Genomic DNA, 53,017 nt, shown 5'->3' on the forward strand with positions numbered 1-53,017 from the left:
GGCCCACCCCAGCAATGCCTGATTGGCTCCACCGTTACCCCCGGTGCCGCCGGAGCCGCCGTTCATGCCGATGCCGCCCGCCCCGCCGGCGCCGCCTATGCCGCCGGCGCCCCCGTTGCCGCCGAGGAAGCCACCTGAACCGCCGTTCCCACCGGGTCCGCCGGCCATGCCCGGAGCGCCGGTGCCGCCGGCCCCGCCGACACCGCCCCAGCCGAACAAACCGGCGTTCCCGCCGCGTCCGCCCGCTTGACCGACTGCCCCGGATCCACCGCTGCCGCCGTTGCCGATCAAAATCCCGCCGTCTCCGCCGCGTCCGCCACTCCCCGGCGCGGCATCGGCGCCGTTCCCGAGCAGCGGCCGCCCGAGCAAGATATTGGTGGGCGCATTGATGACGTCGAGGATGAGCTGCTCGATGGTCTGCAGCGGTGACGCGTTGAGAGCTTCGGCCGTCGCGTAGGCACTGCTGCCGACCGCAAGCGCCCGGACGAACTGCTCATGAAAGGCCGCCGTCTGCGCGCTGAACGCCTGATAGTCCTGTCCATAGCTGCCGAATAGCCGGGCGATGACCGCCGACACCTCGTCGCCGCCCGCGGCCAACACCTGGGTCGTGGAGGCCGCCACCGCGGAGTTGGCAGCCCGGATCGCCGACCCGAGCCCGGTCAATTCCTGCGACGCTGCCGCCAGAGCATCCGGTGCGGCGATCACGTAAGACGACATCAGCGGCTCCCATCACTCGGACCCGATTTGGCCTTCGGACAGTATTCGCGCAGCTTCTAACGAAAATCCACGGTTATTGGAAATTAAAATGGCCAATTTCATTTTCAATTCATTTTCCCGGGCGCCGTGCACAATTTCGGCTACACCCGGGGATGCGGCCCGCCGGCATGCACTGTTGCAGCCGGTAGTCGCGATTTGCCCGCGACATGGACAAAGTGCCCAGTCCCGCCCACACCGCGAAGACCCCCAGCCGGCCGGAACCGGCCTGGTCAGCAGCCTCCGCCGGGGCCATCCAGTCCGCTCATCGACATCGTCTGCGCAGTGGGAATTTCACTGGCGCACTTGAGAAGTCGCTACTTGGGCCGCACCTCGACGGCGACGGCCCACTATTGCACGGGATACCGCGCCGGCGCCGTCATTCTTTTCGGCACGCCGGAACGCTGCCCCGGTGCATTTTCGACATCCTGCACAAACCTTTACCGTAAATTGCCGCACGAAAAAGTTTGCAATGGACGTATTCGGGCCCGGCGACGCGGATCAGCGCGCGGCCGGCGGCAGCGCACCCCCGCCGACCGGGCGGTCAAACAAGGCGTCATCGACGCGGGAACCGTTGTGGGGGACCTGTTCGTACCGGGGACTATCACGATGAACGATGAATTCGACATAGGCGTCGTCGTCGTAGGCATCGTCATAATCGCCATAGTCGTCATAATCGCCATAGTCGCCATAGCCATCGACAGAGTCGCCACAGCCATCGGCAGAGTCGTCGTAGCCGGCAGAAGCGCGAGACCCGCCGGCGCGCACCGAACCTGTGAAGCCGACCAGAAAGAGCGCCGCAACGATCCCGAACAACGAGATGAACGCGGGCAGCAACGTCGATTGCGCCATCGCATCGGAGAATGGCTGGCGCAGGAACTCGGGCAGTTGCACCGTGGTGCTGTCCCGCACGGGTGATCCGCCGTCCGTCCCGGCTCCCGGCACCTCGGCGGCGATCCGCGAGGTCATGAACGCGGCCATGCTCGCACTGCCGAGCACCGCGCCCAGCTGCCGGGTGGCGTTGTAAACGCCCGAACTCGCGCCGGCCACATCGAACGACAGGTTGCGGGTCGCGGTGGTGGCCAGCGGCGTCCACACGAACGCCATCGACACGCCGATCGCGCAGTACGGCAACACCACTCGCCAGATGGGCGTGGCCGGATCCATCTCGAACGCCAGCCAGGTCAGCCCGATCGCCAGCAGCGAAAAACCGAAACCGAGCAGCGGCAGCGGATGCACCCGGTCGACGAGCATGCCCACCACCGGCGCCATCAGCCCGCTGCTGATCGCCATCGGCGCCATCAGCAAGGCCGAGCGAGTGGCCGTCAAGCCGCACACCGACTGCATGTAGAACGTCAGCGGCAGCATCCCCGCGGTCAGTGCGAACCCGATGACCACCACCCCGGCGTTGGACAGCGTGAAGTTGCGGTCGCGGAAGATGCGCAACGGGATCAGCGGCTCGCGCCGGTTGAGCGCCTGCCAATAGATGAACACCGACATGAACCCCACGCCGGCGACGATCACCGCCCAGATCCAGGGCTCCCAATGGGCGGACTGGCCCTGTTGCAGTCCGAAGACGATCAGAAATATGCCGGCCCCCGACAACGCCACCCCAAGCCAGTCGAACCCACGCGCCTGGGTGGGCAGCACCGGTAGCAGCCAGAACGCCAACACCAGGCCGACGACGCCGATCGGCACGTTGACGAAGAAGATCCATTCCCAGCCCAGGCTGTCCAGCAGCAGCCCGCCGACCAACGGCCCGACCAGGCTGGCTACGCCGGCGATGGCGCCCCACACGCTCATCGCCAGCCCGCGGCGCTGGGCGGGAAATATCTGCGTGATCGTCGACAACGTCTGCGGAGTGAGCAGTCCGGCGCCCACCCCTTGCACCACCCGCGCGGCGATCAGCATGCCGGCACTGCCCGACAGACCGCACCACAACGACGACACGGTGAACACCGCCAAGCCGATCAGGTACAGGTATTTGGTGCCGAACCGATCACCCAGCCGGCCGGCCACCAACAGCAGCACCGCATACCCCAGCAGATAGGCGCTGGTCATCCAGACGACGGTGTCGTAGTCGATGTGCAACTGAGCCATGATCGTCGGGTTCGCGATGGCGACGACGGTCGAGTCGAGCATGATCATGAAGAAGCCGATCATCATCGCCCACAGCGCGTGCCAGGCGTTGCTGTCGCCGGCCGCGCGGCTGGTCGCCGTGGTCATAAACACACCTCGCATCGTCGCCGGCCGTTGTCCAGCCTGCATTATTCCGGCTATTCGTCAACCGGGCGTTAGCCTAAAGGGACGCCATTGGCAGGAGAGAATATGAGCCTTCGACGAAGCCGGTCTTGGAGCAGCACTCGGGTCAAGTCTGAGCGCAAGGCTGAGCTGGACACGGAGCTGGCCGCCACCACGGGCCGGGCCAAAGCCTCCACCCGCGCCCTGGCGCAGGTCATCGAACGCAGTTCGCGGATCCAGGGCCCGGCCGCCGAGGCCTACGTCGACCGTTTGCGCCGCGCTCACCCCGGGGCCAGCCCCGCCGAGATCGTCACCAAGCTGGAGAAGCGGTTCGTGTCGGTGGTGACGGCCAGCGGCGCCGCCGTCGGTGCCGCGGCGACCTTCCCCGGGATCGGCACCATCGCGGCATTGTCTGCGGCCGCCGGCGAAACCGCGGTGTTCCTCGAAGCCACCGCGCTGTTGGTGCTGGCGCTGGCCTCGGTATACGGGATTCCACTCGACCACCGGGAGCGGCGCCGCGCCCTGGTGCTGGCGGTGCTGGTGGGCGACAGCGGCAAGAATGCCGTGGCCGAGGTGATCGGTTCGGGCCGCACCACCGGCGGCTGGGTGTCGGAAAGCATGGCCTCGCTGCCGCTGCCGGCGGTCTCGAAGCTGAACTCGAAAATGCTCAAGTACTTCGTCAAGCGGTTCGCGCTGAAGCGCGGCGCGCTGATGTTCGGCAAGCTGTTGCCGGTGGGCATCGGCGCGATCGTGGGTGCGATCGGAAACCGCCTGGTGGGCCGCAAGATCGTGCGCAATGCACGATCGGCGTTCGGCGCGCCGCCGGCGCGCTGGCCGGTCACCTTGCGCGTGCTGCCGCCGGTTCGCGACGCCAGCTAGCGCAGGGTTGCTCGGTCTGTCTGGCGGATCCCGGGCGAAGCGATAGCCTTTATGGGTCACCGCGTCGGGTGTGACGTGCCCAGCCAACCGGGATGCAAGCAGTCGCAGGACAAAAGAATCGAGGCGAACAGCGGCCGTGGCCAACATAAGTTCACCATTCGGGCAAAACGAGTGGCTGGTCGAGGAGATGTATCGCAAGTTCCGCGACGACCCCTCTTCGGTCGACCCGAGCTGGCATGAGTTCCTGGTTGACTACAACCCCGACTCGACGACCGACGCGGTTCCCGAACCTGCCCCGGCCAAGGCCCCGGCTGCCGCTCCCGCGGGTAACGGCACCCCGGCCGCGAAGGCCGCGCCTGCCGCGCCTACCGCGGCTCCGGCGGCTCCGGCGGCTCCGGCAGCTAAGCCGGCCGCTAAAGTGGCCACTCCCCCGCCCGCCGAGGGCGACGCGGTGCAGGTACTGCGCGGCGCCGCGGCAGCCGTCGTCAAGAACATGTCCGCGTCGCTGGACGTCCCGACCGCGACCAGCGTCCGCGCCGTCCCGGCCAAGCTGCTGATCGACAACCGGATCGTGATCAACAACCAGCTCAAGCGCACCCGCGGCGGCAAGATCTCCTTCACTCACCTGCTGGGTTACGCGCTGGTGCAGGCGGTCAAGAAGTTCCCGAACATGAACCGGCACTACGCCGAGGTCGACGGCAAGCCCAATGCCGTCACACCGGCGCACACCAATCTCGGCCTGGCAATCGACCTGCAGGGCAAGGACGGCAAGCGCTCACTGGTGGTGGCCGGCATCAAGGATTGCGAAAGCCTGCGCTTCGCGCAGTTCGTCACCGCTTACGAGGACATCGTCCGGCGCGCGCGCGACGGCAAGCTGACCGCCGAAGACTTTGCCGGCGTGACCATTTCGCTGACCAACCCCGGCACCATCGGCACCGTGCACTCGGTGCCTCGGCTGATGGCCGGCCAGGGCGCCATCATCGGCGTCGGGGCCATGGAGTACCCGGCGGAGTTTCAGGGCGCCAGCGAGGAGCGCATCGCCGAACTTGGCATCGGCAAACTGATCACCCTGACCTCTACCTACGACCACCGCATCATCCAGGGTGCGGAGTCCGGCGACTTCCTGCGCACCATCCACGAGATGCTGCTCTCGGATGCGTTCTGGGACGAGATCTTCCGCGAGCTGAGCATTCCGTACCTGCCGATCCGGTGGAGCACCGACAACCCCGACACGATCGTCGACAAGAACGCCCGCGTCATGGAATTGATTGCGGCATACCGCAATCGCGGTCACCTGATGGCCGACATCGACCCGCTGCGGTTGGACACCACCCGGTTCCGCAGTCACCCCGACCTCGAGGTGCTCACCCACGGCCTGACGCTGTGGGACCTCGACCGGGTGTTCAAGGTCAACGGCTTCGCCGGCGCGCAGTACAAGAAGCTGCGCGACATCCTCGGCCTGCTGCGCGACGCCTACTGCCGCCACATCGGCGTGGAGTACACCCACATCCTCGACCCCGAACAACAGGAATGGCTCGAGGAGCGGGTTGAGACCAAACACGTCAAACCGACTGTGGCACAACAGAAGTACATCCTGAGCAAGCTCAACGCCGCCGAAGCCTTCGAGACCTTCCTGCAGACCAAATACGTTGGGCAGAAGCGATTCTCGCTCGAAGGCGCCGAAAGCGTGATCCCGATGATGGACGCGGCCATCGACCAGTGTGCCGAGCACGGCCTCGACGAAGTGGTCATCGGGATGCCGCACCGCGGCCGGCTCAATGTGCTGGCCAACATCGTCGGCAAGCCCTACTCGCAGATCTTCAGCGAGTTCGAGGGCAACCTCAACCCGTCCCAGGCGCATGGCTCCGGCGACGTCAAATACCACCTCGGCGCCACCGGCATCTATCTACAGATGTTCGGCGACAACGACATTCAGGTTTCGCTGACCGCCAACCCGTCGCACCTGGAAGCAGTGGATCCCGTGCTGGAGGGCCTGGTTCGGGCCAAGCAGGATCTGATCGACGGCGGCGGCGAAGAGCGTTTCTCGGTGGTGCCGATGATGCTGCACGGTGACGCCGCATTCGCCGGCCAGGGTGTGGTTGCCGAGACGCTGAACCTGACGAACCTGCCCGGCTACCGCGTCGGCGGCACCATCCACATCATCGTGAACAACCAGATCGGCTTCACCACCGCGCCGGAGTATTCGCGGTCCAGCGAGTACTGCACCGACGTGGCCAAGATGATCGGGGCACCGATCTTCCACGTCAACGGCGACGACCCGGAAGCCTGCGAGTGGGTGGCGCGGCTGGCGGTGGACTTCCGGCAGCGGTTCAAGAAGGACGTCGTCATCGACATGCTGTGCTACCGCCGGCGCGGCCACAACGAGGGCGACGACCCGTCGATGACCAACCCGTCCATGTACGACGTCGTCGACAACAAGCGCGGGGTCCGCAAGAGCTACACCGAAGCCCTGATCGGCCGTGGCGACATCTCCATCAAGGAAGCCGAGGACGCGCTGCGCGACTACCAGGGCCAGCTGGAGCGGGTGTTCAACGAGGTCCGCGAGCTGGAAAAGCACGGCGCGCAGCCCAGCGAGTCGGTCGAGGCCGACCAGATGATTCCGGCCGGGCTGTCCACCGCTGTGGACAAGTCGCTGCTGGCCCGGATCGGCGACGCTTTCCTGGCCCTGCCCGACGGGTTCACCGCGCACCCGCGCGTGCAGCCGGTGCTGGAGAAACGCCGGGAGATGGCCTACGAAGGCAAGATCGACTGGGCGTTCGGCGAGCTGCTGGCGCTGGGCTCACTGGTGGCCGAAGGCAAGCTGGTGCGGCTGTCCGGCCAGGACACCAAGCGCGGCACCTTCTCCCAGCGGCATTCGGTGATCATCGATCGCCACACCGGCGTCGAGTTCACCCCGTTGCAACTGCTGGCAACCAGCAAGGACGGCACCCCGACCGGCGGCAAGTTCCTGGTCTACGACTCACCGCTGTCGGAGTACGCCGCGGTGGGCTTCGAGTACGGCTACACGGTGGGCAACCCGGAGGCCGTGGTGTTGTGGGAGGCGCAGTTCGGCGACTTCGTCAACGGCGCGCAGTCGATCATCGACGAGTTCATCAGCTCCGGTGAGGCCAAGTGGGGGCAGTTGTCGACGGTGGTGTTGCTGCTGCCGCACGGCCACGAGGGCCAGGGGCCAGACCACACTTCGGGCCGGATCGAACGCTTCCTGCAGCTGTGGGCCGAGGGTTCGATGACGATCGCGGTCCCCTCGACCCCGTCGAACTACTTCCACTTGTTGCGCCGGCACGCCTTGGACGGGGTGATGCGTCCGCTGATCGTGTTCACCCCCAAGTCGATGCTGCGCAACAAGGCCGCGGTCAGCGACGTGCGGGACTTCACCGAGATCAAGTTCCGCTCGGTGCTGGAGGAACCGACCTACGAGGACGGCATCGGCGACCGCAGCAAGGTCACCCGCATCCTGTTGACCTGCGGAAAGCTCTACTACGAGCTGGTGGCGCGAAAGGCCAAGGACAAGCGCGACGACATTGCGATCGTGCGGCTGGAACAGCTTGCGCCGCTGCCGCGGCGCCGGCTCGGCGAGACGCTGGATCGCTACGAGAACGTCAGCGAGTACTTCTGGGTGCAGGAGGAGCCGGCCAACCAGGGCGCGTGGCCGTCGCTGGGGCTCACGCTGCCGGAGGTGCTGCCCGAAAAGCTCAGCGGCATCAAGCGGATCTCCCGCCGGGCCATGTCGGCGCCGTCGTCGGGCTCGTCGAAGGTGCACGCCGTCGAGCAGCAGGAAATCCTGGACACCGCCTTCACCTAACCCCCCTCCTCTCGGCGAGCGTGCGCGTCTGTACAACGACACGCCGCGTCGGCCGGTATTTTGCGCACGCTCGCGAGGTGAGCCAACACAACTGGGAGTGTTGATGTCATACACGATGGTGGTCCCGGGGCTGTTAGATTCCGCGGCAAGGGATTTGGACGATATTCTGGCGCGCCTCACCGCGGCGAACTTCGCGGCCGCGCCCACCACCCGAGTGCTGACCGCCGGCGCCGACGAAGTGTCGCACGCGATCGCGGCGGTGTTTTCCCAGCATGGGCAGGCCTATCAGGCGCTCAGCAGGCAGCTGTTGACCGCCCAGGCGCAATCCGCCCAGCTCTTGAGCAAAGCAAGCGGTAGCTACGCGAGCGCTGAAGCCGCCAACACGTCGGCGTTGCAGACGCTCGAGCAAGGTGTGCTGGGAGTTGTCAACGCGCCCGCCGAAACGCTGCTGGGCCGTCCGCTGATCGGTAACGGCGCAAACGGGGGCCCCGGGCAGCCCGGTGGGGCCGGGGGCTTGCTGTTCGGCAATGGCGGCAACGGCGGGAACGGCGTGGCCGGCCAGGCAGGCGGCAACGGTGGAAGCGCCGGATTGCTCGGCAGCGGCGGCAACGGCGGGGCCGGTGGAGCCGGCGCGGCCGGCGGCAACGGAGGCAGCGGCGGGCTGCTGTACGGCAACGGCGGCGCCGGCGGCGCGGGCGGGACCGGCGCTGCCGGCGGCAGCGGTGGCAATGCCTTGCTGTTCGGCAACGGTGGCGCCGGCGGGCAAGGCGGCACGGGAGTCACCGGGGCCGACGGCGTCAACCCCGCGATCAACGGCCAAGCCGCTACCGGGACCAGGGGCATCGATGTCAACAGCGCCGGCGATGCCATTGCCACCAGCGGTCAGGGCGGCGCCGACGGCGCCTTCGCCGCCGTGGGGGGCAGCGGCGGCCTCGGCGGCTCCGCCGGCTCGACGGGCGGGAACGCTACCGCCGGAAACGGCGGCAACGGCGGAGTCGGCGGCATCGGCGGGTCCGGTGGCGATGGCGGCGGGGCGGTCACCCAATCGGGTACTGCCACAGCGGGTTCGGGTGGCGACGCCACCGTCGGAATCGCGTTCGGCGGCGCCGGGGGCACCGGCGGCAACGGCGGGCAAGCCATTTCGAACGCCGGAGGCCCCGCGTTCGGGGGTAACGGCGGCCTAGGCGGCGACGGCGGGACCGGCGCGTCTGGTGGCGTCGGCGGCGTCGGTGCCGCCGGCGGCAACGGTGGGCGCGGCGGTCTGCTGATCGGCAACGGCGGTGCCGGCGGGTCCGGCGGCACCGGCGGCATCGGAGGTGCCGGCGCAGTCGGCGGCCAGGGCGCCGTTGGTGGCGGTGGCGGGCTGGCCGACGCCGCCGCCGTGTCCGCGACCGGCGGTGCGGGCGGTGACGGCGGCAACGGCGGAAACGGCGGCAACGGCGGAAACGGGGGCGCGGGTGGTACGGGCGGAGCCGGCGGTGCGGGCGGACTTTTCGGTAACGGCGGGCATGGTGGCGACGCCGGTATCGGCGGCACCGGCGGCGTCGGCGGCGACGGGGCCGGCGGGGGTAACGCCGGCACCGGCGGTCAGGGCACGGCCACAACCGGCGACGGCGACGGCGGCGCGGGCGGCGACGGCGGCAACGGCGGCAACGGCGGCACCGGTGGCAATGGCGGCGCCAGCGGCGGCAGCGGAGTCGGGGGCTCCGGCGGGTTTTTCGGGCAGTCGGGCGCCAGCGGCAACGGCGGTCAGGGTGGCATCGGCGGTTCCGGCGGAGACGGCGGTGCATTTGGAGACCGCGCCATCGGAGGCTCTGGGTCGACGAAGTCTGGTGCCCCGGGCATCGACGGCATCGCGGGTGTCAACGGCAACTCCGGTCAGCACGGCTAACGCTTTTTGTTCGGCCCCGTGGTAAGCGGGACCACCGGTACCGGCTAACCTCGATCGCAACGAACTAGGGAGGCTGTTCATGGAGGGGTTCGCCGGAAAGGTCGCCGTCGTCACCGGCGCCGGATCAGGCATCGGACGGGCGCTGGCCCTTGAGCTGGGCCGCTCCGGCGCCAAGCTGGCAATCAGCGACGTCGACACCGAAGGACTGGCCGAAACCGAGAAAATGCTGAAGGCGATCGGCGCGCCGGTCAAGGCCGACCGGCTCGACGTCACCGAACGCGAGGCGTTCCTCGCCTACGCCGACGCGGTCAACGAACACTTCGGCAAGGTGAACCAGATCTATAACAACGCCGGCATCGGCCACACCGGCGACGTCGAGGTCTGCCAATTCAAAGACATCGACCGCGTGATGGACGTCGACTGGGGCGGCGTGCTCAACGGCACCAAGGCATTCCTGCCCTACCTGATCGCCTCCGGGGACGGCCACGTCATCAATGTGTCCAGCGTCTTCGGGCTGTTCTCCTGCTCGGGGCAGGCGGCGTACAACGCGGCGAAGTTCGCCGTCCGCGGTTTCACCGAGGCACTGCGCCAGGAGATGATCCTGGCCGGCCATCCGGTGGGCGTGACCACCGTGCATCCCGGCGGCATCAAGACGTCAATCGCCCGCAACGCGACCGCCGCCGAAGGCCTGGACGCTGAGGAGCTGGCCAAACTGTTCGACAAGCGGGTGGCCCACACCAGCCCGGAGCGGGCGGCGAAGATCATTCTGGCCGCGGTGCGTAAGAACAAGGCGCGGGTCCTGGTCGGTCCGGACGCCAAGGTGCTCGACATCGTCGTGCGGTTGACCGGTTCGGGATACCAGCGGCTGTTCATGCCGGTGCTGGGCCGGTTGGTCCCCGCTGCGCACCGCTGAGCGTCAACGCCCCAGCGGATGCTCCGCCAGCCACGCACCGGCCACCGCCTGCGGGTCGGCGCCGGCGGCCACCTTGCGGCGCATGTCGGTCAGCGCCGCGGTGTCCAGCACGCCGGCCACTTCGTTGATCGCCAGCAACTGCCGGTCGGTCAGGGCGTTGCGCCGGTAGAGCGGAACCACGTTCTCCGCGCGGATCAGCGCGTCCTTCCCGTCGGCCAGCACCACCAGGTCGGCGGGGATGGCCGGGTCGGCGGTGGTGGTCCACGCCGCGGTCAGCTCACCGCCCCGCAGTGCGACGAACATGCTTGTGTCGTCAGGGAATTCACGCGGCGCGGGTAACCGGCAAGTCCCCACTCCCGATGGCGGGGCGGCGCCACTGATGCTGCCGACCACGAGTCCGTCACAGTGGCGCGGCAGCAGGTTCACATCGCTGCCGCCCCAGGCCTGGGCGGTGGCCGCGGTTACCACCAGCGCGGGCTTGTCCTCGGCGGCGGTGGTGTAGTCGCCGGCGGCCACACCTTCGGGCAGCGCGGAATTCATCGCTTGGTAGACCTGCTTGTCAGACAGCGCCGATGCGCCCGGCTGCAAACTCATCAATACCTGGCCGGTAAAGGCGGGGGCGACGGTGAAGGCCCCGGAGTCCAGTTTCGCCATCGGGTCGGCCGCGGATGCGGGGCGCGCGGCAAAGCCGTAGGACCGCAGCGCAGCGACATAGATGCCGGCCAGCAACTTCGACTGGGCGTCCGGCCCGGATCCCACCACCAGCTCGGAGCGCTGGCTTTCAGCTGCACAACCGGCCACCGCGAGCAGCAGGGCCAGCAACGGGGCCGCCAGCCTGAGGATTCTCACCCCGCGGTGTCTGAGGCGAAGGCCACCGCCGCCGCGACGGCTTCCACCACCCGCAGATCCAGTGGGCTCGGGACGATGCGGTCCAGCGCGAGGTCGTCGCTGGCGACGGAGTAAATCGCCTCCGCGGCGGCCACCATCATCTTTTCGGTGATCTGGCGCGCTCCGGCGTCCAGCGCCCCACGGAACACTCCGGGGAAGGCCAGCACATTGTTGATCTGGTTCGGGAAATCACTGCGGCCGGTGGCCACCACCGCCGCGTACTTGGCCGCGATTTCGGGATGGATTTCGGGGTCGGGGTTGGACAGCGCGAACACGATTCCGTCCGGCGCCATGGTGGCAATGCATTCTTCGGGAACCACACCGCCCGACAGCCCGAGGAACACGTCGGCTCCGTCGAGCGCTTGAATCAGCCCGCCGGTGCGACCGTCGGGATTGGTGCGTTGCGCCAGATCGGCCTTCACGCTGTTCATGTCGGTGCGCCCGGCCTGCAGGATGCCTCGCGAATCGAGCACGGTGATATCCGAAACTCCCATGGCCATAAGGAGATTCGTGCATGCGACACCTGCCGCCCCGGCTCCCGAAACCACTACCCGCACCGAGGACATGTCCCGGCCGAGCAACTTGGTGGCGCCCATCAGCGCGGCCAGCACCACGATCGCGGTGCCGTGCTGGTCGTCGTGCATCACCGGGCAGTCCATCGCTTCGATGACACGTCGTTCGATCTCGAAGCAGCGCGGCGCCGAGATGTCCTCGAGATTGACCGCGCCGAACGTCGGCCGCAGGCGGATCAGCGTTTCGACGATCTCGTCGGGATCCTTGGTGTCCAGCACGATCGGGATCGCGTCCAGGCCGGCGAACTGCTTGAACAGTGCACACTTGCCTTCCATCACCGGCAGCGACGCCGCCGGCCCGATGTCGCCGAGGCCCAGTACCGCGCTGCCGTCACTGACCACGGCCACCAGCCGGTTCGCCCAGGTGTAGCGGGCAGCCAGGGTGCGATCGGCGGCGATCGCGCGGCTCACCTGGGCTACGCCCGGGGTGTAGGCGATCGACAGGGCGCGTTTGGTGTCCAGCGGTGCCTGCAGCGCTACCGAAAGCTTGCCGCCTACGTGGGCGTCGAAGATCTCGTCGTTTCCGATGGCGTTAGGTGTCGGTGGGTCGATTTTTGGCACGGGTTCGAGGGTACGTGGCCTGATCCCGTCCAGACCGACGGGTTAGCGGGCGGGCCGACGGTTGCCGAAGAAATGCATTGTCTATGTCTTTGATCAAATCGTGGATTTCCTGGGAGGAATAGTCGAGCCCGGTGGATCGGCGTGTTACGCGACTTGCTGGTCGCCTGCTGGTTCGTCGGATCGTTCGATGAGCTTGAACGCCATCGCGACTCCGGCGGCGCGCGAGCCAGGTCACTTGGTGACCCGCTGGCGCAGCCGAGCGGCGACGAAGGTCGACTCGATCGATGCGCTCGGTGATCTTGGCAATCGCCTTGGGTCAGTTGGCACAGTGCTGCTCGGCTCGATTCGGGGCGGTCTACCGCAGCGGTTTACCCGGTAGGCCGGGTACCAAGCCTCGACTTCACACTCCGCGCCTGCGGCCGCAATGATTGATTAATCGTTTAATCAATCATACGATGGGCCGCATGGGCATGCGGCAGCAACAGGCGTCGCGGCGCCGCGAGCAATTGGTTGACGCTGCCTTGACCGTTTTCGCGGCCAAGGGCGTCGATGGGGCATCGATTAAGGACATCGCCTCGGCGGCGTCGGTGACGCCCGGGTTGTTGTACCACTACTTCAGTAGCAAGGAGGCCTTGGTAGTCGCGGTTCTCGAGGAGCGTGGTTTCGTGCCGCAGTTGCGCGATCTACTGAGCCAACGAGCCGATGAACCGGCGTCCGTTGTGCTACCCGAGCTGGCCAAGGCATTCGATGACATGCTCACCGCCAACGCCGACCTCGTGGCGGTCTTCTTCTCGGCCAGCCACGCCAACGCGGCCGCGGGCCAGGCGTTACGCCACTTCGTGGTCACCGGCCAATCCCTGCTCGAGTCCTACCTGCAATCCCGCGCAGCTGCTGGTGAGCTCGACGCGGATTTGGTCGGCGTCGCCGCTCGCACGCTGTTCGCCGCCGTCGCGCTCGGTCATAGAACCGGCCAACGCGTCAACTCCGATGATCTTGTTCAGCTGATATTGAGCGGTCTCGCTCGCGGATAGGAGGCCACGATGGTCGACGAATCAGTTCAATGTTGTGTTGTGGGTGGGGGCCCGGCGGGAATGATGGCCGGCGTGCTGCTCGCACGCCAAGGCATCGAAGTGCTTGTGGTCGAGAAGCATCGGGACTTTCTGCGCGACTTTCGCGGCGACACCATACACCCGTCCACGCTGGAACTCATGTACGAACTCGGCTGGGCGGACGAGCTCCTGAGTCTGCCTCACACGCAAATGCCTGACGTCACGGTCAGCATCGACGGCACCGCGGTCACCTTCGCCGACTTCCGCAAGCTGAAGGTGCACCACCCTTTCATCGCGTTCATGGCGCAATGGGACTTTCTTGACTTCCTCGCCGAGAAGGCCTCGCAGATGCCCAACTTCCGACTGTTGCGCAGCACCCAGATGTCCGACCTTCTCGTCGAAAACGACCGGGTAACAGGCATTCACGCGACTGGTGAAGAGGGCGAGATCAAAATTCGGGCCGACCTGGTGCTGGGCGCCGACGGTAGGCACTCCACCACACGCGCTAAGGCTGGCCTGCAGCCCATCGCGAAATCCGCTCCGCTGGATGTGCTTTGGTTCCGCCTGCCACGCCAATCCACCGATGACGTACCGTTCTTCCAGGGTGGTCAGGGCGCGCTCATCTCGATCAACCGCGGCAAGTACTGGCAACTGGCCTACGCCATCCCCACCGACGCATTCGCCGAGTTGCGACGAGCCGGACTCAGCGAGTTTCATGCCCGAATTGCGGCATTGGCGCCGTGTCTGTCTGACCGCGTGACCCAGATCGACGACTGGGACCAAGTCCACCAGCTGACCGTTCGAGTGGACAGGTTGACACGCTGGTACCGACCGGGATTGTTGTGCATCGGCGACGCCGCGCATGCGATGTCACCGGCGGGCGGAGTCGGCATCAACCTGGCCATCCAGGATGCCACGGCGACGGCCAATCTGTTGGGGCCGGTTCTCACCACTGGCGCACCCGCCGAGCGTGCCTTGCGACGGGTACAGCGCCGCAGAGATTTGCCCACGCGAATCACCCAGGCGTTCCAGACGGCGGTGCTTCGCGATTTGTATCCCAGGAACTTGTCGGACAACACCACCACCCACGTTCCACCGGTGGTACGGGTATTCCGTTGGCTGCCAGCACTTCGCCATGTCGTCGGCCGGGTCATCGGCCTTGGCGTTCGTCCCGAGCACGTGGCGAAATGATTACGGGCACCCAAAGGACCCGACGGGCTTGACAACTTGGCCGGGAACGGCGGTAACGCCGACGCCGGCCGCAACGGCGTCAACCCCGGCATCGGTGGCGGTGACGGCGGCATAGGCGGTGACGGGCTGGCAGTCAGCAGCACCACCCCGTCTCCGGAGGCGCGGGCGGAGCCGGCGGCAGTGGCGGCCGCTTCGCGAACGGGGGCGATGGCGGCGCCGGTGGATTAGGCCAAAGCACCCCGGCTCTGGACGCCAACGCCACCGGGGGCAGTGGTGGTGCCGGCGGCGCGGGCGGCACCGGCGGCCTCGGCGAGGCCGCCGGCTTTGGCGACACTACGGGCGGCGCCGGTGGTGCCGGTGGAACGGGCGGGATCGGGGGCGCCGGCGGCGACGGCGGCAAAGGCTGTGACGCCCAGTCGGCTTTCGGGTAAAGGCACCGGTGGCAACGGCGGCGACGGAGGTACTGGCGGTGTCGGCGCCTCAGCCGGCGCCCGGGGTGCCGGGGGCTTCGGTGGGGCCGGCGATCGCGGTGGGCTACTGACCGGCATGGGCGGCGACGGCGGCATGGGCGGCAGCGGCGGCGCCGGCGCCGCCGGCGCCGGTTTCAACCAGGGAACGCCGGGTGCCCCCGGCGCTCAGGGCGCAACAGGCACCAATGGCCAGCACGGCCAAGACGGCTGACCAGCGCCGCTCGATCAATCGCGGCGACCCGCTGCGCCCGGCTCCACCGCGCTTGCGATCGCCGCTCGATCAATCGCGGCGACCCGCTGCGCCCGGCTCCACCGCGCTTGCGATCGCCGCTAGATCAGCTTCAGCTCGGTGACCGCGTTGCGCTCGTCGACCAGCTCGGCGGTGGACTTGTCGATGCGGCCGCGGGAGAACTCGTCGATCTCCAGGCCCTGCACGATCGACCAGTTGCCGTCCTTGGTGGTCACCGGGAACGACGAGACAATGCCCTCCGGCACGCCGTAGGAGCCGTCGGAGTAGACCGCCATCGACACCCAGTCGCCGTCCGGGCTGCCCAGCAGCCAGGACCGGGCCGCGTCGACCGTCGCCGACGCGGCCGAGGCGGCCGAAGAGGCGCCACGTGCATCGATGATCGCCGCGCCACGCTTGGCGACGGTGGGGATGAAGTCATTCTCGATCCACGCCTGGTCGTTGACCACCTCGGCGGCGTTCTTGCCGCCCACCTCGGCGTGGAAGATGTCGGGGTACTGGGTGGCCGAGTGGTTGCCCCAGATGGTGACTTTCTTGATGTCGGTGACCGCGGCGCCGGTCTTCTTGGCCAGCTGCGAGATCGCCCGGTTGTGGTCCAGCCGGGTGAGCGCGGAGAACCGCTCCTTGGGAATATCGGGTGCGTTGCTCAACGCGATCAGCGCGTTGGTGTTGGCCGGGTTGCCCGTCACGCCGATGCGGACGTCGTCGGCGGCGACTGAGTTCAGCGCCTTGCCCTGCGCGGTGAAGATCGCGCCATTTGCCTCGAGCAGGTCGCCGCGCTCCATGCCCGGGCCGCGCGGACGGGCCCCCACCAGCAGCGCCAGGTTCACCCCGTCGAAGATCTTGTTCGCATCCGCGCCGATCTGCACCCCGGACAGCAGCGGGAACGCGCAGTCGTCGAGCTCCATCACGACACCCTCGAGCGCCTTGAGCGCGGGTTCGATCTCAAGCAGGCGCAGCTCGATCGGGCGGTCGGGGCCCAGCAGCGAGCCGCTGGCCAGACGGAACAACAGGCTGTAGCCGATCTGACCGGCGGCACCGGTGACGGCGACCTTTAGCGGACTAGCGCTCACGTCGGTTTGCTCCTATGGAGGTCATGCGGATGGGGTTCGCGTCGAAACTAGCGCACCACGCCGCCGCGCAAATCTCCGGTCCGCTACCAGCACGCTTCGTCGCGCTCCGTTACGCCAGGACGCGTACCATGGACCACCGCCCGGCCAGAGCTGAGCTGCGATCGGAGGGTTGACGTGTTTCCAGGATTCGACGCATTGCCTGAAGCTCTCAGACCCGTCGCGCGGCCCAAGGTGCACGAACCGCACGAGCATCCCGTTGGCGGCCGGGTCGAAGCCCTGGTCGACTGCGGTGTCTACGTCGACGGCCACCGCTTGCCCGGCAAGTATCCCTACGCCGAGGCGTTGGCCAAGGTGCGCGAAGTCGCGCGCGCCGGCGGCGGCCAGACCGAGCAGACAGAGCCGTGCGCATTCGTCTGGATCGGCCTGCACGAGCCGGACGAGGCCCAGATGCAGGAAGTGGCAGACGTTTTCGGGCTGCACCCGCTGGCCGTCGAAGACGCTGTGCACGCCCATCAGCGGCCCAAACTGGAGCGATACGACGACACGCTGTTCTTCGTGCTCAAGACGGTCAATTACGTGCCGCACGAATCGGTGGTGCTGGCGCGCGAGATCGTCGAAACCGGCGAGATCATGATCTTCGTCGGCAAGGACTTCGTCGTCACGGTCCGCCACGGCGAGCACGGCGGACTGCACGAGGTGCGCAAGAAGATGGATTGCGACCCCGAGCACCTGCGGCTGGGGCCCTATGCGGTGATGCACGCCATCTCCGACTACGTGGTGGACCACTACCTCGGCGTGACCACCTTGATGGAAGACGACATCGACAGCATCGAAGTGGTCGCGTTCGCCCCCGGCCGCAAAATCGACGTCGAACCGATCTACCTGCTCAAACGCGAAGTGGTCGAGCTGCGCCGGTGTGTGGCCCCGCTGTCGGGGGCGTTCCAGCGCATGCAGACCGAGAACAAGGACGTGATCTCCAAGGAAGTTCGGCGCTACCTGCGTGACGTCGCCGACCACCAGACGGAGGCCGCCGAGCAGATCGTGGCCTACGACGACATGCTGAACTCGCTGGTGCAGGCCGCGCTGGCCCGCGTCGGCATGCAGCAGAACATGGATATGCGCAAGATCTCGGCGTGGGCCGGTATCGTCGCGGTGCCCACCATGGTCGCGGGCATCTACGGGATGAACTTCAAGTTCATGCCCGAGCTCAACGAGCAGTGGGGCTACCCGGTGGTGGTCAGTGCGATGGTGATGATCTGTGTGCTGCTCTACCTCAGCTTCCGCAAACGCGACTGGCTCTAACGACCGCGGATCGAGTGGGCACCCCTGGCTTCGAGCGTGCACGCAGGGCGGGTTTCGCGACGCGCAGCCGCCCTGGGTACACAGTCAATGCGGTTGCGCGGCAGGGCGATTCGGATCCAGCACGTCCACACCGTCGTGCTGCCAGGCCTGTCGCATCGCCTCGGCACCCTTGAGCCGCACCCATGCCGCCTCGGTCGCGGTGATCGGCGTCGCCGACAGGAAACGCACCGGGTCGGGCGCCACCGGCAAGTCGGGAATATCACTGTGGCCCAACAATATCGCGGTAAACGCGGCCCCCGCCCACAGCGGCGACCCGAGGTCGATCAGCGCGTCGGCGACCAGTACCACGCCCTCGACGGCCGGCGTCGCGGCCAGTAACGCGATGCTGCGCACCAGTCCGGCGGCCGGCTCGGCGCGACGCAGACACAGCACCACCTCGGCGCGCGGCCCATCGGACTGATCCACTACCACCTGCGCCGGATCGACCATCGGGTGTCGCGAACAGCCCAGCGACACGTAGTGCACCAATTCGCTTGTCGCCGAACGGAAGCGCAGCACCTCGATGGGCTCGGTACCCAGAAAGGTCACACTCGCCGCGTCCGGATCGGTGTCGAAGTGGCTGCGCAGATGCGCGCGCACCTGGTCCAGTATCACTGTGCCGCGGACGCCGGGATCGTCAGGTTAGCCCCCGAGTCCCCGTCGAACACGGCGAGCTTGGCGGTGTCGAAAGCCAACTCGATCGGCTGGCCGATCGCGGCCTTGGATTCGGTGGGAACTCTTGCGACGAACTCGTTTTCGCGCGCCTCGGACTCCGCGGCCAACTCGGCCAACTGGGCCGCGTGCACGTCGTAGCCGGCATTGCTGAAGTACACGTATTTGTCCGAGCCCAGCGACTCGACCAGGTCGACGTTCACCTCGAAGGTCAATGCCCTGATCCGCTGGTAGCCGTCGATCAGCGCCGCATCGGCGATGTGCTCGGGCCGTATCCCGACGATGACGTTGGCCGGCTTGCGGTGTTGGGCAATCACCTCGCGCAGCTCCGGGGCCAGCGTCACTTCACCGAGGGGCAACGTCAGACCCGGCGGGGTAAGCGTGGCGGGAAAGAAGTTCATCGCCGGCGAGCCGATGAAGCCCGCGACGAACAGGTTGGCCGGTCGTTCGTAAAGCTCTGTGGGAGTGCCGATCTGCTGTGCCACCCCGCCGTGCATCACCACCACCCGGTCACCCAGCGTCATCGCCTCGGTCTGGTCGTGGGTGACGTAGACGGTGGTGGTGCCCAGCCGCTTTTGCAACCTGGCGATCTCACCGCGCATCTGCACCCGGAGTTTGGCGTCCAGGTTGGACAGCGGCTCGTCCATCAGAAATGCCTTGGGATGGCGCACGATTGCCCGGCCCATCGCGACGCGCTGGCGCTGCCCGCCCGACAATTGCGAGGGCCGCCGATCCAAAAGCGCGGTCAGGTCAAGGATTTTCGCCGTCTCCTCGACCTTGGCGGCGATATCGGCCTTCTTCAGCTTGGCCAAGGTCAGCGGAAACGCGATGTTCTGCCGCACCGTCATGTGCGGATACAGCGCATACGACTGGAACACCATGGCGATATCGCGGTCCTTGGGCGCCTTCTCGTTCACCCGCTCGCCACCGATGCGCAGTTCGCCCGACGAGATATCCTCAAGCCCGGCAATCATATTCAGCGTGGTGGTCTTGCCACAGCCGGACGGGCCGACCAGAATCAGGAATTCTCCGTCGGCGATGGTGAGGCTGAGGTCGCGCACCGCCACATGACCGTCGGAATAGCTCTTGTTGACATGCTCGAGCACAATTTCTGCCATTGCGCTATCCCTTCACAGCGCCGGAGGTCAACCCGGCGACGATGCGTCGTTGGAAAATGAGAACGAACACGATGATCGGGACCGTGATCAGCACCGCGCCGGCCGCGATCGATCCCGTCGGCTCCTCGAACTGTGAGCTGCCGGTGAAGTTGGCGATCGCCACCGGAGCGGTGATGGCCGCTTGGGTGGCCGTCAGCGACAACGCCAACAGCAGGTCGTTCCACGCGAAGATGAACACCAGGATGGCCGCCGTCACCAGGCCCGGAGCCGCCAGCGGCACAATCACTTTGCGGAAAGCCTGCCCCGGCGTCGCGCCGTCCATCTTGGCGGCCTTCTCCAGATCCCATGGGATCTCCCGGAAAAACGCCGACAGCGTGTAGATGGCAAGCGGCAACGCGAAAGTTATGTACGGCAGGATCAGCCCGGGCCAGGTATCGAACAATCCCACGGCGCGTTCGATGTTGAACAATGGCGTCACCAACGAGATCGCCGGAAACATGGTGATCAGCAGCGTCATTCCGATCAACAGCCGCTTGCCCGGAAAGTCCAGCCGGGCAATCGCATACGCAGCCATCGCGCCCAGCAACACCGCGATCACGGTGGTGATCAATCCGATTCCGATCGAGTTGATCAGCGCCGAGCTGAAGAAGTCGCCCCGAAAGATGCCGCGGTAGTTGTCCAGCGTGATCGACGACGGAATCAGCTTGCCGTCCTTGACCATTGACGTCGGCTTGAGCGACAGGCTGAGGATCCACAGTACCGGCAGCAACGCGTACCCGACGACGAGAACGTCGACGACGACCCAGAAGGTCAAGCGCCGCGCGCCCACAAATTCAGCCACGGGCGCCAGCTCCCGCAGCTCCCGCGGCTCCCTCAGATTGCTGGGCACCGAACAGTTTGACGAAGATGAACGCGATCAACGCCACACACAAAAAGATCAGCACGCTGATCGCCGAACCCAGGCCCACGTTGAAACCCTTGAACAGGTTGTCGTAGCCCAGGATTGACACCGACCCGGTGTTGTTTTCGCCGGCGGTCAGCACGTAGATGTTGTCGAAAATCCGGAACGCGTCCAGAGTCCGGAACAGCAACGCCACCACCAGAGCCGGTTTCATGATCGGCAGGATGACCCTGGTCAGGCGCCGCCACGCGCCGGCGCCGTCAACCTGGGCGGCGCTCACCAAATCCTCTGGCACCAAAGCCAATCCGGCCAGCAACAGCAGCGACATGAACGGCGTCGTCTTCCACACTTCGGCAATGATCACCACCCCCAGCGACGGGATCTGCTGGGTCAGTGGCGCGCTGCCGTGCGGCAACAGGTTGGCCAGATACCCGGTCCCCGGCGTCCACGCGTAATACCAGCTGTACGACGCGGCCACCGTCACGATGCCGTACGGGATCAGCACCGCGGTGCGCACCAGGCCCTTGGCGACCACGGTGCGGTGCATCACCAGTGCCAGCGCCAAACCCAGCAGGAACTCGAACGTCACCGAAACCACCGTGATGCCCAGCGTCACCGCCAGCGCCGTCCACCAGTACCGATCGGTCAGGATCGTCTGGTAGTTGCCCAGGCCGACGAACGCGGTGTCCTGCGGAGTGGCCAGGTTGTTGCGCTGCAGGCTCAGCCACACCGCGTACCCGATCGGGTAGGCCGTCACCGCCAGCATCACGATCGCCGCGGGCGCCACCAACAGCAACGCCAGCCGCCGCTCGCCGCTAAGGCGCGTCACGGCAGCAGCCCCTTCCCGTCGATGGCCTTCTGCGCCTGCACGGTGAGCTGGTCGGCCGTGCGCTCCGGGTCAATCCGGGTGACCGGGCTCAGCGCCGTCGCCAACCGGATGGACAGCGCCTGGTAGGCCGGGGTGGCGGGCCGCACCGCGGCGTCAGTGAGCTGCCGGCGAATGATCTCGTACATCGGATACTTCGCCTGGAACCGTGGATCGGAGTACAGCGAGATGCGCACGGCCGGCAGACCGCCCTCGATCGACACGTACTTCTGGTTCGGCAGATCGCGCAGGCACCTGACGGCCTCGAACGCTTCGGCCCGGTGCCGGGTTGTTCGGGCCACCGCCAGGTTCAGCCCGCCGATCGTCACTTTGGCCGGCTGACCGGGCACCACCCCGGGATAGGGCGCGAAACCGAACACCTGTCGGCTGGCCGCATAGGCGATGCGGAACTGTTCGTCGGTGGGCACGAACGTCCCGACATTGTTGACGCTGCCGGCCAGTTCCGGAATCCGGTTGAGCGGCAGGAACGGCACCCCGCCTTTGACCGCGTTCTCCAGCATCGAAGGGAACACGTAGGGCCAGTTGACCTCCAGCGCGGCCTTGCCCTGCTCGAACGCCAGCCGGGCGGTGCCTTCTTCGGCGCGGCTGATCGACGGGTCGGCTCCGGGTGCGGTGGCCACCGACTTCAGCACCCGCAGGGCGGCGACGGTGGCGGCCCGGTGCGCGGGGGTGTCGGTCAGGGTGACCCGCTTGCCGTCTTCGTCGAGTACCTGGCCGCCGACGCTGGTCAGCACCGTGTTGAACCACACCACCAAACCCTCGCCCTGGTTGGCCTGCGCGGCGATCCAGCTCGGCTGGCCGGCGGCGCGCAACCGGGCCGCCTCGGCCACCATGCCGTCCCAGTCGGCCGGCGGTTGGGGGACCAAATCGGGCCGGTACCAAAGCAATTGAGTGTTGGTGATGACGGGCGCGGCATACAGCCGGTGTTTCCAGGTGGCCGTCTTGAGGGGTCCCGCCAGGGTGCCGACGGCCGCGTCTGCCTCGGCCAGTCCGGCCGGGTCCTCGGACAGCGGCACCGACCAGCCCGCTTCGGCGAACTCGGCGGTCCACACCACGTCCATGCCCATCACGTCCAGGGTGTGGTCGTTGCCGGTGAGCCGCCGCGCCAGCTGCAACCGCTGCTCGTCGGGGGACCTGGGCAAACTGACGTGCCGGATGACATAGCGGCCGCCGGCCTGCTCCGTGCAGCGTTGCGCGATCGCAGTGAACGTCGCCGCGTCGGTGGCCGGCGTGTAGAAGCTGATCACCAAGCCGCTCCCGGCCGATCCACACCCCGAAACCACCGACACGGTGATCAGCACACCCAGTACCGCGGCTGCTGCGCGCCGGATGCGGCTACAGTTCAACATCCCGCGGCGACGTCAGATCGCCAGACGCGCCAGCAGGTCCCGCGCCTTCTCTGCGTTTTGCGGATCGCAGAGTACGTCGTAGCGGCCGGCCACCAGTTGCATGGTGGAGCTGAAATCCCTGGTGCCGCGCGCCATCGCATACGGGACGGCAGACGTGATCAACCCGAAGAACACCCCGGCGACCAGACCGGTGATCAGCGCGCCCCACGGGTTGGGACTGAAGAAGCCGAGCACCAGCCCGATGAACAGACCGAGCCAGGCGCCGCTGAGTACGCCGCCGCCGAGCACTTTGGTCCAGGTCAGCCTGCCGGTCACCCGTTCCACCTGCATCAGGTCGACGCCGACGATGGTGACCTGCTGGACCGGGAATTGCTGTTCGGACAGGTAATCGACGGCGCGCTGCGCCTCGGCGTAGGTGGGATACGAGCCGACCGGCCAGCCCTTGGGCGGAGTCGGCAGCCCGGGCACGGCGCGGCGACCCGCACCCGTGCCGCCGGGCGTAGAGCCAGGGACCTGTCCAGGCTGGAATGGGCTAGTCATCGCTCCTCATTGTCCTCTGCCTTGGCCATCGTTTCATGTCCAGGTCAAGTCCGGTACCTGCAGATCACCCATATCCCCTGGCCGCAGGCACGATTCGGGACCGCACCCGGGTCGGGCACATAGGCTAGGTTGATCACCATGACAGCTCCCGGCGGCCCCTCCGGCGAGAGTGCACCCGACGGCCCATCCGCCAGCGAGCACCCCCCGACGCAGCCCGCTGAGCAGCCGGTTTACCCCGCTCCGTGGGCCTCGCCGGCATCGTCTGAGGCCGTCGACTATCCCTCGTCGGCCAACCAGCCGCCGGCTTACCAGCCGCCGGTCTACCCGCAGCCGGGCTACCAGCCGCCGGCTTACCAGCCGCCTCCCGGCCACCAGCCGTACCCGCCCATGCCGCCGCCTTACGGTGCCGCACCCGGCGGCTACGGACCGTCCTACCCAGACCCGTACCAGTATCACGGCGGCTACTACCCGCCGCCGGAGTATCCGGGCGGCTACGGAGCATCCGGGACGAACACCCTGGCGATCGCCTCGCTGGTGACGTCCATCGCCGGGGTGCTCTGCTGCGGCACCAGCTCGATCGTGGGCATCGTGCTGGGCACGATCGCGCTCAACCAGATCAAGCAGACCCGGGAAGAGGGCTACGGCCTGGCGGTGGCCGGGATCGTGATCGGGGTCGCGGCCCTGCTGATCTACCTGATCGTCTTCTTGTTCAGCATCCCTTCGCGCTAGCCGCGCGGCCGCGCCGTCGGCGACTGCCTACGCTTTCAACCATGGGATCAGTCGACCGGGTCTACGTGGCGCGGCTCTCGCGGATGATGGTGCTGGGCCCCATGGGCGAAAACTTCGGCCGCGTGCGCGACGTGGTGATCGGCATCAGCATCGTGCGCCAACAGCCGCGGGTGCTCGGGCTGGTCGTCGATCTGGCCACCCGCCGCAGCATCTTCATCCCGATGCTGCGCGTCGCCGCGATCGAGCCCAAGGCGATCACCCTCAACACCGGCAACGTCTCGCTGCGCCACTTCGAGCAGCGTCCCGGTGAGGTGCTGGCGCTGGGCCAGGTGCTTGACACCCCGGTGAAGGTCACCGACCCGGACTTGCCGGAGCTGGCCAACGCCGACATCGTGATCACCGACCTGGCCATCGAGCAGACCCGGACCCGCGACTGGCTGGTCACCCGGGTGGCCGTGCGCACCCACCGGCGGCTGGGACGCCGCGGCCCGGTCCACGTCGTGGACTGGCAGAACGTGCACGGGCTGACGCCGTCGGCCTTGGCCATGCCGGGACAGGCGGTGGCTCAGCTGCTGGATCAGTTCGAGGGGCGCCGGGCCGTCGACGTCGCCGACGCCATTCGCGGTCTGCCCAGCAAGCGCCGTTACGAGGTGTTCAAGGCGCTCGACGACGATCGGCTGGCCGACATCCTGCAGGAGCTGCCCGAGCTGGATCAGGCCGAGGTGCTCTCGCAGCTGGGCACCGAACGCGCGGCCGACGTGCTCGAAGAGATGGATCCCGACGACGCTGCCGACCTGCTCGGCGTGCTGAATCCCAACGACGCCGAGATGCTGCTGACCCGGATGGATCCCGATGACTCCGACCCGGTGCGCCGGCTGCTCAAGCACTCGCCGGACACCGCGGGCGGGTTGATGACGTCAGATCCGGTCGTGCTGACGCCCGATACCTCGGTCGCGGAGGCGCTGGCCCGGGTTCGCGATCCCGACCTGACCCCGGCCCTGTCGTCGATGGTGTTCGTGACGCGCCCGCCGACGGCTACGCCGACCGGCCACTACCTTGGCTGCGTGCCGCTTCAGCAGCTGCTCCGGGACCCGCCGGCCGCCCTGGTCGGCGGAATCGTCGACACCGACCTGCTCACCCTGACACCGGAGACCCCGCTCGGTGCCGTCACCCGCTACTTCGCCGCCTACAACCTGGTCTGCGGCCCCGTGGTCGACGAAGAAAACCACCTGTTGGGCGCCGTCACGGTAGACGACCTGCTCGATCACCTGCTGCCGCACGACTGGCGCGTTGACGTGCAGCAGCTCGACCCCGCGGGCCGGCCCGCCCGATCTGGAGGCCATCAGTGAGCAAGCCGGCAGCACCGCGCGGGCTGTACAGCCCGCGCACATCGCGCAGGTTCACCCCGCGGCTCGACCCCGAGGCCGTCGGGCAGATCACCGAATCCATCGCGCGGTTCTTCGGCACCGGCCGTTACCTGCTGCTGCAGACGATCATGGTGATCACCTGGATCCTGCTGAACCTGTTCGCCGTGCGCTGGCGCTGGGATCCCTATCCGTTCATCCTGCTGAACCTGGCCTTCTCCACCCAGGCCGCCTACGCCGCGCCGCTGATTCTGCTGGCGCAGAACCGTCAGGAGAACCGCGATCGCGTGGCGCTGGAAGAGGACCGCCGGCGGGCCGCACAGACCAAGGCCGACACCGAGTACCTGGCCCGCGAGCTTGCCGCGCTGCGGCTGGCCATCGGTGAGGTTCCCAGCCGTGACTACCTCCGTCACGAGCTCGATGGCCTGCGCACCCTGCTGACGGAAATGCAGACGCCCAGAACGGAACCGGGGCCGGCGCGACTGGCCGACGAGCGGCGTGCTAAGAAATCCAGCTGAGAACCAACTCCGCCATTGCGCAACTCCAGTAACAAGAGTTATGTATGGTGATCTAGTTCACGAAGCTAAACAAAGACAGTTTCCCGACGGCTCATCCTGAGGACGGTCGAGTGCGCATAGGGGGACGCTGGGGTGCACACCCGGCCCTCGCCACGGTGCGGCAGCGGGCATCTCGCCTGACGCGCCCGGCACTCGGTATGGCCGTGATAACCCCCCTGGTGTTCGCTGGGGCGGTCGGCGGGACGGCTCCCACCTATCCCGGTAAGAAGCCGCCGATGCGTGCCGCCATCACTCCGGTGGCCGCCGTCGCACCGTCGCCGCGCATCGACCTAGCCGGTCCGGTCGTCATCTCCCTGCAGCGCCGGCCGACCAAGTTCCACGTCGCCGCGGCCACCATCTCCGCGCCGCCGCCCCCGATGATCGTCAATACCCCTGGCGCCCTCGGCATTCCGCTCATGGCACTGACCGCATACCGCAACGCCGAGACGAAGATGGCCGCCGCGGAGCCCGCCTGCGGCATCAGCTGGAACCTGCTGGCCGGCATCGGGCGCATCGAGTCGATGCACGCCAACGGCGGTGCCGTCGACGCGCGCGGCACCGCGGTCAACCCGATCTACGGCCCGGCGCTGGACGGCACGCTGCCCGGCAACGAGGTCATCATCCAAAGCCAGGTCGGCAATCGCGTCACCTACGCCCGCGCCATGGGCCCCATGCAGTTCCTGCCCGGCACCTGGGCGCGCTACGCCGTCGACGGCGACGGCGACGGGGTGCCGGACCCGCAGAACATCTTCGACTCGACCCTGGCCGCCGCCCGGTACCTGTGCAGCGGCGGGCTCAACCTGCGCGATCCCGGTCAGGTCATGGCCGCGATCCTGCGCTACAACAACTCGATGTCCTACGCCCAGAACGTGCTGGGCTGGGCGGCGGCCTACGCCACCGGCGTGGTGCCCGTCGACCTGCCGCCGATCACCGGGCCACCCCCGCCGATCGGCGACGCGCACCTCGAGCACCCGGAGGGACTGGGGCCCAACCTGCCGATGAACGTCAACGGCCTGGGCGTCAACGACCCGATGAGTTCGCACATGCCACTGATCGACTTCGGGCCGCCGCAGATCCTGACTCAAGCGCCGATGTGGCCGATGCCGCAGCAACCCATGTGGCCATGGCTACAGCCGACCGCGCCGGTGCAGGCGCCGCTGCCGACGAACGTGCCGGGCTGCACCCTGATCTGCATCGGCGCGCAGGACCCGGCACCCGCAGGCCCGGGGGGCCCGCCCATTCCCAACGGCGGGATCGTGCTGGCGCCGCAGGGTCCGCCGCCGGCACCGCCCCAGCTTCCGGCGCTGCCGGATCCGCAGGCCCCGCCGCCGATCGCCCCGCCGCCGGCCCCGGCCAACCCGGCGCCGGCACCCAAGCCGCCCACGCCGCAGAGCCCCAAGCCCAGCCCGCCCGCTCCGGGCGAGCCGGCGCTCACACCGGTCAGCTGATTCGCCGCGGACTGCAGCCGCCTACACTCGGCGGTGATGTCCGGAACCCAAGATGACGCCGCCGACCTCGTCGGGGCGATCCGCACCGCGCTGGCCAAAGTCATAGATCCCGAACTTCGCCGTCCCATCACCGAACTCGGGATGGTCAAGGGCGTCGACATCAACGCCGACAGCAGCGTGCATGTCGAGATCTACCTGACCACCGCCGCTTGCCCGAAGAAGACCGAGATCAGCGAGCGCGTCACCCAGGCGGTCAGCGACGTGCCGGGTACCGGAGCCGTCACGGTCAGCCTCGATGTGATGAGCGACGAGCAGCGCACCGAGCTGCGCAAGCAGCTGCGCGGCGACGCCGCCGAACCCGTGATCCCGTTCGCCCAGCCCAGCTCGCTGACCCGGGTGTACGCGGTCGCGTCCGGCAAGGGCGGGGTCGGCAAGTCCACCGTCACGGTCAACCTGGCCGCCGCCATGGCCGCCCGGGGCCTGTCGGTGGGTGTGCTGGATGCCGACATCCACGGCCACTCCATCCCTCGCATGATGGGCACCAGCGACCGGCCCACGCAGGTCGAGTCGATGATTCTGCCGCCCATCGCCCACGAGGTGAAGGTCATCTCGATCGCCCAGTTCACCCGGGACAACACCCCTGTGGTGTGGCGCGGGCCGATGCTGCACCGGGCATTGCAGCAGTTCCTGGCCGACGTCTACTGGGGCGACCTGGACGTGCTGCTGCTCGACCTGCCGCCCGGGACCGGCGACATAGCCATCTCGGTGGCGCAGCTGATCCCGAACGCCGAGATCCTGGTGGTCACCACGCCCCAGCTGGCCGCGGCCGAGGTGGCCGAACGAGCCGGCAGCATCGCCTTGCAGACGCGGCAGCGCGTGGTGGGAGTGGTCGAGAACATGTCCGGGCTGGTGCTGCCGGACGGCAGCACATTGCAGGTGTTCGGTGCAGGCGGCGGCCAGCAGGTGGCCGAGCGGCTGTCGCGGGCGGTTGGCGCCGAGGTGCCGCTGCTGGGCCAGATCCCGCTGGACCCCGCGCTGGTGGCCTCCGGCGATGAGGGTGTCCCGCTGGTGTTGAGCGCACCGGATTCGGCGGTGGGCAAGGAGCTGCGCGGCATCGCCGACCGCCTGTCGACCCGTAGGCGCGGCCTAGCCGGTATGTCGCTGAGCCTCGACCCCACTAGGCGCTGAGGACGCCGGGTAACGGCTGTCTGCTGTTCGCTCGGCGTTGGTGAACTCGGCTGGCTTAGATGTCTTTAACGCATTGAGCCCTCAGGGCGCGGTTATTTGATTGGTGATATCGAGTGCGGCGCCAGGATCATGGTGATGATCGGTCGTGTTCCGGCACTCGCCGTCAAGGATGATTTCACCGCGAGTGTGATCGAACGCCAAGAAGTTGATATTCGCCGTCACGCCGTTCTTATTCAGAGCTGTGCCGTGGTAGTGCTGTCCCGGCGGGGCGCCGTCGCTCCAGCCGCTGGAGAGCATCGCGGCGCGGATGTGCTGAAAGTACGCGTCCGGATCGCCGTGCAACAAGAAACTGATCGTTACCCTGCCCTGGTAGGGGGGGTCGCCTTGGTCGTTGCACGAGGCAAACGAAAACCCGCCGTCGACGCCTTGCAGGTCGGCCGCGGTGACGATCTGCTGGCCGGCTCGATCGCCTGCGCCATGGTCTGATCGTCGGTCATGGGATGCGCGGAATCATCAAAGGGGTTAGACGAGCCCGAAGAATGCGGTTTGGGAAACACCAGCGAACATCCTCCTAGCACCATAACGACCACCACGGCCGCGGCGAGCCGCGCTCGCCGTAACCACACGCGTTGCCGCTCAGTGGTGATGTTGCTCATCGAAAACATGATCACAGTCCGCAATATGGGTTATTCGGCCCGAGCGGCAAACCCGCATGCCGCATCTCCAGACTCAGGGCGCGGTTATTTGATTGGTGATCTCAATCCAGCGACCGTCACCCTTGTGGTTGGCCGTGTTGCGGCATTCGCCATCAAGGATGATTTCTCCGTAAGCGTGGTCGGAGGGGAAGAAGTTGATATTTGCGGTCACGCCGTTCTTGTTCAGGGTTGTGCCGTGATAGTGCTGCCCTGGCGGAGCGCCTTCATTCCAGCCATGGGACAGCATCGCGGCCCGAACTTGCTGGAAGTAGGTGTCCGGCTCGCCATGAATGAGGAAGCTGATCGTGACTGTCCCCTGGTAGGGCGGGTCACCTTGGTCGTTACACGAGGCGAACGAAAATGCTCCAGAGACGCCTTGCAGGTCGGCTGCGGTGACGATTTGCTTAGCCGGCTCGATTAGCTGCGCCTTGGTCTGATCGTCGTTCATGGGGTGCGCAGAATCATCGAAGGGGTTAGACGAGCCCGAGGAATGCGGTTTGGGAAGCACCAGCGAACATCCTCCTAGCACCATGACGACCACCACGGCCGCGGCGAGCCGCGCTCGCCGTAACCACACGCGTTGCCGCTTAGTGGTGATGTTGCTCATCGAAAATATGATCATCGGTAACAGATCCTGGCGGGCGGGCCCACTCCGGGTCAATGACGGCGGGCGTGCCGGGTATACCAACGCCGACCGGGCCCACACCCGGAATGTCGACCTTGCCAACCTGATAGCGGTGCTGGGCCGTCATGCCGTCGGATTCCAGCGCATCTCCGTGACCGGAGGCGATGTCGGCCATGCTGTGCAGGGCTTCACTACCGCGATGGTAATAGTACGAATGGTCATGCGGATTAATGCCGTCAGAGCCGGGCACCTCGGCGCGAAAACGCACCGATCCGAATCCGTCGGCGGCCGGGTCAGCGCCCAATCCAGGCGTTAGACCCAGCACCTGACCGCCAACGTTGTCTCGGTTCACATAGTGGCCAAGGCCATTCAGCTCCCCCAGCATGCCAACCGGATCCGTCGAGGCATCACCCACGAACACATGCCCGCCGTCAAGATGAAAGCTCGCGGCATTGGCGGCGAGATCTGTTCCCGGGCAACCGATCAGCACCGCATCGTTGGCGTGCATCTGACCCAGGGCGAACGCGTCGGCCACGGTGGTCGAACCGTATGAGTGGCCCAGCACGGTGACGTGCTGGCCGGCGCCGAGGTGCGTGGCCCACAAGCCATTGACATCCTGCGCCAAGACCTGGCCGCCGGTTCGCGCCAACGCGGGGGTGGAAATCCGCTGAACGTCGTTGAAGTCATTGGGAGCGTCGTAGCCCATCCACGCGATCACCGCCGTGGGGTTCTTCGGGTCGGCGGCGTTGGCCTGCTCGAACAGGTTCAGCGCGTCGTTGTGTCCCTCGTGCAGCCAACCACCCCGCACGCTGCTGCTGGTGCCCGGCACAATCACCGCAGTGTTCTTCGCCAGGTCCGGGTTACCGATGGCGATCGCCGCACGCCCCTTACCGCCGAAAGCCAACGGGTTATAAGCGAACAAGAACACGGATTTCGGCTTGAGTGGGTCCCCGGCGTCGTGGTCGAGACCTTGCTTGGTCTGATCGGCGTTCTGGTAGCGGGTGATGTCGGTGGCCGACAGACCGTACTTCGTCGGATCGCGCACCACATCGTCGACCGACACGCGGTAGCGGGTGGCGATGTCGCGCACCCGGTTGAGGTCCTTTGTCATCACTGCCAGATTGGCGTCGCTGCGCGCGAGGACCGGAATGCCGTTGAGATTGCCGATCTGATCGGGATGGTCAGCGATGAGCTGCTGCCGCTCCTCGGGCGTCAATGATGTCCACCACTTGTTCACATCCTCCGGTTTCGTGCCGGGTGGCGGAATCTGAGGTCTTGCATCCACCGCCTGGAGAACGTCTGGGTCGTAGCCATCTGCGCGTAACGTGTCCAGCGACTTGTCCAGGTAACGCGAGTAGCCATCGCGAAGCGACTCGATTTGGGCCAGAGCGGATTTGGTGTCAGCGATGGCCTCGTCTTCAAGACCGGTGATGTGGAGATCCAATAGCTTTTTCTCACCTGCGGTCAGGTGGATGTCCTTCTCCGCTTCCAGGGCCTGGCCGATTTCATTGTCGAGCTCCTGTAGTTGAACCTCCAAGGTCGAGATCAGCAGTGCGCTGGTTCGCTGCGCCTGGGCCAACGCGGCCGCGATGTTTTCCAGGTCCACCCCGATCTTGGGCAACTGCAAGGACTGCGCACCCAGCGACTTGGTCACCCGCGCCACCTCGGCGGAGTCATTGATCGGATGCTCGCCATTCTCCCGATTCCACGACGCCTCAAAGCGACGGCGCGCTTCGTCGAATGCCGCGCTGGACTCAGCGGTGCACCGCCCAGCAGCATGAAACGCCTCAGCCAAATCAGCAATCTGCGCCGGGCGGCCGTCCCGAAGACTCTGATTGATCGCCCACGGATCCCCGCCAGATTCGGCGATCAGCGCCGGGACGCTTATGTAATGGAGCTGCACCGCACTGCTCGCAGCGTTGCGACGTTGCGCTCATCCACGTCGGCGAAGCCCGTCGCCGCCTGATGCGCTCTGCCGCCGATCGCCGTCAACGCCTCCTGGTGTGCCTGCAGGTCCCTCACCTGCTTGGCATGGGCCACGCTGAGCGCCTCGTGAAATGCTTCGGCCGCCGTGAAGCTGCCAAACATCCTGGACAGCAGCGGACCCCGGGAAAGCTGATCAGCGCCCTCTTGGGCGAGGCCGCCAGCGCGGTGCGATTGGGTGCCACCCGAATGCAATAAGCCCGTATCGACAAACAACATTCACCCCATTTCCGAGCTGCTGCAACGCTACTAGCGTACGTTTGCACGTCAATTCACGAAGATGGCGGTGTACCGCCACTCCTTCTTAGGTCGCGTCGGGATCGAACGGGGTGCGCTCCGGATTCACCGCGGGCTGTTGCGGCGCCGACGGCGCAGACGGCGCCGACGGAGCCTCGGCCGGCTTGTCGAAGTTGCCGGTGAAGATGGAGTCGTCGCCGTCGAGCAGGTGCTTGGTCAGCGCCGCCCGCGGCGTCATCCCCCGCAGCTTCTGCAGCTCGCCCAAATGCCCACGGATGTCGTCGAATTCGGGGCCCATGTCCTCGCGCAACTGGTTCGTCACGCCGCTGAGGTAGTCACGCGCCTGCCGCAGCGCACTCGCTGACCAGCGGATGGCGCCCGGTAGCCGTTCCGGCCCGAGCACCACCAGCCCGACCACTACGAGGACGAGCATCTCCCCCCAGCCGATGTTGGCGAACATCTAGCTGGTATCGGGGTCGGGTTTGACCGTCAGCGTCACATGGCGACCGTCGCGGACCACCTCGATCGGCGCATCCTGACCGATCATCAGCTGCCTTACCGCCACGACCGCTTCGTCGGAGTCAGCCACCTTGCGGTTGCCAATTTTGACGATTACGTCGTTTTCCAGGATCCCGCCCTTCTGCGCGGGGCTCCCGGCTTTAACGTTGGCCACCTGGGCACCCGACGCGATCGCGTTACTCACCGAGCGGGTACTGATGCCCAGCGTCGGGTGCACGATCTTGCCGTCTTTGATCAGCGTCTGCGCAACGAATTTCATCTCGTTGACCGGAATGGCGAAGCCCAGCCCACTGGCGCTGTCCGACAACGACTTACCAGCCGTGTTGATCCCGATCACCTGCGAATCCATGTCGATCAGCGGACCACCGGAGTTGCCGTGGTTGATCGAAGCGTCGGTCTGCAGGGCATCGATGACGGTATCGGTGTCAGAGCCCTCCCCCGACAACGGCACCGGCCGGTGCAGCGCGCTGATGATGCCGTGCGTGACCGTGCTGCGCAGGCCCAACGGCGCTCCCGCCGCGAGAACCTCGTCGCCGACGCGCACCTTGTCCGAATCACCGAGCCGGGCCACCGTCAGGTTGTCGACGTTGTCGACCTTGAGGACGGCCAGGTCGGTCTTGGGGTCGCGCCCCACCAGATTGGCCGGTACTTCCTTGCCGTCGTTGAACACCACGGTGGTCTTGAAGCGGCTGGGGTTGTTGGCCGCCTCGGAGATCACATGGTTGTTGGTGACGATGTAGCCGCGGCCGTCGATGATGACGCCGGAGCCCTGCATGCCCTCCTGGTCGCTCTTGGACTCGATGGTCACCACGGCGTCGGCGATAGCGGCCGCGACCTTGGTGAACCGGCCAGCCGGCTCCTGGGCGTTGCCATTCGTCGACAGCGTCACCTTCGAGGTGGTGAACGCCTCGACGACTTCGGCCGTCTTGCGGCCGACCACCCCGCCGATCACGCCGATCACCAGCGCGATCAGCAGCAGGACGGCCAGCGCGAGGTAGGAAACCTTGCCGCCGAACAGCACGTCGCGCACGCCGAGCTTGCCGGTGTAGCCCAGCGAGCCCGCCGGCGCCGGCGGGGGTACGGCCGGAGTGCCCAGCGCCGCCGCGGCCGACGGATCACGCCACGGATCGTCGGGTTCGTCGGAATCGGTGCCGTCCTTTTCGGCGGCCAGGGCCCCGGCGTCGATCGGGTGGCGCTGCAGCGAGTCGGTGCCGCCGAACGGACGGCTGAACGCCTCTTCCAGCACCGGGTCGGCCGGCTGATCGTGGGGCCGGAATTCGCCCTGATCCCGATACTTCGGCGGGCGGACGCGCTCTGCCACAAAGGATCCCTGCTGCCCGGACGGGCGACCGAACGCCTGACGGGATGCCGGGTCCACCGGTGGCCGGGAGATGGGGCGCGGCGCTAGGCGGGAGCCGCCGTCTTGGCCACCGTTATTGCCTTGGTCGGAGGTCATGCATCCTCTTCTGAACGTTCTGAGCGTCTGATGCGGTCTAGACAGGGCTTACATCCGCCATGCGGGCACGGCGTTGTTCGTGTCCACCCTACTAGCGGCGCTTGCGCTGGTCGCGCGCCTCGCGGTCAGTGATGGCTTCGGTGCAGCCGTCGGATAGCGGCGCCGGGTCGTCGACCGGGTGATGCGGGATCTGCGACAGCAGTCCGAGCAGCGTGCTGGGAATCCGGATCGGGTGCGAGTCGCGCAGCGCGGCACGCGCGCGGCTGTGGTCGTCCACCTCGGCCGCGCATTGCGGACACAGCGAAAGGTGGTGGGCGGCGCGCAGATGCGCATTCATCCGCAACTCACCGTCGACGAACGCCGCGATGGCCTCGATGGACAGGTGCTCGGTGGAGCGGAACCGCCGCGCGCCCACTGGCGCATCACTTTGGGAGGCGAATTGCGCCGGGAGCCAGGAGAACGCGCGCCGAAATACATGTCCCATGTTTTCAGGGCCGGCCATCCTCCCGCTCCTTCCCTACCTTTTCGAGCCATCGGTAACTCGAATGTAGCGCGGCGCGGTGCTTGATAACCATCATCAGCGGCTAAAACCCCAGGATTTGGGACCAGTTGGCAACCATCCAGTGGCCAAACAGATGAGTGCGGCCGCTAAGCGATTCGCTTAGCTGGCCGAGGGGTACAACTCGCCGCGCTCATGATGCGCGGCCAGGTAATCCCGCAGTGCCTGACGGCCCCGGTGGATCCGGCTGCGCACCGTGCCCAGCTTCACGCCCAGCGTCGCGCCGATCTCCTCGTAGGACAGACCCTCGATGTCGCAGAGCACAACAGCGGCACGAAACTCCGGCGGCAGCGAGTCCAGCGCAGCCTGCAGGTCCGGGCCCAGGCGTGAGTCGTGGTAGATCTGCTCGGGGTTGGGTTCGTCGGCCGGCACCCGGTCGTAATCCTCGGGCAGGGCTTCCATCCGGATGCGCGCCCGCCGGCGGACCATGTCCAGGAACAGGTTCGTGGTGATGCGGTGCAGCCAGCCCTCGAAGGTGCCGGGCTGGTAGTTCTGAACCGAGCGGAAGACCCTGATGAAGGTCTCCTGCGTCAGGTCCTCGGCGTCTTGCTGGTTGCCCGAGAGCCGATACGCCAGCCGGTACACCCGGTCGGCATGCTGGCGCACCAACTCGTCCCACGACGGCATGGTGGCCTTGTCCCCGGTCGCGTCGAAAACTGCGGTGCCGTGGAGTGTGTCAGACGGCTCGACCCACTCATCGTCACGGATCTGTTGAGGATGAGACATGGTGGTCGGGCTCAAGGTAGTGATAATTGGTTCCTCCGGACTTCCCTTGCGATCTTTACGATCAAGGGTTGGCATTTCTTCATCCGCCGAAACACGGAGTTGCCAATCCGTATTCCCGGTCCAGCGTCCGCCGCGTTCCATACCGCTACCGTCGCGTACCGGCGTATGGGCGACATAGGAGCAATCTGAGGTTTAGCTGAGAAACCATACTGTTACCCGCGTTATCCAGCGGTTATGAAGTTCAAAGTTATTTCGGCCGCGCCGCTGCTCCCGGGCGTGTCTCGCGCGCCTGCCCTGCTGCGTCGCGAATCCGACATACGCTGCGGGCATGGCCAGCACCGACGACAAAACCCCCGGCCAGGATGCCCCGAGCAGGGCCCCCAGTCGCGCAGAGGCACTCTCGGCGCACGCAGAAGAGTCGATATCCGAAGACGCGATCGTGGCCGGCGCCCGCGAGCGGGCGGTGGAGATTGGCGCCGGGGCGGTGACCCCCGCGGTGGGCGCCCTGTTGAGCTTGCTGACCAAGCTCAGCGGCGGCAAGGCGGTCGCCGAAGTGGGTAGCGGAGCCGGCGTCAGCGGCCTGTGGCTGCTTTCGGGCATGAGCGACGACGGCGTCCTGACAACCATCGACATCGAGCCCGAATACCTGCGGCTGGCCAAACAGGCGTTCTCCGAGGCCGGCGTCGGACCGTCGCGCACCCGGCTGATCAGCGGCCGCGCCCAAGAGGTGCTGACCCGTCTCGCCGACGAATCGTATGACCTGGTGTTCATCGACGCCGACCCGATCGACCAGCCCGAATACGTCGTCCAGGGCGTTCGGCTACTGCGGCCCGGCGGCGTCATCGTCGTGCATCGCGCGGCGCTGGGCGGGCGCGCCGGTGACCCCGCTGCGCGCGACGCCGAGGTGACCGCGGTCCGGGAGGCGGCCCGCCTGATCGCCGAGGACGAACGGCTCACCCCGGCGCTGGTTCCGCTGGGCGACGGCGTGCTGGCCGCCGTCCGCGACTAGCCCTTCTCGCCTCTTTCTCGCCGCTTTCTCGCGTCGGCAGGGATGCGATCCCCCCTTGACGCTGAGCTGAACGTACGTTTAATGTACTGAACATGCGTTCAGCCGATCTGACCGCCACCGCGCGAATCCGCGACGCGGCCATCGAACAGTTCGGTCAGCACGGCTTCGGAGTGGGCGTGCGTTCCATCGCCGAAGCAGCCGGGGTGAGCGCAGCGCTGGTCATCCACCACTTCGGCTCCAAGGACGGCCTGCGCAAGGCGTGCGACGACTACGTCGCCGAAGAAATCCGTAGCGGCAAGTCCGCCACGATCCAGTCCAACGACCCGGCCACCTGGCTGGGCGCGATGACCGAGATCGAGTCGTACGCACCGTTGATGGCCTACCTGGTACGCAGTATGCAATCCGGTGGCGAGCTGGCAACGATGTTGTGGCAGCGAATGATTGACAACGCCGAGGAGTACATGCAGGAAGGCGTGCGGGCCGGCACGGTGAAGCCCAGCCGCGATCCGCAGGCCAGGGCCAGGTATCTGGCCATCACCGGCGGCGGCGGGTTCCTGCTCTATCTGCAAATGCATGAAACGCCAACGGATTTGCGCGCCGTACTGCGCGACTACGCCCGCGACATGGTGTTGCCCGCCCTCGAGGTCTATACCGAGGGCCTGCTGACCGACCGCACCATGTACGAGGCGTTTCTGTCCCAAGATCCCTCAGATGATCCAGGAGAATCACATGTCAGTTGACAACGCACCGATCGATATCCACGGTCTTACCAAGCACTTCGGCGCGGTGCGAGCACTCGACGGCCTTGACCTGACCGTGCGCGAAGGCGAAGTGCACGGCTTCCTCGGCCCGAACGGCGCCGGCAAGTCCACGACCATTCGCATCCTGCTGGGTGTCGTCAAAGCCGACAGCGGCAGCGTGCGGCTCCTGGGCGGCGACCCGTGGACCGACGCCGTCGCACTGCATCGCCAGATCGCTTATGTACCAGGTGATGTCACGTTATGGCCGTCGCTCACCGGCGGCGAGACCATCGACCTGCTGGCCCGCATGCGCGGCGGGCTCGACGAGAATCGCCGGGCGGAGCTGATCGAGCGGTTCGAACTCGACCCGCACAAGAAGGTGCGGACCTACTCGAAGGGCAACCGCCAGAAGGTATCTCTGGTATCGGCCTTCTCGTCGCGGGCCCGGCTGCTGCTGCTGGACGAACCGAGTAGCGGGCTGGACCCGTTGATGGAGAACGTCTTTCAGCAATGCGTCGCCGAAGCGCGCGACCGCGGCGTCACCGTGCTGCTGTCCAGCCACATCCTGGCCGAGACCGAGGCGCTGTGCGAGCGGGTGACCATCATCCAGGCCGGCAAGACCGTCGAGAGCGGCTCGCTGGAATCCATGCGGCATCTCAGCCGCACGTCCATCAAGGCCGAATTGATCGGCGACCCCGGCGATATCACCCGAATCAAGGGCGTGGCAGACGTCAGCGTCGATGGCTCGACGCTGCGGGCGCAGGTCGACAGCGAGAGCCTCGGCGAACTGATCCGGGTGCTCGGCGATGCCGGGGTGCGCAGCTTGATCAGCCAACCGCCGTCGCTGGAGGAACTGTTCATGCGCCACTACAGCAGCGTCCCCAACACGGTGAGCCAGCAGCAGGTGCCGGCGCTATGAGTACCGCAATCCTGGATCGCCGCAGCCACGCGCAACCCGTCGGGCCGCAACGTGGTTCGAACTTCACCGGCACGATCGGGCTGCTGCGCCTCTACCTGCGCCGGGACCGGGTCGTGTTGCCGCTGTGGGTGTTTCTGCTATCGGTGCCGCTGGCCTCGGTCTACGTCGGCAGCATCGAAAAGGTGTACCCCACCCAGGCCGATCGCGCCGGGTTCGCGGCCACGATCATGGCCAGCCCGGCCCAGCGCGCGCTCTACGGCCAGATCTACAACGACGGCCTGGGCGCGGTCGGTATCTGGAAAGCCGGGATGTTTCACGTGCTCATCGCGGTGGCGGTCATCCTCACCGTCATCCGGCACACCCGCGCGGACGAGGAGACCGGCCGGGCCGAACTGATCGACTCGACCGCGGTCGGCCGATATGCCAGCCTCACCGCCGCGCTGCTGCTGGCATTCGGGGCGTCGATCGCCACCGGGGCGATCGGCGCGGCGGGGCTGCTCACCACCAGCGTCCCGCCGGGCGGATCGCTGGCCTTCGGCGCGGCCCTGGCCGCCTCGGGGCTGGTCTTCACCGCGGTGGCCGCGGTGGCCGCGCAGGTGTCGCCCAGCGCCCGGGTGGCGCGCGGGTTCGCGTTCGCGGCTCTGGGCACCGCGTTCACACTGCGCGCCATCGGCGATGCCGGCTCCGGCACGCTGTCCTGGTTCTCGCCGCTGGGCTGGTCGCTGCAAGTGAGACCCTATGCGGGCGATCACTTTTGGGTGCTATCGCTGCATCTGGTCACCGCAGCCGTCCTCACCGCGGTCGCCTACCGACTCTTGGCCGGCCGCGACGTCGGCGCCGGACTGATCGCCGAACGCGCCGGACGCGGCACCGCCGCAGCCTCGCTGGGCAACGTCTTCGGGCTGGCCTGGCGGCTGGACCGCGGCACGCTGCTGGTGTGGACGGTGGGCCTGGGCCTGTATGGCTTGTTGATCGGCAGTGTGGTGCACGGCATCGGTGACGAACTGGGCGGCGGCACGGCGGCCCGCGACATCGTGGCGCGTCTCGGCGGCACCGGCGTTCTGGAGCAGGCCTTCATCGCGGTGGGCTTCAGCATGCTGGGCATGGTCGCCGCGGCCTTCGCGGTTTCGCTGACGCTGCGCCTGCACCAGGAGGAGACAACGCAGCGAGCCGAGACCCTGCTCGCCGGAGCGATATCTCGAACCCGTTGGCTGGCAAGCCATTTGGTGATCGCACTGGCCGGATCCGCGGCGGCGATCCTGATCTCCGGGTTGGCGGCCGGGCTGGCCTACGGCATGGCCGCCGGCGACGTAGCCGAAAAGCTACCGACCGTTGTCGGCACCGCGGCCGTGCAGCTGCCCGCCGTGTGGCTGCTGTCGGCGGTGACCGTCGGGGTGTTCGCAGTGGCGCCGCGCTTCACGCCGGTGGCCTGGGGCGTGCTGGTCGTGTTCATCGCCGTGTATCTGCTGGGCTCGCTGGCGGGGTCCCCGCAGTGGCTACTCGACCTGGAGCCCTTCGCGCACACCCCGCGAGTCGGCAGCGACTTCACCGTTACGCCGGTGCTGTGGCTGCTGGCCGTCGACACCGCGCTGATCGGCCTGGCGGCCATGGCTTTTCGGCGAAGGGATCTGCGATCATGAAAACTGCTGTCAGAGCACTTGTTTCAGGGCTGTGCGGGCTGGTCGCAGTCGGATTCGTATTGTTCTATCCGGCCGGTACGTTCCACTATTGGCAGGCTTGGGTTTTCATCGCGGTCTTCGCGGTTGCGACGATCGTGCCCAGCATCTACCTGGCCCGAACCAACCCCGATGCGCTGCGCCGGCGCATGCATGCCGGGCCGAGAGCCGAAACCCGAACGGTCCAGCGCTTCATCATCACCGGTGCCTTTCTGAGCATCTTCGGAATGATGGTGGTGAGCGCTCTGGACCATCGGTTCGGCTGGTCGTCGGTGCCCACTGCGGTGGCGGTGCTCGGCGACGCGCTGGTCGTATTCGGGCTCGGCATGGCCATGCTGGTGATCGTCCAGAACAGCTACGCGGCCGCGACCATCACGGTGGAGGCGGGCCAGCAGGTGGTCTCCACCGGGCTCTACGGCTTCGTGCGGCACCCGATGTACTTCGGCAACGTGTTCCTGATGCTGGGCATACCGCTGGCGCTGGGCTCCTACTGGGCGCTGGTGATCTTCCCGCCCGCGCTACTGGTCCTGGTGTTCCGCATCCTCGACGAAGAGCAGGCGCTCACCCAGGAGCTGGACGGATATCGCGACTACACCCGCCGCGTGCGTTATCGGTTGCTGCCTTACGTGTGGTAGTCGCCGGCACGTTTTAAGGTAACGAGGTGGCGCGAGACCCCGCACCCGCCCTGGACCGGCCATGGCGACGTCCCGGCGCGTTAGGGTATGCCAGAGCCCGCATCAGCGGCATCGCCAAGCCACCCATCACGGTCACCGACGCACCGGCTGACCTGATCATCGAACGCGACGTCGAGGTGCCCACCCGCGACGGAACGGTGTTGCGGATCAACGTCTTTCGCGAACCGGGCGCCAGCCCCGGACCGGTGATCCTCAGCATCCATCCCTACGGCAAGGACGATCTGCCGAAACGGCGGCGCAGGAAATGGACCTTTTCACCGCAATACCGGGTATTACGCCAGCCCAAACCGGTGAGCTTCTCGGCTCTGACCGGCTGGGAGGCGCCCGACCCGGTGTGGTGGACCGCCCAGGGCTTCAGCGTGGTCAACGCCGACTCACGCGGCTGCGGGCATTCCGAGGGCACCGGAAGCCTGCTGTCCCAACTGGAAGCCGAGGACACCTACGACCTGGTGCAGTGGCTGGCCGGTCAACCGTGGAACGACGGGCGGGTGGTCATGCTCGGGGTCTCGTACTTGGCCATCAGCCAGTACGCCGTCGCGGCCCTGCAACCGCCGGCGCTGCGGGCGATCTGCCCATGGGAAGGCTTCACCGACGCCTACCGCGATTTGACCTTTCCCGGCGGAATCCGGGAGTCCGGCTTCACCCGGATGTGGGGTCGCATCTTGCGGCGTTCCACCCGCCAGACCTACGACCTGGAACGGATGCAGGACGAGCATCCGCTGCGCGACGATTTCTGGCGTTCGGTGGTGCCCGACTTGTCGGCGATCAAGGTGCCGATGCTGGTGTGCGGCAGCTTCTCGGACAACAACCTGCACAGCCGCGGCTCGATCCGGGCGTTCAGCCGATCCGGATCCAGCCATGCCAGGCTCTACACGCACCGCGGCGGCAAATGGGAGACCTTCTATTCCGATGCCGCACGGGCCGAACAACTGGCGTTTTTCCGCAGCGTGCTGGACGGCAACGACGCCATCGCCCGCAGTGTGCGGCTGGAGGTGCACGAGGATCGCGACACCGTGGCCGCGGTGCGCGAGGAGGCCCAGTGGCCACTGGACGGAACACGTTGGCGGCCAATGTATCTCGCGCGGGCCGGCGTCCTTTCCACCGAGCCGCCGCGCACCGCGGGCAGCATTACCTTCGAAACGCATTCTCGCGCAGCGGCATTCAATTGGACGGTGCCCGAGGACACCGAGCTGACCGGCCCCATGGCCGCCCGGCTCTGGGTTCAGTTGGACGGGTGCCAGGACGCGAACCTGTTCGTCGGTGTAGAGAAGTGGCGCGACGGTAGGTTCGTCGGCTTCGAAGGGTCATACGGCTACGGCCGTGACCGCGTCGCCACCGGCTGGCAGCGCGTCTTGCTGCGCGAGCTGGACCGTGAGCTCTCCCAGCCCTGGGATCCGGTGCCCACGTTGGCGCGCCCCAAGCCGGTCGTGCCGGGCGACGTGGTCGCCGTCGATGTCGCGCTGGGGCCGTCGGCGACGTTGTTCCGGGCCGGCGAGCAACTGCGGCTGGTGGTCGCCGGGCGGTGGTTGAGTCCGCGCAACCCGCTCACCGGCCAGTTCCCCGCCGCCTATCCCAATCCGCCGCGCGGGCTGGTGACGCTGCGTTGGGGTCCCCGCTACGACGCGCATCTGCTGATGCCAGAGATTCCCCGGGGCGCGCGCTAAATCCAGACGCCCTTACCCACCGCCACCACACCGCCGGCGCTGAGGGCGAAGCGTTCCCGGTCGCGCTCGAGGTCCACCCCGACCATCTCGCCGGGTCCGACCACCACGTTCTTGTCGAGGATGGCGTGGCGTACCACCGCGCCGCGGCCGACCCGGGCGCCCGGCATGATCACGCTGCCCTCCACGATCGCGCCGTCGTCGACGACGACATTGGAGGACAGCACCGAGTTGCGCACCGAGGCCGCCGAAATGATGCTGCCGGCGCCCACCACCGACTCCTGAGCGGAGCCGCCGTTGACGAACTTCGCCGGCGCCAGGTTCTCCGACTCGCCACGGATCGGCCAGCGCTTGTTGTAGAGGTTGAACACCGGGTGCACGGACACCAGGTCCATGTGCGCGTCGTAGAACGCGTCGAGTGTCCCGACGTCGCGCCAATAGGCACGGTCGCGGTCGGTGGCGCCGGGCACCTCGTTGTCGTTGAAGTCGTACACCGCGGCCATCCCGTCCTCGACCAATCGCGGGATGATGTCGCCGCCCATGTCGTGGTCGGAATGATCGTCGTCGGCGTCGGCGCGAATCGCGTCGATGAGCACCTTGGTGGTGAAGATGTAGTTGCCCATCGAGACGAACGTGGTGTTGGGGTCGTCGGGGGTGCCGGGCGGGTCCAGCGGCTTCTCGACGAAGTTGCGGATCCGGCCCGACTCGTCGGCGTCGATGCAGCCGAACGCACTGGCGTCGGTGCGCGGAACGCGGATGCCGGCCACCGTGGCCCCGGCGCCGCTGTCGATGTGGAATCGGACCATCTGCTCGGGATCCATCCGGTACACGTGGTCGGCACCGAAAACGACTATGTAGTCCGGATCTTCGTCGTAGATCAGGTTCAGGGATTGATATATGGCGTCGGCCGAGCCGGTGTACCAGCGCGGGCCCAGGCGCTGCTGAGCCGGCACCGGGGTGATGTATTCACCGGCCAGACCCGACAACCGCCAGTTCTGCGAAATATGGCGGTCCAGCGAATGCGACTTGTATTGGGTCAGAACGCAGATCCTCAAGTACCGGGCGTTGACCAGATTGGACAGCACGAAGTCGATCAGCCGGTAAGCACCCCCGAAGGGAACCGCGGGTTTGGCCCGGTCCGCGGTCAGCGGATAAAGCCGTTTGCCCTCACCACCGGCCAAGACAACGCCCAGCACGTGTGGCAATTCCCTCATGGCCTCAAACCTATCGGCCAGGGCGAACCGCTGCCAGGGGGAACCCTTCGATCGGATTCTCCTGACGGGCTGTCCGTCAAGGTATTTGGCCCGGTAAAGCCAAGGGCAGCCCAATGGATGCCCGGCGTAAGCCCACTGAACGTGACCAATTAATTTGCTCACTATGCGGGTGGCGATGATGACTCGGGAGTACCCACCCGAGGTCTATGGCGGAGCGGGGGTCCACGTCACCGAACTGGTGTCCCAACTGCGCCGCCTGTGCGCGGTCGACGTGCATTGCATGGGCGCGCCCCGCCCCGGTGCCGTCGCCCATCAGCCCGATCCGCGGCTGCACAACGCCAATGCCGCACTCGCGACGCTGTCGGCCGACCTGGTGATGGCCAACGCCGCCAACGCGGCCACCGTGGTGCACTCCCACACCTGGTACACCGGCCTGGCCGGCCAGCTGGCCAAACTGCTCCATGACGTCCCCCATGTGCTGACCGCGCATTCGCTCGAACCGATGCGGCCGTGGAAGGCCGAGCAGCTCGGCGGCGGCTACCAGGTTTCGACGTGGGTGGAGAACACCGCGGTGCTCGGTGCCGACGCGATCATCGCCGTCAGCGCCGGCATGCGCGACGACATGCTGCGGGTCTACCCGGCGCTGGATCCCAGCGTGGTGCACGTGATCCGCAACGGGATCGACACCGAGGTGTGGTTCCCGGCCGGTCCGGTACGCACCGGCTCGGTACTGGCCGAACTCGGAGTCGATCCGGACCGGCCGATCGTGGCGTTCGTCGGGCGGATCACCCGCCAGAAGGGCGTCTCCCACCTGGTGGCGGCCGCCCACGAGTTCAGCCCGGAGGCCCAGCTGGTGCTGTGCGCCGGGGCACCGGACACGCCCCAGCTGGCCGATGAAGTGCGGTCCGCGGTGACCAAGCTGACCCGCAACCGCACCGGCGTGTTCTGGATCAGAGACATGCTGCCGATCGGCAAACTACGTGAAATACTCTCTGCGGCAACAGTTTTCGTATGCCCATCGATTTACGAGCCGTTGGGCATCGTGAACCTGGAAGCAATGGCCTGCGCTACCGCGGTGGTGGCCTCCGACGTCGGCGGCATTCCCGAAGTGGTCGCCGACGGGATCACCGGCTCACTGGTGCACTACGACCCCGAGGACCCGGCCGGTTACCAGGCCAGACTGGCCGATGCGGTCAATGCTCTGCTTGCCGACCCCGCCCGCGCGCAGCGCTACGGAAGCGCCGGACGTCAGCGCTGCATCGAAGAATTTTCCTGGGCACACGTCGCCGAGCAGACCCTGGACATCTATCGGAAGGTGTGCAAGTAACCCAGACCTAGCTGGTCACGCCCTTGAGCTCATCACCCAGTGCGGCGGCTTCGTCGGGCGTCAGCTCGACGACGAGGCGCCCACCGCCCTCAAGTGGTACCCGCATCACGATGCCGCGCCCCTCCTTGGTTGCTTCCAGAGGACCGTCGCCGGTCCGGGGCTTCATCGCCGCCATCGAGTGCTCCCTCCAGATTCGAGCTGGCCCGCTGTCACGGACCTGGTCGGCGCCGAGCATGCCCCGCCGGTGAATTTCCAGCCATACCCGACATTGAACTGCCAAATCACTCCCCTATTGTTCCCTATCCGGGTCATCAGGTGCACAAGACCCGCTTTCTCGGGTGTTATCGGGGTATCAGCGAGTCGTCGGAGCCACCCAGCAGTCGCGGATATGATCGTCGACCATTCCGGTGGCCTGCATCAGCGCGTAGGCGGTCGTCGGCCCGACGAAACGAAACCCGCGCCGTTTCAATTCCCGCGCCATTGCCTTGGATTCCACACTGGCCGAAGGAATTTCGGACAATTCGGCGAACCGGGGCCGGACCGGGGGCGCGAACGACCACAGCAGCTCGGACAGCTCTTGCGGCGACCCCAGCTCGGCAGCGGCACGGGCGTTGGCGATGGTTGCCTCGATCTTGGCCCGGTTGCGAACGATTCCCTCGTCGGCCAGCAACCGTTGCACGTCGGCGTCGGTGTAGCGGGCCACCTCGTCGATGTCGAACGCGGAGAATGCGCGCCGGAAGTTCTCCCGCTTGCGCAAGATGATCAGCCACGACAACCCGCTTTGGAACGCCTCGAGGCTCATCCGCTCGAACAGCGCCTGCCCGCCGCGCACCGGACGGCCCCATTCCTGGTCGTGATAGTTGCGATACAGCTCGAAATCGGGTCCCGGACGAACCTGTGCCCAGCCGCACCGAATCAGGGCGTCATCGGTCATGTGGCGTCCTGATGGTCCTCAACGTCCTCGGCCGCACTTTCGGTTTGTATCGCGGCCAGCTGGCCACGCAGCACGTCGAGTTCACGAGCGAGCCGGGCCAGCACCCAGTCCACCTCACTGGTCTTGTAGCCGCGCAGTACCTGGGTGAACTTGACCGCGTCGACGTCGGCGCCGGTGACGCCGAACGCGGGCAGCACGGTGGCCGTCGTCGCCCGCGGCAGGGGCGGCAACTGCTCGCCACGGCCGAACAGCAGGCTTGCCGCGCCGAACAACACGACCGCGACCAGGACCAATACCACTAGATAGAGCAACACCAACGCCACGTCGTCGATCTTGCCTTAAGCCACTGACAGTCAGCGGGGTCGCACCACGTTCATCGGCGGGCGGTCGGCCAGTGACACCGGCAACGTGTGCTGGCTGTAGCCGTCACCGACCGGGAAGAACTGGGTAAGCCCCACTCCGGAGTCGGGGATTCCGCACCGCGAGAGCAGAGTCGCGATCACCTGACGGCTCATCGCGCCCAACTCCTCCAGCGGCCGGTTGCGGTGTGCCCGCACGCCGAGGTTGACCTGCGCGATCGCGTCCAGGCCCAGCCGGTCGTAGGTGTCGACCAGCAATCCGATCTCCACGCCGTAGCCCGGGGCGAACGGCAGCGAGGTCAGCAACTCGCGGCTGGCCGCGTACTCCCCGCCCAGCGGCTGCAGCACGCAGCCCAGTTCGGGGCGCAGCGCCGCCAGCAGGGGCCGCGCCACCAGCTCGGTGACCCGCCCACCGCCGGTCGCCCCGGCACGCCCGCTCGCATCGCTGACCGACAGCGGCCGCCGGTAAAAGCTTTTGACCAGGTGGATGTTCTCGCCGGTGAGCAACGGGCCGACCAGCCACGGAACGAACATCGGGTGCGGGTTGACCAGGTCGGAGTCGACGAAAACCACGATGTCGCCGCTGGTGGCCGCCAGTGAGCGCCACAATGCCTCGCCCTTGCCCGGACGCGCCGAAAGCTCGGGCAACGCCTGTTCGCGGCTGACTACCCGGGCCCCGGCGGCGATGGCACGGATCTCGGTGTCGTCGGTGGAGCCGGAGTCCAGCACGATCAGTTCATCAACCAGGCCGTCAACCAGCGGTGAGATGCTGTCGATCACCGATTCGATGGTTTCTTCCTCGTTGAGGGCGGGCAGCACCACCGAGATCGTGCGCCCGGCCTTGGCCGCCACCAGCTCGCTGATCGTCCAGCGCGGACGGTTCCAGCTGCGCTTGGCCAGCCAGGTGTCCCCGGGCAGGGCGGCCAGGGCGCCATCGACGATCAGCTCCGATGCCGTCACGCCAGCCCCCTCACCGTGCGCGCCGGCGCTCGCGTCCCCTGGATCGAGGCCACCATCTCCAGCACCCGACGGGTGGCCGTGACCTGGTGCACGCGGAACATCCGCGCGCCGGCGGCCGCCGCCAGCGCGGTGGCAGCCAGCGTCCCCTCGAGCCGTTGGGTCACGTCCACGTCAAGAGTCTCCCCGACTACGTCCTTATTGCTCAACGCCATAAGCACAGGCCACCCGGTCTTAACAAGATCGTCCACGTGCCGCAACAGCGCCAGCCCGTGGAAGGTGTTCTTGCCGAAATCGTGGGCCGGGTCGATCAGCACCCGGTCGCGGGCTACGCCGGCCGCGACCGCCCGCTCGGCAGCGGCGGTGACCTGGCGAATCACGTCGTCCACCACGCCGCGGGTAGTCGTACCGTAACTCACCCGGAACGGACGGGTGCGGGGCAGCGCGCCGCCGGTGTGCGCGCAGACGAGTCCGGCGCCGAATTCGGCCGCCACCTCGGCCAGTGCAGGGTCGATGCCGCCCCAGGTGTCGTTGATCAGGTCAGCGCCCGCCGCGCAGGCCAGCCTGGCCACCTCGCTGCGCCAGGTATCGACGCTGATCAGCTGGTCCGGATAGACGCCGCGAAGCCATTCGACGAACGGCACCAGCCGGGCGATCTCGGTATCGGCGTCGACGTACTCGCCGGGCCCGGCCTTGACGCCGCCGACGTCGATGACGTCGGCACCCTCGGCAATCGCCTCGTGGACGGCTTCTCGAGCGGCCGCGTCAGTGAACGTCGCACCCTTGTCGAAGAACGAATCGGGGGTGCGGTTGACGATCGCCATGATCAGCGGGCGGTCGCCCGCCACCGGGCGACCGCAGAGAGTCGAACGCACGCCCTCCATACTGCCTGGCCGCCGAGACTGCGCTCAGCGCTACCGACCACCTACAAACCACGCGGTGAGCGCAGTCTCGGCGCGGTCAGCGCAGACTCACCCCTGCGGGCGCCTACCGGCCGCCACTTCCTCGGCGTACTCGGGATAGAAGGGCACGTAGCCCTCCTTGCGGCCGGCCAGAACATACAGCGGGTCCTCGATATCGGAGCCGTAGGCCTGCTTGCGCAGCCCCACCTTGAGACTCTTGAACGTCGTGGTGTGCTCCATCGACTCGACCACCCGCACGAACAGCGGAAGCGCATACGAGGGCAGCTCGCGATAGACCGTGCGGGCCAGAGCTTGGCCGTCGAACTCAGCGCCCTCGCGCAGCTTGACCGCGGCCATCCCGGCCCGACCCCCGGTGTGCGGTACCTCGACGCCGTAGACGGTGCACTCCTCGATGGCGCCATCGCACGCCAACGCCGCCTCGACCTGAGTGGTCGCCACGTTCTCGCCCTTCCAGCGGAAGGTGTCACCGAGCCGGTCAACGAAGGCGGCGTGGAACATGCCCTGCGGACTCATCACGTCGCCGGTGTTGAACCAGCAGTCGCCGTTCTTGAAAGCGTCGCGCACCAACTTCTTTTCGCTCGCCGCCTTGTCGGTGTAGCCGTCGAACGGCTGCAGCCGGTTGACCGGGCTGAGCAACAGGCCGGGCTGGCCCTCGGGCACCCGGCGGACCCGGCCGGCTTCGTCGCGCACCGGTTCGCCGGTGTCCGGGTCGTACTCCACGTAGGCCAGCGGCATCGGCGAGATGCCGGTGCTGCCGGGCACATTGAAGATGTTGACGAACGCCGTGGTGCCTTCGCTGGCGGCATAGAACTCGCAGACCCGCTCGATCCCGAACCGCCGCGTGAATTCGTTCCAGATCTCCGGGCGCAACCCGTTGCCGGCGATGACGCGGACCTTGTGGGCGCGGTCGGTGGGCTTGGGCGGCTGGTTGAGCAGATACCGGCACACCTCACCGATGTAGACGAATGCCGTGGCGCGGCTGGCGATCACCTCGTCCCAGAACCGCGATGCCGAGAACGACTTACCCAGCGCCAGGGTCGCGCCGGAATTGATCGTCGCCGACACCGCCACCGTCAGCGCGTTGTTGTGATACAGCGGCAGGCAGCTGTACAGCGTGTCGGAACTCTTGAGACGCAGCCCGAGACCGCCGAACGCACCCAGCGCCTTCAGCCACCGATAGTGGGTCATCACGCTCGCCTTGGGATAGCCGGTGGTGCCCGAGGTGAAGATGTAGAACGCGGTGTCTTTGGCCCGCACGGCCGACGCGGACGCGGGGTTGGTAGCCGGCGCCGTCTTGGAAAACCGGTCCACGTCCTCGATGGTCAGCACCTCACCAGCCGAACCCCCGGCGTCGGTGACCACGCTGACCAGGTCGGACTCGGCGACCAGCACCTTGGCGTCGAGCAGCCCCAGGCTGTGTGCCAGGACGTCGCCGCGCTGGTGGTAGTTGAGCATGCCGGCGATCGCGCCGCACTTGACCACGGCCAGCATGACCAGCACTGCGTTGGGTGAGTTGCGCAGCATGACGCCGACGACATCGCTGGGGCCGACGCCGCGGGCGGCCAGCACCGCGGCATACCGGTTGGCGACGGCATTCGCCTCGCGATAGGTCAGCTCCTGCTCACCGAACCGCAAAAAGACGCGGTTGCCGTAGCGGGCGGCCCGGTCCTGGAACACCGTGCCGATCGAACTCCGCGAACTCGGGCGGGCCAGCAGGCCGGTGCGTAGTCCGCGCGCGATCGACGGCGCATCCGCCAGCAGGCCCGGAATGCGGGCTGCGATATCAGTGAACTTGATCGTTGCGCGCGCGGCACCGTCGTTATCCGACACCTAAGCGAAGCTACCCGTTCACGCAGGCGCGCATGCCTGCAGCGCCGCGTCCACCTCGTCGACGACCAACAGCCGGTCCAGCGCAAGCTGCGAGATGTATCCACTGTCGACCAAGCCGTACATCCAGGCGCGCAGGCCGTCGTAGTGGCCCCACGGGTCGAGCATGACGATCGGCTTGTCATGCACCCCGAGGTATCCCTCGGTCCAGGTGTTCAACAGCTCGTCCATCGTGCCGACACCGCCCGGCAACGCGATGAAAGCGTCGGCGTGATCTTCCATGATCTGCTTGCGCTCCCACATGGTGTCGGTGACGATCAGCTCGTCGGCGTCGTGGTCGGCCAGTTCGCGATACACCAGCATCTTGGGAATCACACCGATAGTGAAGCCGCCGCGGGCCCGCGCCGCGGACGCGACGGCCCCCATGGCCGAGACGTGTCCACCGCCCCAGACCAGGTTCCAGCCCCGTCCGGCAATCCCCTCGCCCAGTGTGGCGGCAAGCTCCAGAAGCTCCGGGTGGGTAGGTCCGGCCGCGCAGTACACAGCTACCGTCCACGCAGCGGGCACATCTGTTTTCGGGGACATATACCGAAAGGTAGACCAAATCGCGTGGGCGCCGGGCAAATTTGGGGCCATCCCCCGCCAAGTACATAGAGAGCCATAAAATTCGGCAGTGCCGATTCGATGGAACGTCCCTCAGCATGCGGCCGCCTTAGAACAACTCGATGTCGCCCTGAGCGACACCGCGCACCCTGGCGCGGCCGTATTGGGCCCCGACGGAGTCGGCAAATCCACATTGGCCCGCTTGGCCGCCGAGCAGTATTGCGCGCGGCACCCGGCAACGGTCACCCGCTGGGTGATCGGCACGCCCACGGAACGCGTCGTACCCTTCGGCGCTTTCGGTCATCTGGTGGACATCACCGATCTCGGCAAACCGGCAGCGCTATTGCGGGCGGCCCGCACGTCGCTGGTCCGCGCTGCCCAGGAGAGCGATCTGTTGCTCGTCATCGACGAGGCGCACGACCTGGACATCCTGTCGGCCACGCTGGTGTACCAACTGGCGCGGGCGGGCACCACGCGGATGATCGTCACCGCCCGCGCCGACGCGGCGCCCGAGGCGATCGCCGCGCTGTGGACCGACGGTCTGCTGCACCGGATCGACATCGCACCGCCGGGCGGGGCGAACAAGGAATCCGAGCCCGCCGACATCGACGAATTCCTCGCCGAGTTGCCGACGGCGGCGCGCTCGGTAATGGACTATCTGGCCGTTGCGGAGCCGCTGTCGCTGGCCGATCTCACCGTGCTCGCCGGCGACGGGGCGGTGCGGCAGGCCGACGAACTAGGTGCGGCCGAAACCCGGGTGCGCAGCGACGACGAGCCGATGGTGTACACCGCGCACCCGCTGTTCGCCGAGCGCGCGCTGGCCGCGCTGGGTCGCGACGGCGTGCGACGCCGGCGCACCGAGTTGGTTACCCAGCTGTCCCAGCGGCCGTGCGAACACCTCAGCGACCGGTTGCGGCTGGCATCGCTGGCGGTGGACAGCGACGCCCCCCAGCCGGTGGCCGAGGTCGCCGAAGGCGCGCACCAGGCGCTGCGGCTGGGAGACCTCAGGCTGGCCGAGCGATTGGGCCGCTCGGCAGTGGATCGCTCGGGCGGGCTGGAAGCCCGGCTGATCTTGGCCCAAGCGCTGAGCTGGCAAGGCCGCGGTCGCGAAGCGAGCGCGGTACTGGCAGCGGTGGATGCCGCGGCGCTGACGGAGACCGAGCTGATGGCGTGGGCGCTGCCGCGGGCGGCCAATCAGTTCTGGATGCTCAGCGAGCCGGAGCGGGCCACCGCGTTTCTGCAGACCACCCGCAATCGGGTGACCGAGCCGACCGCGCGCACCACGCTGGACGCCCTTACCGCCACCTTCGCGATGAACTCCGGAAACCTGCAGCGGGCCATCACGCTGGCCACCGATGTGTTGTCCCGGCCATCGGTCAGCGACATGGCAGTGGCCTGGGCAGGCAGCGCCGCCGTGCTGTCCTCGGCGCGGATGGGCCGATTGGGCGATGTGGAGCCGCTGGCCGAGCGGGCCTCGGCGGCCGAGCACCCGGGGGTGTTGCGGTTCACCGTCGGCCTCGGCCAGATCACGGCGCTGCTGATGGCCGGTGAAGTCGCCGCGGCCCAGGCACTGGCCCAGCGGTTCACCGACTTCGCCGAGTTGCAGCAGCCCGGCCGGTCCATCGGTGAAGTTTTGCTGGCGCAGGTGCTGCTGACCAAGGGTGAATTCGCCGCTGCCGCAGCGCTTTTAGAGCCGGCCAGCGCCGAGCTCGAACGCAGCGGCTATTCCTGGGGGCCGCTTTCACTGATGTTGTTGGCGACGGCGATTGCCCAGCAGGGCGACATACCCGGCTCGGCACGAGCATTGCGGCGCGCCGAGACGCGGCACGGAACGAAGTCGGCGTTGTTCGCGCCGGAGCTCGGACTGGCGCGCGCCTGGACCAGGGCCACTGCCCGGGACAAGGCGGGTGCGCTCGCCGCGGCCCGCGATGCGGCCCGGATGGCCGAGCGGGCCGGGCAGTCGGCGGTGGCGCTGCACGCCTGGCATGACGCGGTGCGATTGGGCGACGTCCGGGCGGTGGACGCGGTGACCCGGCTGGCAACCGAAATCGATTGCGCGGTAGGGACTCTCGTCGTCAAGCATGCTCGTGCCCTGGCCGGCGGCGACGCCGGGGCACTGAGCTCGGTTGCTGACGAGCTGTCCAGGATCGGTATGGCAGCCGCAGCTGCCGATGCGGCCCGCGCTGCTGAGGCTGCGCGCACCTAGGCCGAACAGTCCTAGAACGCCCCGCTGGCAACTGGCATTTGCCAGCCGTTGAGTCCGTTGCCGCCAAGCAATCCGCCCGCACCACCGACACCAGGGCTGCCGTGATTGATCGGCGGGGTGGGGTCGGGACCGCCGTTGCCCCCATTGCCGCCGTTGCCGATGCCGACGGCGGCGCCGCCGTGGCCGCCCGCGCCTCCGGTTAGCGGGCCTTCCCCGCCTTCCCCACCGTCGCCGCCGTTGCCCAGTAACCGGCCGGCCTTGCCGCCGTTGCCGCCGGCGCCACCCGCCCCGGAGTCACCGCCCGCGCCACCGGCCCCGCCGGCGCCACCATTGCCAAGCCCGGACGCGTGACCACCCGACCCGCCGGCGCCGCCGGTGGTACCCATTCCGCCGGCCCCGCCGGCTCCGCCGCTGGAGAACAGCCAGCCGGCGTTGCCGCCATCGCCGCCGGTCCCTCCAACTATGCCGAGTCCGCCGGTGCCTCCTATCCCGCCAGAACCGAACAAGAACCCGCTGCTGCCGC

General features: G+C 67.2%; 48 protein-coding genes and 2 pseudogenes. 22 read left to right on the forward strand and 28 right to left on the reverse strand.

The window, feature by feature from the left end:
* Positions 1-717: PE family protein (locus tag BST12_RS18620; RefSeq protein ID WP_139801767.1), on the reverse strand; the 717-nt coding region annotated here is incomplete at its 3' end.
* 537 nt (positions 718-1,254) lie between these two features.
* Complete coding sequence (locus BST12_RS18625; RefSeq protein WP_083114653.1) at positions 1,255-2,979, reverse strand: DHA2 family efflux MFS transporter permease subunit; 1,725 nt, start codon at positions 2,977-2,979, stop codon at positions 1,255-1,257.
* 102 nt (positions 2,980-3,081) lie between these two features.
* On the opposite strand from BST12_RS18625, the gene BST12_RS18630 reads away from it, so the two are divergent.
* From BST12_RS18630 to BST12_RS18645, 4 genes are all read left to right on the forward strand, one after another.
* Positions 3,082-3,873, forward strand: coding sequence for a hypothetical protein (locus tag BST12_RS18630; protein ID WP_083114615.1), 792 nt, complete (start codon positions 3,082-3,084; stop codon positions 3,871-3,873).
* Positions 3,874-4,009: 136 nt separating this feature from the next.
* On the forward strand, positions 4,010-7,696 hold the full coding sequence (locus BST12_RS18635; RefSeq protein WP_083114616.1) for a multifunctional oxoglutarate decarboxylase/oxoglutarate dehydrogenase thiamine pyrophosphate-binding subunit/dihydrolipoyllysine-residue succinyltransferase subunit: 3,687 nt from the start codon (positions 4,010-4,012) through the stop codon (positions 7,694-7,696).
* A 103-nt stretch (positions 7,697-7,799) separates the two neighbouring features.
* Entirely contained in the window at positions 7,800-9,587 is a 1,788-nt protein-coding gene (locus BST12_RS18640) for a PE family protein (RefSeq protein ID WP_083114654.1), read from the forward strand.
* A gap of 79 nt (positions 9,588-9,666) precedes the next feature.
* Complete coding sequence (locus BST12_RS18645) at positions 9,667-10,500, forward strand: SDR family NAD(P)-dependent oxidoreductase (protein WP_083114617.1); 834 nt, start codon at positions 9,667-9,669, stop codon at positions 10,498-10,500.
* Positions 10,501-10,503: 3 nt separating this feature from the next.
* On the opposite strand, the gene BST12_RS18650 is transcribed toward BST12_RS18645, so the two are convergent.
* Positions 10,504-11,349, reverse strand: a complete 846-nt coding sequence (locus tag BST12_RS18650) for a glycine betaine ABC transporter substrate-binding protein (RefSeq protein WP_083114618.1) — start codon at positions 11,347-11,349, stop codon at positions 10,504-10,506.
* A complete protein-coding gene (locus BST12_RS18655) occupies positions 11,346-12,521 on the reverse strand; it encodes an NAD(P)-dependent malic enzyme (RefSeq protein WP_083114619.1) in 1,176 nt (391 codons plus the stop codon). The genes BST12_RS18650 and BST12_RS18655 overlap by 4 nt, the downstream gene beginning before the upstream one ends.
* 464 nt (positions 12,522-12,985) lie before the next feature.
* Between BST12_RS18655 and BST12_RS18665 the strand changes: the two genes are divergently transcribed.
* From BST12_RS18665 to BST12_RS32065, 4 genes are read left to right on the forward strand one after another with little or no spacing between them, the layout of a single operon-like run.
* A complete protein-coding gene (locus BST12_RS18665) occupies positions 12,986-13,552 on the forward strand; it encodes a TetR/AcrR family transcriptional regulator (RefSeq protein WP_170062150.1) in 567 nt (188 codons plus the stop codon).
* Positions 13,553-13,561: 9 nt separating this feature from the next.
* Complete coding sequence (locus BST12_RS18670; protein ID WP_083114622.1) at positions 13,562-14,761, forward strand: FAD-dependent oxidoreductase; 1,200 nt, start codon at positions 13,562-13,564, stop codon at positions 14,759-14,761.
* Positions 14,762-14,797: 36 nt separating this feature from the next.
* Entirely contained in the window at positions 14,798-14,989 is a 192-nt protein-coding gene (locus tag BST12_RS18675) for a hypothetical protein (RefSeq protein ID WP_083114623.1), read from the forward strand.
* A gap of 48 nt (positions 14,990-15,037) precedes the next feature.
* Positions 15,038-15,442, forward strand: a complete 405-nt coding sequence (locus BST12_RS32065; protein WP_170062151.1) for a hypothetical protein — start codon at positions 15,038-15,040, stop codon at positions 15,440-15,442.
* 119 nt (positions 15,443-15,561) lie between these two features.
* Here the strand turns inward: BST12_RS32065 and BST12_RS18685 are convergent, their stop codons facing one another.
* Complete coding sequence (locus BST12_RS18685; RefSeq protein WP_083114624.1) at positions 15,562-16,551, reverse strand: malate dehydrogenase; 990 nt, start codon at positions 16,549-16,551, stop codon at positions 15,562-15,564.
* Positions 16,552-16,725: 174 nt separating this feature from the next.
* On the opposite strand from BST12_RS18685, the gene corA reads away from it, so the two are divergent.
* The gene (gene corA, locus BST12_RS18690) at positions 16,726-17,853 is read left to right on the forward strand and encodes a magnesium/cobalt transporter CorA (RefSeq protein ID WP_083114625.1); all 1,128 of its coding nucleotides are present in this window, start codon (positions 16,726-16,728) and stop codon (positions 17,851-17,853) included.
* Positions 17,854-17,937: 84 nt separating this feature from the next.
* Here corA and BST12_RS18695 read toward each other — a convergent pair whose 3' ends face one another.
* From BST12_RS18695 to BST12_RS18720, 6 genes are read right to left on the reverse strand one after another with little or no spacing between them, the layout of a single operon-like run.
* The gene (locus BST12_RS18695; RefSeq protein WP_083114655.1) at positions 17,938-18,501 is read right to left on the reverse strand and encodes a suppressor of fused domain protein; all 564 of its coding nucleotides are present in this window, start codon (positions 18,499-18,501) and stop codon (positions 17,938-17,940) included.
* Between the two features lie 2 nt (positions 18,502-18,503).
* Entirely contained in the window at positions 18,504-19,682 is a 1,179-nt protein-coding gene (locus tag BST12_RS18700; protein WP_083114626.1) for an ABC transporter ATP-binding protein, read from the reverse strand.
* A gap of 4 nt (positions 19,683-19,686) precedes the next feature.
* Positions 19,687-20,511 (reverse strand): carbohydrate ABC transporter permease, encoded by an 825-nt coding sequence (locus BST12_RS18705; protein WP_083114656.1) that lies wholly within the window; start codon positions 20,509-20,511, stop codon positions 19,687-19,689.
* A gap of 4 nt (positions 20,512-20,515) precedes the next feature.
* A complete protein-coding gene (locus BST12_RS18710) occupies positions 20,516-21,412 on the reverse strand; it encodes a carbohydrate ABC transporter permease (RefSeq protein ID WP_245850427.1) in 897 nt (298 codons plus the stop codon).
* Entirely contained in the window at positions 21,409-22,818 is a 1,410-nt protein-coding gene (locus tag BST12_RS18715) for an extracellular solute-binding protein (RefSeq protein WP_083114627.1), read from the reverse strand. Before BST12_RS18715 ends, BST12_RS18710 begins: the two co-directional genes overlap by 4 nt.
* 12 nt (positions 22,819-22,830) lie before the next feature.
* Complete coding sequence (locus BST12_RS18720) at positions 22,831-23,358, reverse strand: YflT domain-containing protein (RefSeq protein WP_083114628.1); 528 nt, start codon at positions 23,356-23,358, stop codon at positions 22,831-22,833.
* Between the two features lie 138 nt (positions 23,359-23,496).
* Between BST12_RS18720 and BST12_RS18725 the strand changes: the two genes are divergently transcribed.
* The 5 genes from BST12_RS18725 (at position 23,497) to BST12_RS18745 (ending at position 28,644) form a co-directional block, all read left to right on the forward strand.
* Positions 23,497-24,087 carry a DUF4190 domain-containing protein gene (locus BST12_RS18725; protein WP_083114629.1) on the forward strand — a complete coding sequence of 197 codons (591 nt, stop codon included), beginning with the start codon at positions 23,497-23,499 and terminating at the stop codon, positions 24,085-24,087.
* Between the two features lie 41 nt (positions 24,088-24,128).
* The gene (locus tag BST12_RS18730) at positions 24,129-25,436 is read left to right on the forward strand and encodes a magnesium transporter MgtE N-terminal domain-containing protein (RefSeq protein ID WP_083114630.1); all 1,308 of its coding nucleotides are present in this window, start codon (positions 24,129-24,131) and stop codon (positions 25,434-25,436) included.
* A complete protein-coding gene (locus BST12_RS18735; RefSeq protein ID WP_083114631.1) occupies positions 25,433-25,969 on the forward strand; it encodes a DUF1003 domain-containing protein in 537 nt (178 codons plus the stop codon). Before BST12_RS18730 ends, BST12_RS18735 begins: the two co-directional genes overlap by 4 nt.
* Positions 25,970-26,079: 110 nt before the next feature.
* Complete coding sequence (locus BST12_RS18740; RefSeq protein WP_083114632.1) at positions 26,080-27,456, forward strand: lytic transglycosylase domain-containing protein; 1,377 nt, start codon at positions 26,080-26,082, stop codon at positions 27,454-27,456.
* A 36-nt stretch (positions 27,457-27,492) separates the two neighbouring features.
* Positions 27,493-28,644, forward strand: a complete 1,152-nt coding sequence (locus tag BST12_RS18745) for an Mrp/NBP35 family ATP-binding protein (protein ID WP_083114633.1) — start codon at positions 27,493-27,495, stop codon at positions 28,642-28,644.
* Between the two features lie 81 nt (positions 28,645-28,725).
* Here BST12_RS18745 and BST12_RS34635 read toward each other — a convergent pair.
* The 8 genes and pseudogenes from BST12_RS34635 to sigE form a co-directional block, all read right to left on the reverse strand.
* Positions 28,726-29,300: pseudogene (locus tag BST12_RS34635) on the reverse strand (hypothetical protein).
* 73 nt (positions 29,301-29,373) lie between these two features.
* On the reverse strand, positions 29,374-29,946 hold the full coding sequence (locus BST12_RS18755; RefSeq protein WP_083114634.1) for a hypothetical protein: 573 nt from the start codon (positions 29,944-29,946) through the stop codon (positions 29,374-29,376).
* A complete protein-coding gene (locus BST12_RS18760; protein ID WP_083114635.1) occupies positions 29,927-31,867 on the reverse strand; it encodes a putative alpha/beta hydrolase in 1,941 nt (646 codons plus the stop codon). The genes BST12_RS18755 and BST12_RS18760 overlap by 20 nt, the downstream gene beginning before the upstream one ends.
* The gene (locus BST12_RS18765; protein ID WP_083114658.1) at positions 31,849-32,163 is read right to left on the reverse strand and encodes a DUF2563 family protein; all 315 of its coding nucleotides are present in this window, start codon (positions 32,161-32,163) and stop codon (positions 31,849-31,851) included. The genes BST12_RS18760 and BST12_RS18765 overlap by 19 nt, the downstream gene beginning before the upstream one ends.
* Positions 32,164-32,251: 88 nt before the next feature.
* On the reverse strand, positions 32,252-32,644 hold the full coding sequence (gene tatB, locus BST12_RS18770) for a Sec-independent protein translocase protein TatB (RefSeq protein WP_083114636.1): 393 nt from the start codon (positions 32,642-32,644) through the stop codon (positions 32,252-32,254).
* Positions 32,645-34,159, reverse strand: coding sequence for a serine protease HtrA (htrA, locus tag BST12_RS18775; RefSeq protein WP_083114637.1), 1,515 nt, complete (start codon positions 34,157-34,159; stop codon positions 32,645-32,647). It abuts the gene before it with no gap.
* Between the two features lie 91 nt (positions 34,160-34,250).
* Positions 34,251-34,661 (reverse strand): anti-sigma E factor RseA, encoded by a 411-nt coding sequence (gene rseA, locus BST12_RS18780; RefSeq protein ID WP_083114638.1) that lies wholly within the window; start codon positions 34,659-34,661, stop codon positions 34,251-34,253.
* A 159-nt stretch (positions 34,662-34,820) separates the two neighbouring features.
* On the reverse strand, positions 34,821-35,585 hold the full coding sequence (sigE, locus tag BST12_RS18785) for an RNA polymerase sigma factor SigE (RefSeq protein WP_083114639.1): 765 nt from the start codon (positions 35,583-35,585) through the stop codon (positions 34,821-34,823).
* Positions 35,586-35,772: 187 nt separating this feature from the next.
* Between sigE and BST12_RS18790 the strand changes: the two genes are divergently transcribed.
* The 6 genes from BST12_RS18790 (at position 35,773) to BST12_RS18815 (ending at position 42,147) form a co-directional block, all read left to right on the forward strand.
* Positions 35,773-36,453, forward strand: a complete 681-nt coding sequence (locus BST12_RS18790) for an O-methyltransferase (RefSeq protein ID WP_083114640.1) — start codon at positions 35,773-35,775, stop codon at positions 36,451-36,453.
* A 92-nt stretch (positions 36,454-36,545) separates the two neighbouring features.
* Positions 36,546-37,193, forward strand: a complete 648-nt coding sequence (locus tag BST12_RS18795; RefSeq protein ID WP_083114641.1) for a TetR/AcrR family transcriptional regulator — start codon at positions 36,546-36,548, stop codon at positions 37,191-37,193.
* Positions 37,183-38,112, forward strand: coding sequence for an ABC transporter ATP-binding protein (locus tag BST12_RS18800; RefSeq protein WP_083114642.1), 930 nt, complete (start codon positions 37,183-37,185; stop codon positions 38,110-38,112). The genes BST12_RS18795 and BST12_RS18800 overlap by 11 nt, the downstream gene beginning before the upstream one ends.
* Positions 38,109-39,752: an ABC transporter permease gene (locus BST12_RS18805; protein WP_139801769.1), complete on the forward strand. Its 1,644-nt coding sequence runs from the start codon at positions 38,109-38,111 to the stop codon at positions 39,750-39,752. Before BST12_RS18800 ends, BST12_RS18805 begins: the two co-directional genes overlap by 4 nt.
* Positions 39,749-40,423 (forward strand): methyltransferase family protein, encoded by a 675-nt coding sequence (locus BST12_RS18810; RefSeq protein ID WP_083114643.1) that lies wholly within the window; start codon positions 39,749-39,751, stop codon positions 40,421-40,423. Before BST12_RS18805 ends, BST12_RS18810 begins: the two co-directional genes overlap by 4 nt.
* Before the next feature lie 26 nt (positions 40,424-40,449).
* Complete coding sequence (locus BST12_RS18815; protein ID WP_083114644.1) at positions 40,450-42,147, forward strand: CocE/NonD family hydrolase; 1,698 nt, start codon at positions 40,450-40,452, stop codon at positions 42,145-42,147.
* Here BST12_RS18815 and glgC read toward each other — a convergent pair.
* Positions 42,144-43,358: a glucose-1-phosphate adenylyltransferase gene (glgC, locus tag BST12_RS18820; protein ID WP_083114645.1), complete on the reverse strand. Its 1,215-nt coding sequence runs from the start codon at positions 43,356-43,358 to the stop codon at positions 42,144-42,146. The two genes, BST12_RS18815 and glgC, sit on opposite strands and share 4 nt — an antisense overlap.
* Before the next feature lie 163 nt (positions 43,359-43,521).
* Between glgC and glgA the strand changes: the two genes are divergently transcribed.
* The gene (gene glgA, locus BST12_RS18825) at positions 43,522-44,685 is read left to right on the forward strand and encodes a glycogen synthase (protein WP_083114646.1); all 1,164 of its coding nucleotides are present in this window, start codon (positions 43,522-43,524) and stop codon (positions 44,683-44,685) included.
* A 7-nt stretch (positions 44,686-44,692) separates the two neighbouring features.
* Here glgA and BST12_RS18830 read toward each other — a convergent pair whose 3' ends face one another.
* The 7 genes from BST12_RS18830 to BST12_RS18860 all read right to left on the reverse strand — a co-directional run bounded on the left by BST12_RS18830 (position 44,693) and on the right by BST12_RS18860 (position 50,270).
* Positions 44,693-44,860 (reverse strand): DUF3117 domain-containing protein, encoded by a 168-nt coding sequence (locus tag BST12_RS18830; RefSeq protein ID WP_003406247.1) that lies wholly within the window; start codon positions 44,858-44,860, stop codon positions 44,693-44,695.
* Between the two features lie 177 nt (positions 44,861-45,037).
* Positions 45,038-45,619 carry a DNA-3-methyladenine glycosylase I gene (locus tag BST12_RS18835; protein WP_083114647.1) on the reverse strand — a complete coding sequence of 194 codons (582 nt, stop codon included), beginning with the start codon at positions 45,617-45,619 and terminating at the stop codon, positions 45,038-45,040.
* On the reverse strand, positions 45,616-45,942 hold the full coding sequence (locus BST12_RS18840; RefSeq protein ID WP_083114648.1) for a DivIVA domain-containing protein: 327 nt from the start codon (positions 45,940-45,942) through the stop codon (positions 45,616-45,618). Before BST12_RS18840 ends, BST12_RS18835 begins: the two co-directional genes overlap by 4 nt.
* 30 nt (positions 45,943-45,972) lie before the next feature.
* Positions 45,973-46,938 (reverse strand): glucosyl-3-phosphoglycerate synthase, encoded by a 966-nt coding sequence (locus BST12_RS18845; RefSeq protein WP_083114649.1) that lies wholly within the window; start codon positions 46,936-46,938, stop codon positions 45,973-45,975.
* Positions 46,935-47,819: a dihydropteroate synthase gene (gene folP, locus BST12_RS18850; RefSeq protein ID WP_139801770.1), complete on the reverse strand. Its 885-nt coding sequence runs from the start codon at positions 47,817-47,819 to the stop codon at positions 46,935-46,937. The genes BST12_RS18845 and folP overlap by 4 nt, the downstream gene beginning before the upstream one ends.
* A gap of 87 nt (positions 47,820-47,906) precedes the next feature.
* Positions 47,907-49,688, reverse strand: a complete 1,782-nt coding sequence (fadD6, locus tag BST12_RS18855; protein WP_083114650.1) for a long-chain-acyl-CoA synthetase FadD6 — start codon at positions 49,686-49,688, stop codon at positions 47,907-47,909.
* A gap of 18 nt (positions 49,689-49,706) precedes the next feature.
* Positions 49,707-50,270 (reverse strand): TIGR00730 family Rossman fold protein, encoded by a 564-nt coding sequence (locus BST12_RS18860; RefSeq protein ID WP_083114651.1) that lies wholly within the window; start codon positions 50,268-50,270, stop codon positions 49,707-49,709.
* 88 nt (positions 50,271-50,358) lie between these two features.
* Here BST12_RS18860 and BST12_RS32885 point away from each other — a divergent pair, with 88 nt between their 5' ends.
* Complete coding sequence (locus BST12_RS32885; protein ID WP_083114652.1) at positions 50,359-52,494, forward strand: ATP-binding protein; 2,136 nt, start codon at positions 50,359-50,361, stop codon at positions 52,492-52,494.
* A gap of 11 nt (positions 52,495-52,505) precedes the next feature.
* Here BST12_RS32885 and BST12_RS18870 read toward each other — a convergent pair.
* Positions 52,506-53,017 (reverse strand): annotated as a pseudogene (locus BST12_RS18870) (PE family protein); the annotation flags it as partial.

This window comes from Mycobacterium angelicum (assembly GCF_002086155.1).
GTDB lineage: Bacteria > Actinomycetota > Actinomycetes > Mycobacteriales > Mycobacteriaceae > Mycobacterium > Mycobacterium angelicum.

Bases quoted from the DNA above. Each gene is read 5' to 3' on its own strand.
- BST12_RS18625 (WP_083114653.1), bottom strand. From the start codon at position 2,979: ATGACCACGGCGACCAGCCGCGCGGCCGGCGACAGCAACGCCTGGCAC.
- BST12_RS18630 (WP_083114615.1), top strand. From the start codon at position 3,082: ATGAGCCTTCGACGAAGCCGGTCTTGGAGCAGCACTCGGGTCAAGTCT.
- BST12_RS18640 (WP_083114654.1), top strand. From the start codon at position 7,800: ATGTCATACACGATGGTGGTCCCGGGGCTGTTAGATTCCGCGGCAAGG.
- BST12_RS18645 (WP_083114617.1), top strand. From the start codon at position 9,667: ATGGAGGGGTTCGCCGGAAAGGTCGCCGTCGTCACCGGCGCCGGATCA.
- BST12_RS18665 (WP_170062150.1), top strand. From the start codon at position 12,986: ATGGGCATGCGGCAGCAACAGGCGTCGCGGCGCCGCGAGCAATTGGTT.
- BST12_RS18670 (WP_083114622.1), top strand. From the start codon at position 13,562: ATGGTCGACGAATCAGTTCAATGTTGTGTTGTGGGTGGGGGCCCGGCG.
- BST12_RS18700 (WP_083114626.1), bottom strand. From the start codon at position 19,682: ATGGCAGAAATTGTGCTCGAGCATGTCAACAAGAGCTATTCCGACGGT.
- BST12_RS18715 (WP_083114627.1), bottom strand. From the start codon at position 22,818: ATGTTGAACTGTAGCCGCATCCGGCGCGCAGCAGCCGCGGTACTGGGT.
- BST12_RS18720 (WP_083114628.1), bottom strand. From the start codon at position 23,358: ATGACTAGCCCATTCCAGCCTGGACAGGTCCCTGGCTCTACGCCCGGC.
- BST12_RS18725 (WP_083114629.1), top strand. From the start codon at position 23,497: ATGACAGCTCCCGGCGGCCCCTCCGGCGAGAGTGCACCCGACGGCCCA.
- BST12_RS18730 (WP_083114630.1), top strand. From the start codon at position 24,129: ATGGGATCAGTCGACCGGGTCTACGTGGCGCGGCTCTCGCGGATGATG.
- BST12_RS18745 (WP_083114633.1), top strand. From the start codon at position 27,493: ATGTCCGGAACCCAAGATGACGCCGCCGACCTCGTCGGGGCGATCCGC.
- BST12_RS18755 (WP_083114634.1), bottom strand. From the start codon at position 29,946: ATGAGCAACATCACCACTAAGCGGCAACGCGTGTGGTTACGGCGAGCG.
- tatB (WP_083114636.1), bottom strand. From the start codon at position 32,644: ATGTTCGCCAACATCGGCTGGGGGGAGATGCTCGTCCTCGTAGTGGTC.
- htrA (WP_083114637.1), bottom strand. From the start codon at position 34,159: ATGACCTCCGACCAAGGCAATAACGGTGGCCAAGACGGCGGCTCCCGC.
- rseA (WP_083114638.1), bottom strand. From the start codon at position 34,661: ATGGCCGGCCCTGAAAACATGGGACATGTATTTCGGCGCGCGTTCTCC.
- sigE (WP_083114639.1), bottom strand. From the start codon at position 35,585: ATGGAACGCGGCGGACGCTGGACCGGGAATACGGATTGGCAACTCCGT.
- BST12_RS18790 (WP_083114640.1), top strand. From the start codon at position 35,773: ATGGCCAGCACCGACGACAAAACCCCCGGCCAGGATGCCCCGAGCAGG.
- BST12_RS18795 (WP_083114641.1), top strand. From the start codon at position 36,546: ATGCGTTCAGCCGATCTGACCGCCACCGCGCGAATCCGCGACGCGGCC.
- BST12_RS18800 (WP_083114642.1), top strand. From the start codon at position 37,183: ATGTCAGTTGACAACGCACCGATCGATATCCACGGTCTTACCAAGCAC.
- BST12_RS18805 (WP_139801769.1), top strand. From the start codon at position 38,109: ATGAGTACCGCAATCCTGGATCGCCGCAGCCACGCGCAACCCGTCGGG.
- BST12_RS18810 (WP_083114643.1), top strand. From the start codon at position 39,749: ATGAAAACTGCTGTCAGAGCACTTGTTTCAGGGCTGTGCGGGCTGGTC.
- glgC (WP_083114645.1), bottom strand. From the start codon at position 43,358: ATGAGGGAATTGCCACACGTGCTGGGCGTTGTCTTGGCCGGTGGTGAG.
- glgA (WP_083114646.1), top strand. From the start codon at position 43,522: ATGCGGGTGGCGATGATGACTCGGGAGTACCCACCCGAGGTCTATGGC.
- BST12_RS18830 (WP_003406247.1), bottom strand. From the start codon at position 44,860: ATGGCGGCGATGAAGCCCCGGACCGGCGACGGTCCTCTGGAAGCAACC.
- BST12_RS18835 (WP_083114647.1), bottom strand. From the start codon at position 45,619: ATGACCGATGACGCCCTGATTCGGTGCGGCTGGGCACAGGTTCGTCCG.
- folP (WP_139801770.1), bottom strand. From the start codon at position 47,819: ATGGAGGGCGTGCGTTCGACTCTCTGCGGTCGCCCGGTGGCGGGCGAC.
- BST12_RS18860 (WP_083114651.1), bottom strand. From the start codon at position 50,270: ATGTCCCCGAAAACAGATGTGCCCGCTGCGTGGACGGTAGCTGTGTAC.